This window comes from Acinetobacter sp. 1424608 (assembly GCF_000588255.1).
Classification (GTDB): Bacteria; Pseudomonadota; Gammaproteobacteria; order Pseudomonadales; family Moraxellaceae; genus Acinetobacter; species Acinetobacter nosocomialis.
Map to the genome: position 1 here is coordinate 57,672 of NZ_JFXL01000016.1, position 43,662 is coordinate 101,333.

Consider the following 43,662-nt stretch of genomic DNA (forward strand, 5'->3'; position numbering starts at 1 on the left):
ATATGAGCAGTTTTTACTAAAACTTTCTCAAAAAAAACCAATTTGGAGCGGGAAGCGAGACTCGAACTCGCGACCCCAACCTTGGCAAGGTTATGCTCTACCAACTGAGCTATTCCCGCATATATGAGCAGTTTTTACTAAAACTTTCTCAAAAAAAACCAATTTGGAGCGGGAAACGAGACTCGAACTCGCGACCCCAACCTTGGCAAGGTTATGCTCTACCAACTGAGCTATTCCCGCGTGCCGCTTATAATACATTAAGCAAAACAAGGGTCAACAACTTTATGCAAATAATTATGCTGATTGCATAAAATAAAAACAGAAATGAGTATTTAGAGCCGTTTTTATTGATAAGTTGCCGAATAAATAGACATTTTGTTTGAAGTCAAAGCGTACAAGAGCAACTTTTGTTTGTGTGTAGACAGGGTATACTAGGTCTAAATATACGAATAATCGTAAAAGGAAAAGCTATGAGCCTTGAACAACAGTTGATTGAACGGTTACAAACCCTTGCACCTAGCCATTTAGAAGTTATTAATGAGTCTGCTGGCCACGGTGGATATTTTCCAGGTAAAGAATCACATTTTAAAGTGATTGTGGTGAGTGAAGAGTTTAACGGCTTGCGTTTGGTTCAACGTCATCAAAAAGTTTATGCCTTGGCTTCTGATTTAATGAATCCGGGACAAATCCATGCTTTAGCAATTCACGCTTATTTACCAAGTGAGTGGCAAGGTCAAGCGCCAGCGAGTCCAGAATGTGCACATGCACCTAAGAGCTAAGGGCTTAGTTTATGGACGCACATTTACTCACTAAAATTATTCATATGACTGCGGTAGCAGCCGCACTTATGGTTTTTGTATTACGCGCTTCTACACTGTTTATTGGTGTACAAGGTCAACAACCCAACCCAGCAGGGCGTAAAGCGTTAGTTGCTTTACAGCATCTATCTTTTACAGTCGTTTTTATTACTGGTGCAATTTTACTGGTAATGAAGAACTTTCAGGTCCAGCCGTGGTTTTACGCTAAAATTATCTTATTTTTAGTGCTCTTATCATCATTAATGAAAGCCTTTAAAAAGGATGACACTATTTTATTAGCCCAGCGCCGTGCGGGTTTGGTTATTAGTGCAATCGCATTTGTTGCCATTATTATTTTGGTCATCGTGAAACCGGTTTTTGCTTAATTGTTCTACATTCTTTGCCTTTTTGCTTAAGCTCTAGGTTAAACTGCATACAGTAAAAAAATATGTAGAGGGAAACATGTTAACTCGTGTGGTGTTTAACCAAAAAGGCGGTGTAGGGAAATCAAGTATTACTGTAAATTTGGCTGCAATTAGTGCCAAACATGGCTTAAGGACCTTGGTGATCGACCTTGATCCTCAAGCCAACTCTAGCCAATACCTTTTAGGTGAAGAGGCAACATACGCTGCTGATAAAGCAGTTTTAGAACCAAATATTGAAAACTTCTTTGAAGATGTGCTGGGGAATAATCAACAAAAAGGTCTAATTGGTAATGCTATAGGCTCAATTTTAAAAGCCCCTCGTAATAAAGATCTCGACAGTTTTGTACACTCAACATCTTTTGCAAAACTAGATGTGCTTCCGGCTAGCCCTACGCTCGGTGCTCTTGAACATGCACTTGAAAGCAAACATAAAATTTATAAATTACGTGATTCAATTCAAAGCTTAATTGGACGATATGACCGCATTTATATTGATACACCACCAGCTTTTAACTTTTTTACCTTGTCTGCTTTAATTGCTGCAGATAAAGTTCTGATTCCTTTCGACTGTGATGTATTTTCAAAACGTGCGTTACAAACATTGATTGAAAATGTTCTCGAAACACAAGATGATCATAATGACCGCTTGGAAATTGAGGGAATTGTGGTGAATCAGTTCCAGTCCCAAGCAAAACTACCGCGGGAAGTGGTTCAACAGTTAAAAGATGAAGGTTTACCTGTACTTAATAGCATGTTACCACCATCAATTTTAATGAAAGAATCACATCAGAAAAATTTACCTTTGGCTCACTTGGCGCCAGAACACAAATTGACTCAATCTTATGAGGCATTGTTCAGCGAAATTGAACCAAAACGATAAGAGAAAAATGATGAAAGGCTTATATCTTGTGCCTTTGGCAGCAGCCACTTTACTATTGGGCGCTTGTGCCACGACGGTAAAACCGACTTACGTGTCTCCGACACAGTATCAATCTTTGAGTTGCCAACAACTGCAAAGTGAATATAACCGTATTCAACAATATATCGACAATGGTGTACAGACTCCAAAAAGTACAGGTATGGGCGTTGGTGTTGGACTTGGTGGCGGCTGGGGACGAGGCGGTTGGGGATTCGGTCCATCCATCTCTGTCAACATGGGGCAATCTTCTTCAACCAAGAACACTGAACTTTCACGTGTAATGGGGCAACAAGAGGCAATTGTTCAGGCTGCTCAGTTTAAGAATTGTCCAATTATTGTTCGTAAAAAGGCGAAATAATAGTCAATTTTGAATCACAATATGCTAATCAAAGCATATTGTGATGAATAAAGTTTAGCAAAATGTTTCATAATAAAATCAATATAAATCAAAAGCTTTTTAAAAATATAACTTTAAAGGGGCTGTATTTTTTCTAGTCAATATACTCATTAAACTTGCTATATTTTGCCTATTTCGTTTAAGGTTGCCGCATCTTTATCAATGTGGAAACTTTATGATTGAAAGCTGGTTTTTTGTATTAGCAATGTTGGCTGTTTTGCTTATCCCTGGTCCGACAAATGCATTACTTGCAACCGCAGCTCACTCACAAGGTTTATCTAAAACATTCTGGCTTATTCCAATGCAATGGTTAGGCTATGCTTATGGCATCAGTTTTTGGGCCGTGTTTATTCATTTAGCAGCTCCAGTTTGGCCGGCGCTGCTACTCATTTTGCATATTACGAGTGTGCTATATGTATTCTGGATGGCATTCCGTTTATGGAAAACCACACATTTACAACAGTTTAGCCAGAACCATCGCAATATTCGCCCACGTCAACTATTCTTCTCAACTTTAAAGAATCCTAAGTCCTTACTGTTTGCAGCTGGTATTTTCCCAGCTGAAACATGGAATTCGCCCGAAAATTTTCTTATGGTCTTTGCTGCTTTTACTTTGACCCTTATTCCTGCTGCGAGTTTCTGGATGATTTTTGGACGTGCTTTATTAACGGGTTCAATGCAAAAAATAAAAGCCGATCATTTATATAAAGGATCGGCCATGTTACTTATTTTGTGTATGCTTCCGGTGGTATTTCGTTTCTTCTAAAGGAACCCTTAAACGTTAGCTTTACGGTTCTTTAATTTTTCGCGGATAAATCCAATAATACCTGGTAAAACACTAATAATAATGATGCCGAAAATAAGATGGGTAAAGTTATCTTTCACAACTGGCATATTTCCAAATAAAAACCCTAACGTTACAAAAGAAGCCACCCAACAGAATGCTCCAATTAGGTTGTATGTCAGGAAAAACTTATAATTCATACTACCAGCACCGGCAACAAAAGGGGCGAAGGTGCGGGCAAATGGAATAAAACGAGCAAAAATAATTGTTTTGCCACCATGACGGGCAAAGAATTCTTGAGTTTTGGTTAAATGCTGTTTGTTAATGAGTTGGGAATTCATTTCAAACACACGTGGACCGATAAAACGACCAATATGATAGTTCACAGTGTCGCCTAAAACTGCTGCAATAAAAAGTAGAGCACCCAGTAACCATGGATCCATCTTACCCGTAGATGCCGCTAAAGCACCTGCTGCAAACAATAAACTATCTCCCGGTAAGAACGGCATGACCACTAGACCGGTTTCGACAAAAATAATTAAAAATAAAATGCCATAAATCCAGACTCCGTAATTTGTAATAAATTCGGCGAGATGCTGGTCAACGTGTAGAATAAAATCAAGAAGTTCCATGAGATGACTAAGTGGTAAACCGTGCTCAAATCGTAGCAGTGAGCATATCGAAAGTCAGTATAAAACATCAAAAATATACAAATTGATCATCCTATTTGTGCAACGATATATATGGATTTTGAGTATTTAATTATCAATGTCCCAAACCTAGAATGAGTTCATCAACAAATAAGCATTTAAATAAAGGTGGCTGTATGTTTAATCCAAATGTGGTGGTCAAAAATATCGTAACGCAACCAGGTGCGGATAGTTTCATTAGCCTTGTTGCTCGTCTTCTTATCGCTTACATCTTTCTTGTTGCTGGTTGGGGGAAAATTACCGGTTATGCAGCAACTGTAGGTTATATGGAAGCTATGGGTGTTCCAGGTGGAATTCTACCATTAGTCATTTTGGTTGAGTTCGGTGGTGGTTTAGCTTTGTTATTTGGTTTCCAAGCGCGTTTTGCAGCTTTTGGTCTAGGAATCTTTAGTATCTTGACTGCATTCTTGTTTCACCAAGGTGGTGCTGATGCAGCAGCGCAATATAATAATGGCATCCATTTTATGAAAAACTTTGCAATGGCAGGTGGTTTGTTTTTCTTGATGCTTCATGGTGCTGGACGTATTAGCTTAGACCATGCAATTGAAAAATAATATTCAAGACAAAATAAAACCGGATGAGCAATTCATCCGGTTTTTTTATATTTAAAAATTAGAGCATAAACTGGATTTGTAATTCTCCAACAACAAAACCAAGTACGGCGCCTACTGCAATGAGTGCCCACTCATCTTCTTTGAACGCGGGACGCAACATCCCTTCAAATTCGGATGGTGTTAATTTTTGCATACGTTCAATTAAAGTGCTGCGAATATTCATTGCATCTTCCGCATACGACTCAACATATTTCATCGTTTCTGGTAGCTGTTGCATAATACGTTCAGCAACCTGTGTTTTCATATTTTGGTATTTTTCGCCGCCAATTGCATAAACAACAAGTGGGCGAATCACACCTGCCTGCATATCAATTTCCTGTTTAACATGGCGGTTAACTAACTCAATTACACGCGCAGAGTGAGTACCTGAAAACAACTCTTCCATCATATGACGTGAAGTTAAAAGCTGTTTGGAAATTAAGGCTGCGTAGTCAGCTGCTACTTCATTTTGTCGTTTAATAAATAGACCTTGCCATGTATAGCCCAATATCTTTTTCGGATAGAGCGGTCTAAACATCATTTGTAGGGCAATCCAGTCACTAAAGAACCCTACAAATCCGCCAAACATCGGCAGCATCCAAGGGTATTTGCCTTGTGTGATAATCCAGCACAACATTTGGATTACACCAATTCCAAAACCGAATACAAAACCAACGTTACTGAAGAATTTAAATTCTTGTTTGCCTACACGCTTAAAAATATTGTTGAGTAGACGTTTATCTTTAAGCAAGTTGCTAATCACCAAATGCTTAATATCAAAATATCGATTTACGTCACGTTGCACTTCACTCATGATGTGCTCGACAATTTCCGGTGCTTTTGATTGCACTCTACGGATCAGTCTTTGGCGGGCAAACTCAGGCATACCTTCCCATAAACCGGGTTGATACTCTTGCGCGACTTCACGCGTAATATCTTCTGCTGCTGCCATTAATGGTTTTTCAATTTCTTTGGCAATACGCTTTGGGTCAAGGCGAGCAAAAATTTCTTCGGGTTTAATCAGCTTGGCTGTCATGAGTTCAACAGCAATGGTTGCCATTTTTTCAGCTTTACGAGGCACGATACCTTGCCAGCCAAAAAACGGTTTAATACCTTTAAATTCAAGTGGTGAGAACATCATTTGAATGGCAATCACTTTAGTGACATAGCCAATTAAACCACTCATGAAAGGAATAGAGACATACAACCAAAAATGTTGCTGGAAATCTGCAATCATAGTTTGAAGCATTGTTGTTCCTTAGATTTCTATTGATTTTGATATGGGGCAACAAGCCATAAAAAACGGATAACTGTTCAAGGACAGACAAATATCGCTAATGGTATTTACCTTTCCATGGTAATGCCTGTTTTATCGGGTCATCTTAACATCAAATTCACGACGATGTTGCATAGAATGTGATGAATTTATCAATGTGTATGAAGTTTTTAAGGGGTATACAGTATATTGATAAATATCAATAAATTTTAATTTATATTGATCAATCCCAATATAGAAATGATTCTGATATGAAAAAAATAAGATATATGATGATTTGCGGTGCGCCGAAGCGTGAAAAATGTTAAAATGGCGCGCTTAATTCTTTTGCCATTTAGTGGTTTGTCATGACTACCAATACTCAAATTACTGAAGATCGTATCCTGATCCTGGATTTCGGCTCTCAATATAGTCAGCTCATTGCACGTCGTGTACGTGAAGCTGGTGTTTACTCTGAAATGTATGCCTTTGATATGTCTGAAGAAGACATCCGTGCTTTTAAGCCAAACGGTATCATTTTATCAGGTGGACCTGAGAGTGTGCATGAAGAGGGCAGCCCACGAGCACCGCAAGTGGTGTTTGAATTAGGCGTTCCAGTATTGGGTATTTGCTATGGTTTACAAACCATGTCTGAACAGTTAGGCGGTAAAGTTGAGCCGGGTACTGTACATGAGTTTGGTTATGCCGAAGTTGATATCGTTAAACGTGACCAACTTATTGGCAACTTACAAGACCGCGAAAACCAGTTACACGTTTGGATGAGCCACGGCGACAAAGTGAGCAAAATTCCAGAAGGCTTTACAATTACTGCAAGCACACCAAGCTGTCCAGTTGCTGCTGTAAGTGATGAAGCACGTCGTTTCTATGGCGTGCAATTCCACCCAGAAGTAACGCACACGGCAAAAGGTGAAGAGTTACTTGCAAACTTCGTTCATAAAATTTGTGGATGTGGTGGCCTTTGGACACCTGAACACATTATCGATTTACGTGTAGAACAATTACGTGAACAAATCGGTAATGAAAAGGTTCTTTTGGGGCTTTCTGGTGGTGTTGACTCATCTGTTGTTGCTGCACTTTTGCACAAAGCAATTGGCGATCAGTTAACATGTGTATTTGTTGATAACGGTTTACTTCGTTTAAACGAAGGTGACCAAGTGATGCAAATGTTTGCCGAAAACATGGGTATCCGAGTAATTCGTGCAGATGCTGAACAACGTTTCTTAAATGCATTGGCTGGTGAAGTTGATCCAGAGAAAAAACGTAAGATCATTGGCCGTGAATTTATCGAAGTATTTGCTGAAGAAGCACGTAAACTTGATGGCGTGAAATTCTTGGCGCAAGGTACGATTTACCCAGACGTAATTGAATCTGCTGCAAGCAAACAAGGTAAAGCACACGTTATTAAATCTCACCACAATGTGGGTGGTTTACCAGACGATTTAGCATTTGAATTGGTTGAACCTTTACGTGACTTGTTTAAAGATGAAGTACGTAAATTAGGTACTACACTTGGTTTACCGCATAGCATGATCTACCGTCATCCATTCCCAGGCCCTGGTTTAGGCGTTCGTATTTTGGGTGAAGTGAAAAAAGAATATGCAGATATTCTTCGTCTTGCTGATGACATCTTCATGCAAGAGCTTCGTGACAGTGGTTGGTATGATAAAACTGCTCAAGCGTTTGCTGTGTTCCAACCTGTTAAGTCAGTTGGTGTAGTAGGTGATGGCCGTCGTTATGCTTGGGTAATTGCGCTTCGTGCAGTTGAAACAGTTGACTTTATGACAGCTCGTTTTGCACATTTACCATACGAATTGGTTGATAAAATCTCAACGCGTATTATGAATGAAATTAAAGATGTATCACGTGTGGTATACGACGTGTCATCTAAACCACCAGCAACGATTGAGTGGGAATAATCAAATGAAAAGGCAGGATTTAATCCTGCCTTTTTTATGTCTATTGATAAAAGCATTATTTATGTTTATCGATATACTGGTGACTAGTAATAAAAAAAATACTTTGATTTGAACCAAAACATTCTACTGATTTCTCAAAAACCATTCCAACACGTTCTAGTAATTTGATTGATGCTTTGTTCTGTGTTTGAGTCTCAGCTATTACTTTCTTAAGATTTAACTCATTAAATGAATAATTTAAAACAAATTCAAGTGCTTGAGTTGCATATCCATATCCCATATATTCCGGCAGCAATTCATATGATACTTCGATATCTGAACCGTCATGATGAGTATCCAGAGATATAATTCCTAAAAAATTATGATCAGTAGAAGATCGAATTGCCCAAATAGGTAATTTACTTGGAGTATTAATATCAGCATGTGCTCGCGTTTGAGCTAGAGATACTTCCAATGGGCCACCTAAATACTTTCTAGTCGTATCATTTGTATAAAGTCTAACTAAATTAGACGCATCTGCTAATGTTAAATCGCTTACATAACACAAGTGCATATTATTTATGATTAAAGAGAAAAATTAACATATTACATTTTATAAGAAATTCATCATAAATATTCTTTTCTTTCGTCAGCTTAAATTTCTTCTCAGGAAACTACCTAGTAAAGTGCTTAAGCACTCTTTTTTATTGCTTAACTTTTAAAGATAAAAATTAATCTTAATAACTATCAATACAATAGGTCGTATAATATTACTTATACTTGATAAAAGATATATTAAGATATATCTTAATAATTATAAATTAAGCATATTAGAGAACCTTCAAAGATGAGACAACAATCAGAACATCATCATGCTGAACATAATGACCATCATCACGGCCATCACCGTTCAGGACGCCGTGGAAGACTTTTTGAAGCTGGACGAATTAAACTTTTAGTCCTTCATCTTATTCAGCAAAGTCCTAAGCATGGCTATGAAATTATTAAAGAAATCAGTGATTTGGTAGGCGATGGCTATACCCCAAGTGCAGGAACAATTTATCCGACTTTAACCAGTCTGGAAGAAATGAACCTAATTAACTTGTTAGATATAGAGCGTAAGCAATATCAAATTACGGAGTTTGGTGAGGCTTATTTAACTGAACAAAAAGATAAGTTAAATGCACTGTTAGAAAAATTACGCTTAAGACGTGAAATTCACAGTAATGATCAATTAATTGAAATTCACCGTGCCATGGAAAATTTGAAAACAGCCTTACGTTTGAAATTGAATACTACTGACTTGAAGCAAGAGCAGATCTATCAAATTGCCGAAAAAATTGATCAGGCTGCGGTTGCAATCGGGCGTCTATAAGTTGAGATAAGCCATGCTAGAGCTACAGCAAAAAATCAAAGAAGCGGGCCTAAAAGTCACTCATCCAAGACTTGTTGTTTTATCTTTAATTCAGGAGCAAGCGGAAGATTTAACGGTTAAACAGATTTATCAAAAGCTCTATATCCAAAAACAGAAGTTGAGCTTGGCAACAGTTTATCGGGTGGTCGGTGATTTGGAAGGAGCAGGCCTAATCTCAAATACTCAATTTCAGCGTGGTGAAGCGAAATTTAATTTATCAGAGTTAGCCAATAATCAACTTCTACAAATTTATTGTGCAGAGTTGACACAAGCGAAACAAGAACAATTTCTAGCGAGTTTGCAATCTGTATTTACTCAATTTCAAGTTGACTTGAAGCAGATTGAAATTATCCAAAACCATTAATTTTTAATAGAGAATTTATATATGAAACAGCATCAATATCACGTTACTGTACAACATTTAAAAGATGCCAAAGGCGAAGTTTCTAACTATACGGAAAGGCTCGAGTTCTATACTGGTAATCATGATGACATTTTTGAGATTGTTGAAAAGTTAAAGAACGCAGAATTTTTCGATGATCAAACTACGAAATCTTTTGGAGTTGGTCTAAAACTTTTTAGTGAAGTCATGTTGGAAAATCGGGACCATCCACTGTTTCAAGAGTTCTTTCCCCAGTTCGGGCAATTTATGAAAAATCTAAAACAGCTCGTTAAAACTCAATCATCTTAAGCTGCTTAAAGCAGCTTTAATTATTTTCTATTTTATAATTAAAAATCGATTGTCTCATTCATAAGACCCTGTGTATTACTAAAAGACTATATTGAATAATAAGTGTATTGTTAAGATCATTATAACAACTCATTGCAAAAGCATAGGTAAAAGAGAGTAATATCATGAGCAATAATAACGATTACGATATTTCTGATTCAAAGGATTGCGAGAAATTTGCCAATCAATTCATTCAGGAATTTCCAATTCGCTCTGCTGAAATTGGACAGGGGACGGTGATTAAGCGGGCTTTACCTAGTCGACAAAAGCGAATGATTGGGGCGTGGTGTTTTCTGGATCATGCAGGCCCGGTAACATTTCCTGCAGGTAATGGTTTAGATGTGGGGCCGCACCCGCATATTGGTTTGCAAACCTTCACATGGATGATTGAAGGCACCATGATGCATACCGATAGCTTAGGTTCAAAACAATTAATTCGTCCTAAACAAGTTAATTTAATGACAGCGGGTCATGGTATCTCTCATACAGAAGTTGCACCTGATACTGAAACCCAAATGCATGCTGCGCAGCTCTGGATTGCTTTACCTGATCATAAGCGCAATATGGATCCGAAATTTGAACATTATCCTGAGTTGCCTGTTGTTGAAAAAGATGGTCTAGAATTTACTGTACTTGTGGGTGAATATTTAGAGACGACTTCTCCAGTCGTGGTGCATACACCATTAATAGGTGTTGATTTAATTGCTACCCGTGATACTAAAACACGTATTCCATTAAATCCTGAGTTTGAATATGGTTTTATGGCATTAGATGGGGTTGCTCATGTGAATGGCCATGAACTTACTGCTGACAATATGGTGGTATTAGACACGGGGTTGAGTGAAATTGAGATTGAAGTAAAGAAAGGGAACCGTGTGTTATTAATTGGTGGTGAACCTTTTGAAACTCCAATCTTATTATGGTGGAACTTTGTAGCACGTACTATGGATGATTTAAAAGAAGCGCGTGAGCAGTGGATTAATCATGATGTACGTTTTGGCGAAATTCCCGATTATGTTGGCGCACGTTTAGAAGCCCCAGTTCTTCCAGATCAAATGAGAGCATCAAAATGACAGCAGTAATCGCGAGCAGTAAAGCAAAGCCACTTGCTGAACAGTGGAAGGGTGAGATTACCAGTGGCCGCCATCAATACTTTTGTGATGAGCCAGAAAAGTTAGAAGGTCATGATCAAGGTCCAGCACCTTATGATTTGCTGACTGGAAGTCTGGCAGCTTGTACACTCATTACTTTAAGAATGTATGCAAAGCATAAAGATTATGACTTTGGTGAGTTTTCGGTTGAAATTGATTTTCATACCAATCGTGAGCATGAAGAACATATCGAGCGTCGTATTGTTTTTAAAGAGTTGCCGAACGAAGAGCTTCAACAAAAAATCTTAACGGTATGTAGTAAAACGCCAGTAACTAAAACTTTGTTACGTAGTTTAGACATTCATACTGTGCTTGTTGCAGCATAAAAATGCTATTTTGTTGCGGTGGATGATTTTATATCCATCCCACAAATGGAATAAAACAGCATGTTCACATGCTGTTTTTTATGTAAAAAAGAAAAATAAAAGTAGGCAGTATCATGATTAGTGTACACCACCTGGAATGTTCGCGATCGTTTCGGATTTTATGGGCTTTAGAAGAGTTAGGCTTAGATTATGATATTCATTATTATCAACGTCTTCCCAACTATTCAGCACCAGAAACTTTGAAATGTATCCACCCGCTCGGCAAAGCGCCAATTTTGACAGACGATGAGCAAGTTATTGCAGAATCAGCTGTTATTTTAGAGTATTTGCAGCAACGTTATGATCAAAATCAGCAGTTTAAACCTAAGCAAGCTCAGGATTTGCAGCAGTATATTTACTGGATGCACTATGCCGAAGGGTCACTTATGCCCTTATTGGTCATGACTCTAGTGATGAATAACGTGAATAAACATGTACCTTGGTTAATTCAACCTGTAGCAAAGAAAATTACAGAAGGGGTTAAAGCAAATTTTGTTCGTCCACGTATGAAAGATCATATTAGTTTTTTAGAAAACTACTTGTCTGAGCATGAGTATTTTGCAGGGGATTTTTCATTTGCCGATATTCAAATGAGCTTTCCATTAGAGGCTCTACAGTCCCGTCTTCAAGGCAAATATCCGCATATTCAGGCATTTTTGCATCGGATTCAGCAAAGACCAGCATTTCAAAAAGCAAGACAGAAAGGTTTGGGGTCAAACGAAAGAAATTGTGCTGATATATAAAAGAAAAGGAACAAATACTTGTTCCTTTTTTATTACTTAATCTTTATTTGCGTTTAATTACGATAGAGTCAATGCCGCTATGCTGTAAGGTTTGCTGAGCAGCAAGAGCAGCTTCTTGGGTATCGTATGGACCAGAAATAACACGGTACCAAGTCTTTCCATTTTCAGAGCTTTTAATTACATCAGCTGATAAGCCATTTAAAATGATCTCTGCACGTCGAGCATCTGCTTGATCTGGGTCAGCATAGCTACGAACTTGTAAAATATAATTTGGTTGTTGAGGTGCAGCAGCTGTAGAGTCAGTATTGTCATCAGTATTAGCAACAGATTCTGATGCAGCAGGTTGAGCAGTACTAGGTGCCTCAACAATCATAGCAGTACCTTGGTTTTTACTTTCTGGAATAGCCTGTTCTGGAATAGGGGTAACTTGCTGTTGAGGTAATAAATCGTAAAAACGGTAATCTTTATTGGTTTCTTCTTCTTTGTAGTGGTCAGAAGTAATCTGGTTTTTTGAAGAAACAGGTTGCCACGGTTTCCAAAGCATGAGCACTACTGCGATACATAAGACCGCTAAAATAGCGACAAGTGTCCCTAACCATTTAGGAATTAAAGGCTTTTTAGGCTTATTAGGTCTTTCAGATACACCGCGTTGCGTTTTGCCAAACACGTGGATTATTCCTCTGTCTTTTGATTGTTTTATTTCGAGTTTAGTTCTCGTTTACTTTAAAACATCGCTTTGTATAGGTGAAGTCCTTACAAAGCGTTATTTCTTGCAACACGAAGGGGTATATGACTTTGCCAAATACCCCAACATGAACTTACATGGCTTCAGGTGCAGAAACACCGAGTAATTCTAAGCCATTGCGCAGTACTTGTTGTACGTTGATTGAAAGTAATAAGCGTGCTTGTGTAAGTTCAGCATCATCACTTAGAACTTTATGCTCATTGTACCAACCGTGGAATAGCGCAGCTAATTCTTTTAAGTAGTTACCTACTTGGTGTGGTTCATACGCATTAGCAGCACGTAATACAACGTCTGGATATGCAGCCAGTTTAGCAAGAATTTCAATTTCTGCATCAAGTGACAAGCGCGCAGCATGTGAACGAGCTGCACTTACTTTAAATTGTAAGCCAGTGCTTGCTGCTTTTTCTAACATACGGCAAATACGTGCATGAGCATATTGAATATAATACACCGCATTATCTTTACTTTGTGACACAGCAAGGTCAAGGTCAAAGTCAATGTGTTGTTCGCTCTTACGCATTACATAATAAAAACGGGCAGCATCGTTACCAACTTCTTTGCGTAAGTCGCGTAAAGTCACGAACTGACCCGAACGAGATGACATTTGAACCATCTCACCACCGCGCCATAAACTTACGAACTGAACTAAAAGAACAGTTAATTTTTTCGAGTCATAACCCATTGCATCAATCGCAGCTTTTACGCGAGAGATATAACCGTGGTGGTCAGAACCCCAAATATCAACAAGGTCAGTATAACCACGTTGTAGTTTATTTAAGTGATATGCAATGTCAGATGCAAAGTAAGTCGTTTGACCATTACGACGTTTAACAACACGGTCTTTTTCATCGCCAAATTCAGTCGATTTAAACCAGATGTTGCCATCTTTTTCATACAAGAAGCCACGTTGATCAAGTGTTTCCAACGCTTCGTTAATTTTTGCGCTAAGAGACGCTTCGCTAAACCATTGGTTAAAGGTTACGCCGAAGTCAGCAAGGTCATCTTTAATATCATCTAAAATGGCATGAAGAGCTGCTTGATGGAAAACACGGTAGCCTTCACCTAATAACTGCTGTGAGTTGGCAATAAGGCCATCAATATGCTTTTCTTTATCACCAGATAACACGACTTTGTTGCCTTCACTATCTAGCTCTTCAGCATATTGCACATCTTCTGGTACATCTTTATAGACGTCTGCTACATCACGAACATATGCATTGTTATCTTTGTCGATAATGCTTTGGGCGATCTCTTTAACGTAGTCGCCTTGATAAGCATTTTTTGGGAATACAAGATTTTGACCCAATAATTCTAAATAACGTAAATAGGTAGAAGTCGCCAAAATATCCATTTGACGGCCAGCATCATTTACATAATATTCGCGATCAACTTTAGCACCTGTTGCTTCAAGTAAGTTTGCAACAGTCATACCATAAGCAGCACCGCGACCGTGACCTACGTGTAGGCTAGATGTCGGGTTTGCAGAAACAAATTCAACCTGAATCTTTTTAGCCGCATTTGATTGACTACGACCAAAGCTTTCTTTTTGAGCTTGAATTTGATCAAGAATCGCAAAACGTTGGTCTGCATTTAAAAAGAAATTGATAAAACCAGGACCTGCGATTTCAGCTTTGCTGATGTCTGCAACTTCTGGTAATGCTGCTAGAATTTTCTCAGCTAAATCGCGTGGTTTCATACCAGCAGCTTTAGAGCCAATCATGGCAATATTAGAAGCAAAGTCGCCATGGCTTCGGTCTTTGGTGCGCGTTAAATTGCTTGAATTATTCCAATCCGAAGGAAGCACACCTTCTTGCTGAAGGGTTTGCACTGCATGGTCGAGAGCTGCTTGTATTGCCGTATTCATATCAATCGAAAATAGATGTCGCAGAAAAACGTCAAATATAGCAAATTTCCTATGAGTTAGGGGAGTGCATTTAACGCTTTCATTTAATTTCTTTCTTGAAGTTCCGTATAACTATTTTTTTTGTAAATATTAAAAAATGAATGTGATTCAATTCTGAAAATACGTAAATACAGGCTTTGTAGGCAATATTTTTTAAATTATAAGGTAGTAAAACACTTGGTATTTTTTATGAAAATGTAAGCTAGTAAGAAAATATAAGATTTTAAGTCAGATATAGAGTTAATTAAGAATAATTTTAAAAAAAATGAAAAATGTAAGTAATTAATTTTTAATATTAATTTTGTTGTATGTTTTTTCTAAATAGTATTCAATTTCAATATCACGGTTTAAAATACCTATTTTGTATTAAATAGTCTTAAGCTTACGCATACAACGAGCTTTAGAGAGTGCTGAAACTGTACTTTTCGGAGTTCTAAGCTGGAAAATGAGATAGGCAATGATATCAGGACACCCAAGTAAACACCCACTTTATATCCCTTATGCAGGCTATACACTTTTAGAGTTACCCCTTTTAAATAAAGGGTCCGCTTTCACTCAAGAAGAAAGAAGTAACTTTAACTTACACGGGTTACTACCACATATTATTGAAACTATTGAAGAGCAAAGCCAACGCTCTTATCAGCAATATTGCGCTTTCAATGATGATATTAATAAGCACATCTATTTACGTAATATCCAAGATACCAACGAAACTCTGTTCTACCATTTAATTGAAAATCATCTTGAAGAGATGATGCCAATTATTTACACACCGACCGTAGGTGAGGCATGTCAACGTTTCTCTGATATCTATCGCCGTCATCGTGGTGTTTTTATTTCATATCCAGATCGCGATGTGATTGATGATATTTTGCAGAATGTTAATAAAAATAACGTTAAAGTCATCGTGATTACGGATGGTGAACGTATTTTAGGTCTTGGTGATCAAGGCATTGGCGGCATGGGTATTCCAATTGGGAAACTTTCGCTTTATACCGCATGTGGTGGTATTAGCCCTGCGTACACATTGCCAATCACAATTGATGTAGGGACGAATAACCCTCAATTATTAAATGACCCGATCTACATGGGATGGCGTCAACCACGTATTAGTGGTGATGAGTATTATGAATTTGTAGATATGGTGATTGAAGCTGTAAAACGTCGTTGGCCAAAAGCACTCATCCAGTTTGAAGATTTCGCACAAAAAAATGCGATGCCGCTATTAGAAAAATATCGCGATAAAATTTGTTGTTTCAATGATGATATTCAAGGAACAGCGGCAGTTTCTGTTGGTAGTTTGATTGCTGCAAGCCGTGCAGCAGGTAAACAATTAAAAGACCAAACAATTGCTTTCTTAGGTGCGGGTTCAGCGGGTTGTGGTATTGCAGAGCAAATCGTTGCACAAATGGTTTCAGAAGGTCTAACCGATGCTGAAGCACGTGCTCGTGTTTACATGGTAGATCGTTTTGGTTTAATCACTGAAAACCAGCCGAACCTATTAGACTTCCAACGTAAGTTAGCTCAAAAAGCTGAAGTAGTAGATCAGTGGGGCAACATTGAAGAAGTAATTTCGTTACTTGATGTTGTTAAAAATGCCAAGCCTACAGTGTTAATCGGTGTTTCTGGTCAGCCAGGCCTATTCACCGAAGAAATTATTAAGACCATGGCTGCCAATTGTGAACGACCAATTGTGATGCCGTTATCTAACCCGACTTCACGTGTGGAAGCTGTACCAGCTGATATTGTGGAGTGGACTGAAGGAAAGGCACTAATTGCAACGGGTAGTCCGTTTGCACCTGTAAATCATCACGGCAAGCTTTACAATATTTCGCAGTGCAACAACTCATACATTTTCCCTGGTATTGGTTTAGGTGTAGTAGCATCAGGTGCTAAACGTGTTACAGAAAACATGCTTATGGCATCAAGTAGTGCTTTAGCAGACTGTTCACCGTTGCTGAAAGATCCACAAGCTGATTTATTGCCACCTTTAGGTGAAATTCAACAGGTGTCTAAAGTGATTGCATTTGAAGTGGCAAAAGCTGCAATGGCAGACGGCGTGGCTGTAACCATTAGTGATGATTTACTTAAGCAGAAAATTGATCAGTCATTCTGGAAACCAGAATACCGTAAATATAAGCGTATTCCTTTCTAAGAATGAGAAGATAAAAAGAGGAGCTTAAGCTCCTCTTTTTATCTTTTAAGCCTCTAAAATTTCTTCTAGCAACTCTTCACTTGGTGCAAAGTAATATGCGCCGTCTAGTGGTGTCACGAAGTGCAGTAAGCGGTCATGAATGCCATCGCCACTTGTACCAAACATACGCTTTAACATGGCATCAATAATGTTTAGGTCTTTGGTGTAGGCAATGAAGAATAAGCCTTGATCACCTCGACCGTCACCGTAAGGTAAGCTGTGACGTAAAATTTCCATTTCTTCGCCTTCATCATCTTCAACGACAGTACGAGCGACATGGGCATTTTCCGGTTTAACATCATCATCTAATTCAATAGATTCAAGCTTGGTACGGCCCATGACATTTTCTTGTGCGTCGACTTTAAGTTTTTTCCATTTTTCCAAGTCGTGTGCATAGCGCTGCGCAAAGATGAAACTACCATCTGCAAATACTCCTGCACTTTCTGGGAGGAGGGCGGTTTCTGCGCGGTCGTCTGGAAATTGAGGATTTTCAGTGCCATCTATAAACCCAGTAATATCTCGACCATCGAAGTAACGGAAACAAACACGCTCATCCAGAACCTCAACTTTATCTTTAATGCCTTCAAAAAATGCTTGGCTTAAAGCAAAACAAATATCAGAACGCATACTGGCAATGTGGATAAGCACATCAGCTGGTACGACGGGCATGTTGAATGCACCATTTTCTGGTTCAAGTTGTTTAAAGCCAGCAGGAGATTGACTGTAAAGCTGTTTCCAAAGTTCTGGACCAAAAGCGACTGCTGTTTTAATTTGCGCGTCTGAATGCTGAGTAATGAGACGGTCACGTGTTTCGAATAAAGCTTCGAGTTGTTCTTTTAATTCAGCAATTGTTAGATCTTTTAAACGAAGAACAATAAAACGGGCATGATCAGATGGTAATGGCAAAATGACAGATTGAGCAGTCATTAGAAGATCTCTCCTCAATTATAATTTAGTATGAGCTTTAATTATTGTGCCTGATGCGAAGAGCTGTTAGTAGTCTATTTATTGATTTTATTGTTTGAATTATCGCCGCGATAGTTTTATAAAACGGTATAATTCCACTTTTATTGTCTATTTTCGCTATGTCTTTGCAAGTTTGGTTTGCTTATATGTTGGCCTGTTGGGTCATTAGTATTTCTCCGGGAGCAGGGGCTATTGCTTCTATGTCGAGCGGCTTAAATTATGGCTTTAGACATGGCTACTGGAATGCAATTGGCTTGCAAATCGCCTTGTTAATTCAAATCATGATTGTGGCGGCAGGTGTAGGTGTTTTATTTGCAACGACTCCATTAGCTTTTCAGGCTGTTAAGTGGTTTGGGGTAGCTTATTTGCTGTATTTAGCTTATTTGCAGTGGACTGCACCAGTAAAAGACATAGAAATTCAACACGAGAAAAAGGATAAAACTGTTTCTGCTCTGCTGTTAAATGGATTTGTGGTCAATATCAGTAACCCTAAAGCGATTGTATTTTTATTGGCAGTTTTGCCTCAGTTCTTAGATTTAAACAAACCTCAATGGATACAATATCTAATTATGGCAGCCACTATGGTTACGATTGATTTGATTGTAATGGCTGGATATACAGGGCTGGCGTCAAAAGTTTTAAGACTACTTCGTTCGCCTAAACAGCAAAAATATTTGAACCGTGGTTTTGCTGTCATGTTTAGTTGCGCAGCATTATTGTTAAGTACGGTTCATCAAGCAGTCTGATTTAGGCCGCTTGAGTTTGATTTTTGATTTTTTGAACCATAAAAATAAGAGCAAAACTCAAAGCCATACATAAAACAATACTGAGGCCAGTCGAGATATTAAGTGCTGCGCTTGACCATAGGCCAACACTGACACCGAGTTGAGCTAAAACAAAAGCCCAAATAACCATTTGCTTTGGTGAGTGAGCGAGTAATCGGGCGCTCAATGCTGGTATAACCAGCAGTGCTCCCATTAAAAGTGAACCAACTGCACGTAAAGCTAATACTGTAAATAAGGCTAGCAGTAACATAAAAATGAGACGCTGCCATTTCGCATTTACCCCTTCACTAATCGCAATGTCCGGATCAATTGCAATTTGAATTTGAGGTTGCCAAAAGCGATAAAGAATTGCCAGTGATATAGCAATAATTAATGTGAAAACAGGTAGGTCTGGCCAGTCAATACTCAGTAAGTCACCAAACAAATAACTTAAAAGCTCCGGTCTTAAACTTGGAACATGCTGAATAAATAGTAGGCCACTACATAGTAATGTTGCTGAACATAGGGCAAGCAAAGCATCGTTTGGTAAACGATTGTCATGTAGTGCCCATAAAATAGCGACTAATAAAATAGCCGTCCCTGCCACGCCAAGCCAGAGGGGAAGGCTTAAAGCACCAGCAATTGCTACCCCAAGTAAGGTTCCATGTGCCATGGTGTCTGCAAAAAAAGACATACGTCTCCATAGCATGAGACAACCAAGTGGTGCGGTCAAAAAGACCAATAGGGTTCCCATAATCCATGCGGGCAACAATAATTGTAACCATTCCATCATGGCTTAAGCTTCCGGTTCTGGGTGGATGTGAGGTCTACTATTGTGAGGGCAGGGGTGTGCCGCATCACCATGCGCACAGTGGTCATGATGGTGTTGATAAAAGACTCGCTGGGTGCCAAATATTGCCTGATATTCAGGATGCTGCTGAATATTTTCGGGTAATCCGCTACAACATATATGTTTATTTAAACAAACAACTCTATGCGTGCCTTGCATAACCCATTGTAAGTCATGTGAAACAATTAAAATGGCGCATCCATAACGCTCCGGCAGACTACGCACATATTCATAAAGCTCAGCTTCAGATTGAATATCTAGACCTTGCATCGGTTCATCAAGAACGAGAATATCTGGTTTTCTAAGTAAAGCGCGTGCCAATAGTACACGTTGACGTTCACCACCGGAAAGTTGTTGAACTTTTGATTGTTGTAACTTTGCAATACCGGTGTCTTGAATAATTTCCTGACGAAGGGCAGGGCTACACTTTTCAAGATTTAATAAATCTTGAACACGTAAAGGAAGACTATGAGAGGGATTAAATTTTTGAGGGACATAAGCCATTTTTAGTTTTTTATCGCTTATGACACGTCCGCTACTTGGCTTTAAAATACCAAGTAGAACTTTAATTAAAGTCGACTTACCCGCACCATTCGGACCAATTAAGGTCACAATTTCATTTTGATGCAGATCAAAGTCGACTTTTTTTAATATATCCCGATCATCACGGTGAACAGAAACTTGTTCAAGTTGTATTAATACAGGATTTAGCGAGCTGTGCGGCACTGCTGGCATTTCCCCGAAATTTCAATAATGCTGTGTTGTGCTGTGAAATCATCTAAAGCTGCAAGTTGGTCGAGTTGTTGAGTTAGACCTTGTGAAGATGCTTCTTTAACAGTGTGACATTCGGTGCAAATTAAGAATGCAGCTTGATGTCCTTCACGTGGATGACAGCATGGAATATAAGCATTAATAGATGTTAAGCGATGAATTAGACCCTTTTCTAATAAGAAGTCTAAAGTTCTATAAACAGTAGGCGGAGCGGCAGGGCGATCTGTCTGACTTTTAATACGTGCTAATAAGTCATACGCACCCATTGGACCTGAAGCATTTAAAATGAGCTCAAGAACTTCTTTACGTAAAGGCGTAAGACGTGCGCCAACTGCAGAACATAAAGTTTCTGCTTCAGCTAAACGACTTGCGACATTATGGTGATCATGTACACCATGCAAAGAATCATGATGTTCATGCGTGCAAGAACTCATAGACATAACCTCAAATTTTTAATGGAATATTAGCATGAAGCGATGCTTCATTCGATTAATCTTAGGTATTTTTGTAACTTTGTTATATTATAACATGCTTCGAGCTATTACTAATTGATGGTCTGTCATGTTCCGCGTTTTTGTTTTCAGTATGTTCTCTCTTTTGAGTACGCTAGGTTGGAGTCAGGGTTTGGTTGTCTCTACACACCCAATCTATTTGATTGCAAAAGAAATTACCAAAGGTGTTGAAGAACCTCAATTATTGCTTCAGGGCCAAAGTGGACATGACGTACAACTCACCCCGGCACATCGTAAAGCAATCAATGATGCCTCTTTGGTGATTTGGTTAGGAAAGGCTCATGAAGCTCCGCTAAACAAACTGCTGAGTAACAATAAGAAAGCAATTTCTTTATTAGACAGTGGTATTATTTCTATTTTGCCGCAGCGTAATACGCGTGGTGCTGCTTTACCAAATACTGTGGATACGCATGTGTGGTTGGAGCCAAACAATGCAGTACGGATTGGCTTTTTTATTGCAGCTTTGCGTTCACAGCAGCATCCTGAAAACAAAGCAAAGTATTGGAATAATGCCAATATATTTGCCCGGAATATGTTACAGGCAGCTCAAGCTTACGATAGCTCAAGTAATGGGAAACCATATTGGTCTTATCATGATGCTTATCAGTATTTGGAACGCTCGCTTAATTTAAAGTTTGCAGGTGCTTTAACGGATGACCCGCATGTTGCACCTACAGCAGCTCAAATTAAATATCTTAATGATAATCGACCAAAACCTCAGATGTGTTTACTTGCAGAAAGTTTCACAACAAAAGGTCAATATCAGAAACTGGGCAGTATTACCTTCCAACCCGTTGATGAAAGTATGAATAATGAGGACGATTTTGTAACAGCATGGAAGAAACTGGCGATAAAAACCGATAAATGTGTATTAAATACGCAAAAGTGAGATAAAAAGTAAACAAAGGCTGACTGTAGCGTCAGCACCACCTGTCACGAAAAACCCCGACTAAAGTCGGGAAAAGATTGCATGTTCAGGGGTGTAACTCTATAATGCCTGCGATTAAAAGCGATCATCAGCTAAACTTGTCAAGCATTTATGCTGTGAGTGGATAAAAATGAGCCAAACTAGTCGCTTGATTGACCGACGATTAGCAAAAGCTTTGGTCTTCTTACAAGCATGCATGATCCCTGTTTCCGCACTTGTGGCGTGGAGCATAAAAGACATGACAGCAGCATTAAGTGCGGCACTTGGTGCATTGGTCTGCTGGCTTGCTACCAGTTATTTTGCGTGGCAATCCTTCAGGACGGCAGGTGCGAGAGCATCTAAACAAGTGCTGTCTAACATGTATAGGGGCATGTTAGGCAAATTTGCAATTATGATCGTTGGATTTATTTTGATTTTGAGCAATGTTAAACCTTTATCACCGTTAGCATTGCTGTTTGGTTTTATCCTCGTTCAAGCGATGTCGTGGGTTGCTCCTTTTTGGGTTTCACGTCTACAAAAACGAGTATAGAAACAAGAAGAATTGAAGATTTTTTGGAGGGTGGCGAGATATCGACAGTACGCCGATGTTCGTTTCCCTTCTTTTTAGTAATTGACATTGACCAGGTGTGATTTATGGCTGCTGAAGAACATGCCCTCACTTCGACAGAGTATATCAAGCATCACTTGACCAATATGACCTATGGCAAAATGCCAGACGGTACATGGAAATTGGCTGAGACTGCTGAAGAAGCTCATTCGATGGGGTTCACTGCAATTCACTTGGATTCAATGGGTTGGTCAATTGGCCTTGGTGTGATTTTCTGTTTGTTGTTTTGGATGGTTGCGAAAACTGCGAAAGCTGGCGTTCCAACAAAATTCCAATCTGCAATTGAAATGATCATTGAGTTTGTTGACTCAAGTGTCCGTGATACTTTTCATGGCAAATCACGTTTAATTGCTCCACTTGCACTCACTATTTTCGTGTGGATTTTCCTCATGAACTTAATGGACTTGATTCCAGTTGACTGGATTCCTCAAGTTGCTGCATTTGTTGGTGCTCACGTATTTGGCATGGACCCTCACCACGTTTACTTCAAGATCGTTCCATCTACAGATCCAAACATTACCCTTGGTATGTCTTTATCTGTATTTGTACTTATCTTGTTCTACAGCATCCGCGAGAAGGGTGTTGGTGGTTTCGTAGGCGAGTTGGCACTTAACCCATTTAACCCAAGTAATCCAGTTGCAAAAGCGTTGCTTATTCCAGTGAACTTGATTTTGGAATTGGTAACATTCCTTGCTCGTCCTATTTCATTGGCTCTCCGACTGTTCGGTAACATGTATGCCGGTGAGTTAATCTTTATCCTGATCGCATTATTGCCGTTCTGGATTCAATGGGCGTTATCTGTGCCTTGGGCGATCTTCCACATTCTTGTAATCACGTTGCAGGCATTCATCTTTATGATGCTTACCATCGTTTACTTGAGCATGGCAAGCGAAAAACATTAATGGTATTGCCTAACTATCAAATGATGGTTGGGCTGAATTTTTTTAATTTAATTTGGTAATAACCTAACCTCTGAGGAATTTTTCATGGAACTCACTTTAGGTCTAGTTGCAATTGCATCTGCTATCTTGATCGCTTTCGGTGCTTTGGGTACTGCGATTGGTTTTGGTCTTTTGGGTGGTCGCTTTTTAGAAGCTGTAGCTCGTCAACCAGAATTAGCTCCACAACTTCAAACTCGTATGTTCTTAATCGCGGGTCTTCTTGATGCTGTGCCTATGATCGGTGTTGGTATTGGCTTGTTCTTCATCTTCGCTAATCCATTTGTAGGTTAATCAGCTTAATTCCGAAATCCACTATTTGAGGAATTGCAATGAATATCAACCTCACATTGATTGGTCAAGCGATTGCGTTTGCGTTTTTTGTCGCATTCTGCATGAAGTTTGTTTGGCCACCACTAATCAATGCGATTAGTGAGCGTCAGCGTAAAATCGCTGATGGCTTAAATGCAGCAGAAAAAGCGAAAGCTGACCTTGCCGATGCACAAGCGCAAGTGAAGCAAGAGCTTGATGCAGCTAAAGCACAAGCGGCTCAATTGATCGAACAAGCGAACCGTCGTGCAGCGCAATTGATCGAAGAAGCTCGTACTCAAGCTGCGGCTGAAGGTGAGCGTATTCGTCAACAAGCTAAAGAAGTTGTTGATCAAGAGATCAATTCTGCTCGCGAAGAATTACGTCAACAAGTAGCTGCCTTGGCAGTGACTGGTGCAGAAAAGATCCTGAACCAACAAGTTGATGCAGAAGCTCATAACGCCATGCTGTCTCAGCTGGCTGCTAAACTTTAAGCGAGGCGAATTATGGCTGAACTCTTGACGTTGGCACGTCCGTATGCCAAAGCAGCATTTGCTTATGCTTCTGAGCAAGGTGCAACAGACAATTGGTCGAATGCGTTACAAGTGCTCAGTGCTGCGGTGCAAGACGAAGCATTTTCCGCTTATTTAAATCGCCCTGAACTTACTCCTGCGGAGCAAGTGAAGCTTTTTGCTAAAGTTTTAGGTGAAGATCAATCTCAAGCAGTGTCTAACTTTTTGACACTTCTTGCAGATAACGATCGATTAGTGTTGTTACCTGAAATTGCAGCAGAATATGAACAGCTTAAATCACAGAATAACAATACGGTTGATGTCGTGATTGAATCGGCGTTTCCGTTAACTTCTGTTCAGGAACAATTGCTTGCACATGCGTTAGAAAAACGCTTCAAGGCAGCAGTTAATGTTTCTGTCGAAGTTAATCCTGCTTTGATTGCAGGTGTGGTTATTCGTGCAGGCGATCAAGTGATAGATGATTCTGCGCTTAACAAGCTTGAAAAAATGCGTACTCGTCTTCTTGCATAATGCAAATGATGAAGACTGAACTAATAAAAGATTGAGGAATAGCGCAATGCAACAACTGAATCCATCCGAGATCAGTGCGCTCATTAAACAGCGTATCGGAGATCTGGACACCAGCGCGACCGCTAAAAACGAAGGTACCATTGTTATGGTATCCGACGGTATCGTGCGTATTCACGGTCTTGCTGATGCAATGTACGGTGAAATGATCGAATTCGACGGCGGCTTATTTGGTATGGCACTGAACCTAGAACAGGATTCAGTGGGTGCCGTTGTTTTAGGTAACTACCTAAGCCTTCAAGAAGGTCAAAAAGCTCGTTGTACAGGTCGTGTTTTAGAAGTTCCAGTTGGTCCTGAACTTCTTGGCCGTGTAGTAGATGCTTTGGGTAACCCAATTGATGGTAAAGGCCCAATTGATGCAAAATTAACTGATGCTGTTGAAAAAGTAGCACCAGGCGTAATTTGGCGTCAATCTGTAGACGAGCCTGTTCAAACTGGTTATAAATCAGTTGATACCATGATTCCTGTGGGTCGTGGTCAGCGTGAGTTGATTATTGGTGACCGTCAAACTGGTAAAACAGCAATGGCGATCGATGCGATTATCGCTCAGAAAAACTCTGGCATTAAGTGTGTATACGTTGCGATTGGTCAAAAACAATCAACAATTGCAAACGTTGTACGTAAGCTAGAAGAAACTGGCGCTATGGCGTATACAACTGTTGTCGCTGCTGCGGCTGCTGATCCTGCTGCAATGCAGTACTTAGCTCCGTACTCTGGCTGTACAATGGGTGAATACTTCCGTGACCGCGGTGAAGACGCTCTTATCATTTATGATGATTTGTCTAAGCAAGCTGTTGCTTACCGTCAAATTTCATTGCTTTTACGTCGTCCACCAGGTCGTGAAGCGTATCCAGGTGACGTATTCTATCTTCACTCACGTCTTCTTGAACGTGCTTCTCGTGTATCTGCTGAATACGTTGAGAAATTCACTAATGGCGCAGTAACTGGTCAAACTGGTTCTTTAACTGCATTGCCAATTATTGAAACTCAAGCAGGTGACGTATCTGCATTCGTACCAACGAACGTAATTTCGATTACTGACGGTCAGATCTTCTTAGAAACATCATTATTCAACGCAGGTATCCGTCCTGCTGTGAACGCGGGTATCTCTGTATCTCGTGTTGGTGGTTCTGCTCAAACTAAGATCATCAAAAAATTGTCTGGTGGTATCCGTACTGCTTTAGCACAATACCGTGAATTGGCTGCGTTTGCTCAGTTTGCTTCTGACCTTGACGAAGCAACTCGTAAGCAACTTGAACATGGTCAACGCGTAACTGAGTTAATGAAGCAAAAACAATATGCTCCTTACTCAATTGCTGACCAAGCTGTTTCTGTTTATGCATCTAACGAAGGCTATATGGCTGACGTAGAAGTTAAGAAAATCGTAGACTTTGATGCTGCGTTAATTGCTTACTTCCGTTCTGAATATGCTCCGTTGATGAAACAAATCGATGAAACTGGTGATTACAACAAAGACATCGAAGCAGCAATCAAAGCAGGTATTGAAAGCTTTAAAGCGACTCAAACTTACTAAGTTCAGTTTTAGTTAAGTTTGGTTCACGGATCAACCTTCGGAAGCTCGAAAGGGCTTTCGAATACTAGGTTAAGCGTATGGCAAATTTAAAAGAAATTCGCGCCAAAGTAGCTAGTATCAAGAGCACGCAAAAGATTACTCGCGCGATGCAAATGGTAGCTGCTTCTAAAATGCGTCGTGCGCAAGAGCGCATGGCTCAAGGCCGTCCGTATGCCGATAATATGCGCCGTGTAATTGCTCACTTGGTACAAGCAAACCCTGAATATAAACACCGTTATATGGTTGACCGCCCAGTTAAGCGTGTTGGCTATATCGTAGTGTCTTCAGATCGTGGTTTGGCAGGTGGCTTGAACATTAACTTGTTCAAGAAAGTTGTGCAGCATGTCAAAGCACAACAACAGCAGTCAATTGAAGTTGAATTTGCTTTAATTGGTCAAAAAGCGGTTTCGTTTTTTAAGAATTACGGCGGTAAAGTGCTTGGTGCAACTACCCAACTTGGCGATGCGCCGAGTTTGGAACAGTTAACTGGCTCAGTGCAAGTTATGCTTGATGCATTTGATAAGGGCGAATTAGATCGTATCTATCTCGTATCAAATGGCTTCGTTAATGCAATGACTCAGCAGCCTAAAGTAGAACAACTTGTTCCTTTAGCACCAGCAGAAGAAGGCGATGACCTCAACCGTACTTATGGTTGGGATTATATCTACGAACCAGAAGCAGAAGAATTGTTAAATGGTTTGTTGGTTCGCTATATCGAGTCTATGGTTTATCAAGGTGTGATTGAAAACGTTGCATGTGAGCAGTCAGCTCGTATGGTCGCGATGAAAGCAGCGACAGACAACGCAGGACAATTGATTAAAGACCTACAACTCATTTACAACAAGCTGCGTCAAGCCGCGATTACTCAGGAAATTTCCGAGATCGTTGGCGGTGCCGCTGCCGTTTAACATTATTAAGTTTGAATTGAGGAGACAGCAATGAGTAGCGGTCGTATCATTCAGATCATCGGCGCGGTTATCGACGTCGAGTTTGAGCGCACAAGCGTTCCTAAGATCTATGACGCTCTCCAAGTTGACGGTACTGAAACTACTTTAGAAGTTCAGCAACAACTTGGTGATGGTGTTGTTCGTACCATCGCAATGGGTTCTACAGAAGGTCTTAAACGTGGTCTTACTGTAACTAGCACAAACGCACCGATCTCTGTTCCAGTTGGTACAGCCACTCTTGGCCGTATCATGGACGTTTTAGGTCGTCCTATCGATGAAGCAGGTCCTGTTGCGACTGAAGAACGTTTGCCGATTCACCGTCAAGCGCCTTCTTATGCTGAACAAGCAGCTTCTACTGATCTTTTAGAAACTGGTATTAAAGTAATTGACTTACTTTGCCCGTTCGCAAAAGGTGGTAAAGTTGGTTTATTCGGTGGTGCGGGTGTTGGTAAAACCGTTAACATGATGGAATTGATCAACAACATCGCAAAAGCACACTCAGGTTTATCTGTGTTTGCTGGTGTTGGTGAGCGTACTCGTGAAGGTAACGACTTCTATCACGAAATGAAAGATTCTAACGTTCTTGACAAAGTAGCAATGGTCTACGGTCAGATGAACGAGCCACCAGGTAACCGTTTACGCGTAGCGTTAACTGGTTTGACTATGGCTGAATACTTCCGTGATCAAAAAGACGAAAATGGTAAAGGTCGTGACGTATTATTATTCGTCGACAACATCTACCGTTATACACTTGCGGGTACTGAAGTATCAGCATTGTTAGGTCGTATGCCATCTGCGGTAGGTTACCAACCTACACTTGCAGAAGAAATGGGTGTTCTTCAAGAGCGTATTACGTCTACTAAATCTGGTTCGATCACTTCGATCCAAGCAGTATACGTACCTGCCGATGACTTAACAGACCCATCGCCTGCAACTACATTTGCTCACTTAGATGCAACAGTAGTATTGAGCCGTGACATCGCATCTTCTGGTATTTATCCAGCGATCGATCCACTTGACTCAACTTCACGTCAGTTAGACCCATTAGTTGTTGGTCAAGAGCACTATGAAATTGCGCGCGCAGTACAAAACGTATTGCAACGCTATAAAGAGCTTAAAGACATCATCGCAATCTTGGGTATGGATGAATTGGCAGAAGAAGATAAATTGGTTGTTTACCGTGCGCGTAAAATCCAACGTTTCTTCTCTCAACCATTCCACGTAGCTGAAGTATTTACTGGTGCTCCTGGTAAATTAGTACCACTTAAAGAAACGATTCGTGGCTTTAAAGGTCTATTAGCTGGTGAATACGATCACATCCCAGAACAAGCGTTCTATATGGTTGGTGGTATTGACGAAGTGATTGCTAAAGCTGAGAAACTCTAATTTAAGGAGATCATCTCATGGCGACTATGCAATGTGATGTCGTAAGTGTTAAAGAGTCTATTTACTCTGGCGCAGTGACGATGTTAATCGCGAAAGGTGCAGGTGGTGAACTTGGTATTTTGCCAGGTCACGCTCCACTTGTAACTTTGCTTCAACCGGGCCCGATTCGTGTTCTGTTGGAAAATGGTACAGAAGAAATCGTCTATGTATCTGGCGGTGTTTTAGAAGTTCAACCTCATGTTGTAACGGTTCTTGCAGATACTGCAATCCGTGCTGACAATTTGGATGAAGCTGCAATTTTAGAAGCACGTAAAAATGCTGAACAATTGCTTGCAAACCAAAAGAGTGATTTGGACTCAGCTGCTGCTTTGGCATCTCTTTCAGAGATCTCAGGCCAGCTTGAAACAATCCGTAAAATCAAAAACCGCGCTCAATAAGACGCGGTTCGAGATTGAAAAAGCCACCTTACGGTGGCTTTTTTTATTGCTAGAAAGAAAATTAAGAATCAGTTTTTGAATCAGACTTTTCATCTCCTGCCATAATCAGTGCAGCAAGTTTGACCATATCCATTTGGATGGTATTGAGTTGCTTCTCAATTTGGTCGAAATCAATTTGTTCTAATTTCCCATTTAATAAAGGCATACTTAAAGCTTGTTGGTTTGCTTGTAGTAAGTTTTGGCGAATATTTTCAACTTCCTGACTTCTTATATCTAAAGTCAATAGTGCTTGATTTAAGCCTTTTAACTGCTGTTTTAAAGTGGTCACAGTTGTTTTTAGTTCTTGTTGATCTTTATCTTGGATGGCTTGCTCAACATCAAGTTGAGTGTCTTTAAGCTTTTCAATATAGTCGCCTGCCTTTAACTGTAAGTTAGCTGCATCACGAACGATATAAAAAACATTACCGCTTTTTAACTCAGCTTTATTTTTAGTAGGTGCGATTTCTTGTTGAGAATCATCTGCTTGTTCTGATACTTCGTCATTGGTTTGAGCAGATTCTTGTGCTTTAGCATGGTCTTGTGCCTGATCGCATCCAAGTAACAACATACCGGAAGCAAAAATCACAAATGGAAAAAATGTGCCTTGTAAAACTTTTTTCATAACTACAAACAATACCAAGTAAAGCAAGTGCGTACTATATGCATAAAATATGTAGAAATAAGGTATTGTTGCAAATGAACAACATTTTGACCAGAAAATAAAAAAGAGTGCCGTAGCACTCTTTTTTCTTAAATTGCGCTAAAAATTATTTAGCGAGTTCAGCTTCAACTGCTTTTACAATTTGTTCATCGTCTGCTGTTAAGTTTGGCGCAAAACGAGCAACAACTTCACCATTTTTATTGATGAGGAATTTCTCAAAGTTCCATAATACTTCTGGAGCAGGGTTTGTTGGAATGCCTAAACCTTCTAAACGCTCACGGAAAGGACCTTCACCAATGCGTTCTGGTTGAGCTGTTGTCAATGCTTGATAAAGAGGATGTTTGTCTGCACCTGCTACAGAAATTTTAGAGAAAAGCGGGAAATGAACATCGTAGTTTAATGAACAGAATTGTTGAATTTCTTCATCTGAACCAGGCTCTTGTTCTTTGAAGTTATTTGCAGGGAAACCTAAGATTTCAAGACCTTGATCTTTTTTCGCTTGATAAAGCTTTTCTAAACCTTCGTATTGTGGAGTTAAACCACATTTAGATGCTGTGTTTACGATTAATAAAACCTTACCTTTATATTGGTCAAGGTCAACCGTTTCGCCTGAAATAGCTTTTACTGGAATATGGTATACAGATTGAGTCATGTGTCTTTCCTGAAGATTGTAATTGATATCAAGTAACGCATTTGTTTTAACTGCTATTCTTGAGGAGTGCAATAATATTCGTGTCCAAAAAATAAAAAGAGAAGAAAAAACTGTCTGCGATCTAATTGTTTCTGATTTGAACAGGTGTTTGACCTGTATATCTTTTAAAAAATTCAATAAAACTAGAACTATGCTGGTAACCCAAATCGTATGCTAAACGTTTAATGGGCATACCTTGTCGAATTTGATGAATGGCATAAACAATTTTGGCTCTATTACGCCATTCCGATAAAGAAAGTTGTAATTCTTGTTGGCTTAAGCGCAATAAATGGCGATCACTGACAGAAAAATTCTGCAGTAATTGTTGTAAAGAGTGATTAAAAAACAAGGGGTCTGAAAGCTTTTCCAAAATTGGCAATAAAACAGGATGTCGTGTTTGTGGCAAATAATGAGAATATGCGGTGGCTTGCTGTAATTGATCGAATAAAACTTGCAGAAGGTGTACTAAATATTCAGGTTTTCCATTTTGTTTTTGCTGTTCCAGAATTTGTAAAACTAGAGTTCGAAAGAAAGGCTGAATGCTAAAGCACTTACAGACATTACCTAAAATAGGACATAAACGAGGGTGGAGGCGGATACAAATATAGTGAATTTCATGATCGATATGAGTAGATTGATGAACCGTTTGAGGTGGAATCCAAAGCCCATAGCTTGGAGGTGACAAATAGATTTGTTCTTCTACCTGCATTTCCAAAATACCATTCAAACTGAAATTAAAATCTCCCCAAAGTGAAGCATGAGGACGAACAATATCTTCTTTTTCATATAGAAACTCATGAACTTCTATATCATTCAATAAAGAAAATTGTTGGTCCTCATTTTTCATCTACTTACTCTGAATAATATTTTAGTTTTCACAAGTCGCTTTAGGATTATTTAAGCCTTTGGCAAAGGTAAATGTACTAATTAATGCTAAAGCAACGAAGCTTAATACACCATAAATTAAAGTATTTTCATTGAAATGATCAACTACATAACCACCTAATAATGAACCTGTAGCAATCATGACTTGAAACATGCCAACAAAAAGCGGCATACCTTTTTCTACAGCATGGGGTGCGTGTACAAACATCCAAATATTGGCAGAGGTAGGAAAGGCACCGAATGCGAAGCCCCATAGCGCAGTAAGAACGATGGCACCAAATTCATGAATAGCAAAGATAGGGAAGCCAAAAAATACGATTGCAAAACATGTCCCAACAAATGCGAGTGTGTAACGAACATTTAAGTTGCCACTATATCCTGCAAATGCATTTCCAAAGATACCAGCAATTCCGTAAAGCAATAATAATGAACTAATAGTGGTGCCATTGAACCCTGCAATATTCTTAAAAAAAGGCGCTAAATAACTGTAGGCACAGAAATGAGCAAGACCAATTAATAAAACAATAAGCATACCACTACGTGCTTTGGGCGTACGTAATAGAGCAGGTAAATCACGAATATGAATGGCTGATTCTGGTAAAAGTTTTGGTAAGAAAATAAGCTGAAGGACGAGTACAACAAGGCCGATCGCAGCGGTAATACCAAATGCACTACGCCATCCATAAAACTCGCTTAGCCAAGTTCCAATCGGGACCCCTAATACAGTCGCAAAGGTTACCCCAGCCATGACTACGGCAGTTGCTTTAGCAATAGGCAAATGTGCAGGTGCTAGCTTGCCGCTTAACGCAATAGCTGTGGCCCAAAAGCCACCGATTGAGATACCTAAAATTAAGCGGCTCAGTAATAAAACATGAAAGTTTTCAGCAAAAGCAGTAATGGTATTGGCAATCACCATAATTGCAGTCAGTAAAATAAGCACGTAACGACGGTCAAGTTGTTTTACTGAAACAGGTAATAGAGGGGCCGCAATGGCTGCCATAATGCCAGGTATAGTAATAATAAGACCAGCGGTACCGACAGAAATATGTAAATCAGCTGCAACGCTATTTAAAACACCAACCGGTAAAAATTCACTTGTTACTAATGCAAATGCTGCAATGGCAACCGCCAAAATAGCAAACCAGCTCCCTTGTGTGGAAGTCATGGGTCGCGGTTTAGAGGTAGTAGATTGGTCCATAATAAATCCTTACTTGGCTAAATTTAGAGTGAAGAAAGGCAATTTTTAATTAACTAACGATCATTATGAAAATAAAATAGTTGATAAAAAATCGAACGTCAATTAATTTAATAACGATTGTTATAAAAATAGATGTGATCTTTATGACAAATAGGCATGAAACAGATCTTATGGTTAATGAAGATACGCTGAAAAAGAAGCGTGGACGCCCTAAATGCTTTGATGAACAGCAAGTTTTAGAGAAGGCTATGTTGCTTTTTTGGGAACATGGCTATGAAGCAACGTCTATTAGTGACTTAACGCAGGCTTTAGAAATTACGGCACCTAGTTTATACAGTACTTTTGGCGATAAGGCAGGCTTGTTTTATAAAAGTATTGATTATTACTTAGCTCATGAAGCATGTCCTATTGAAACGATCTTTCTAGAAGCAAAAACTGCAAAAATTGCTTTTGAGTTGTATCTTTATGACAATGTAAAACGATTGGTTCAACCCAATAAACCAGCAGGTTGTATGTTGGTGGTTGCAGCTATGAATTGCTCTGATGCGACACAAGAGGTCCAACAAAATCTATTAGATAAGCGTATAAAAACTAAAGAAAAATTATTAAAACGTTTGGAACAAGGTGTAGAGCAGGGTGATTTATCAGCTAATGCTCCTCTACAAGAAATGACAGACTTCTATGCTACTGTTATTCAAGGACTGACTATTCAAGCCAGAGATGGCGCGACCACTGAGCAACTACATAAAGTGGTAGAACATGCCATGAAAGCTTGGACATTATTTTAAAAAATTAATGATGTCCTAAGTTCAATATCAATGTCGGAAATGCGATATTTTAATTTATTAAGACATTCTTCAAAATTAAATCTCTTTTGTAGATGGTGTATTACTATGAGTCAGGTCATGAAATATCACAAATGGGCATTTATTTTTCCCATTCTGGCAGTACTGATTTGGTCTTTAAATATTGTAGTCACCCGCTATGTCTCGGACTATATTTCTCCAGTTAGCATTAGTTTTTATCGGTGGTTAATTGCCTTTATTATTTTGACTCCATTTATGTTTATATCTGTTTGGAGACAAAGACGAATAGTAATACCCTATTTACCTAAGCTTGCAGTCTTGAGTGCATTTGGAATGGTGCTTTATCAAGGCCTTGCTTATACGGCGGCTCATTATACCAGTGCAACTAATATGGGTATTGTTAATGCCTTTATTCCGATTTTTACTATTTTTGTTTCTCTTGCGATTTTAAAAGATGTACCTAATCGTTTTGCCGTCTTTGGTAGTATTTTATCTTTCGCGGGTTTGCTATATGTCATGTCCCAAGGAAATATTAATAAGCTATTAAGTGGTGGAGGGCATCTTGGTGATGCGCTCATGATTGTTGCTGTATTCTTCTATGCATTTTATGGGGTTTTCTTAAAGAAATGGCAGCTTCCACTTCCAATTATGACGAGCTTATATGTCCAGATTGGGTTTTCTGTGCTGTTCCATTTACCCTTAATTTTCTGGTTTGGTCTTGATGGCTTAAATGCACAAAATGCGCCAAGTGCAATTTATGCCGGTGTATTTGCTTCTTTAATTGCGCCGTTAGTTTGGATGTTGGCTGTACAACAACTCGGGCCAAATAGAACCAGTATATTTATGAACCTTGTACCAGTGTTCACAGCCATTATTGCAAGCCTCTGGTTATCTGAGCAGTGGACGATCTATCATACTTTCGGTGGGATTATGATTCTCGTGGGTATTATCATGGCACAAAAGAAGGTTAAATCTAAAAAATCAGATCTCCTGCCAGAGCAAAATTAAGAATAATAAAAAAACTATGGCATATTTTTAAAAAAAGTAATGAAAATATGCCAATTTTTTTGTTAATCCAAGCTTTTCTATATGATTTATAAATATATTTATAAAAATATTGTGTAATATAAATATTAAAAAAGACCAATAAAAATATTAATATAATTTTAACTTAATTGCTAAAAACGCTAAATTCCCTACACTTTTCATGCTTTTTTTAGAGAAATAATATATTTCTCTCATTTAGTCTCTTACCACATAATAGCGACCACTACGAAAGATGCTCTTTTAAGCAATTTTTCTTTCGTTCCAGAGATATCCAAACCCTCTGGATGTGGTATATACCCATCCTTTTTTATGCTCAGTTATCCCTATATAACTGAGCTTTTTTTTGTCTGGAATTAAGGACGAATGACTTCACCAGTTAAGGCGTTAATGATGCGGCTCGGCTGTTGGCTTTGACCTAAATCACCATTGAGATAGTTTAATTGTGAACCAAAGTATTGGCAGGCATCTTGTAAAGAATGGGCTGGTTCTTGTCCACTAGGGTTGGCACTCGTCGAGACAATAAATCCATGAAAAGCATTGCATAAAGCGACACATAAAGGATGTGTCGTTACACGGACTGCAACAAGAGGATGCTCGCCTTTAATCCATGAAGGAATGTGTTGATCGGCTGGCAATAGCCAAGTTGTGGCTCTTTCTGATGGTTGGTGGTTCGTCCAGCAATCAATAATTTCTTGCTGAGTCGTTTGCGGTAAGGAAGTTAGTAGATGTTCTACTTGACTAATATGGCCAGCCAATAAAATGACACCCTTTTCAATAGGGCGCTGTTTCAATTCAAGAATCTTTTGAAAAGCTTGTTCATTAAATGGATCACAGCCTAGTCCCCAGACTGCCTCAGTTGGATATGCCAAAACTTGACCTTGTTGTAAACATTCGGCTGCTTCGGTCACTGAGGTCGTAATCATGGTAATACTTTCCTTTCAATCAAACAGAATCGCTATTGTGCGCTCTAATACTAAGAACGACAACGTAAATACAGCCCTGATTGTTGCATACATAAACCGAGTAGTTCTAGTTCCATTAGTGAAGAGGTCAGTTCAGAAACCGAAACATTATGATGAATTACAAGCTGGTCAATATTTTGTCCTACCCAGTCTAAAGACTGATAAAGATCAATCAAATGCACAGGAATTTCTGAAGTATTCGTATTAGTTTCTTCATTTTGACTTTGTTGCTGGCTTTGCCATTGTGTTGGTAAGGCGAGGTCTTCAATAATTTGTTCGGGATGATCAACTAAAACTGCTCCCTCACGAATAAGTTGATGGCATCCTTGATGGAACTCACTATAAATATGACCCGGAATAGCGAATACGGTTTTGCCTTGTTCAGCAGCTTTATTGGCCGTGATGAGTGAGCCGCTTTTTAATGTCGCTTCTACCACCAAAACGCCTAAACTCAAACCACTGACAATTCGGTTTCTACGTGGGAAATGCTGTTGTAATGGTGGTGTACCCGGTAAAAACTCAGTAATAATGGCGCCGTTCTGAGCCAAAATATGTTCTGCCAGTTTTTTATTTTGAGCTGGATAGGTAGTGTCTAGGCCCGTACCCGTGACTGCAATTGTACGTTGATGAGCGGATGCACCTTGATGAGCTGCTTCATCAATGCCATAAGCCAGACCACTACTAATAAAAAAGCCCTTTTCACTTAAGTAGTAGGCAAAATCATAAGCCACCTGACGTCCATGTGGGCTTGGTTTTCGGCTACCGACAATCGCAATTTGCGGTTGCAATAATGCCTGTGCCTGACCTTTTCCAAAAATAACAGGTGGATGATCTGTATAAGGGAGTAATTGAGTAGGGTAGCCAGAGTCATCGGGCGTCAAAATAAAATCAGTATGCTGCTGAACTTGTTGTATAAGCTGTTCGAACTGAGCTTGGCCTTGTGCCGTTTGAAATTCGTTTACACGCTTTAAGTGATTAGCATGTAGCCCCAGAGAGGACCACTTTGCTAAACCATCAGGTTGAGTTGCTTTTTCACAAGTTCCAAAATAATCGATAATTTTTTTAAAACTAACTGATGAGTGCTGCACCAAATACCACACTTTAAGCGTGTGGTAATGGTGTGAAGAAAGTTGGGTGAGCATTGTAGAAGGTACATCCAACATTAATCATTAAAGCGAGGTGGCTGAATGCTTGAGCCGACTTTAATAGGCAAATCGCTTTCTAGAACATAGGCATAACTCAGCTGATCAAAAGTTCTAAAAACCATCAGACTCCCAATTTGTTGACCAGGAAGTTGAATCGCTTCTTTAGTTTTAGGATCGCGAATTGTCTCGCCTTGTTGTGTAATATCAAAAACTTGACCTACCTGAACACCTTGTGCTGTACCGCGGTCCAAAGTCACTACACTATGTTTTGCAGCTCTACCGATTGAACCCATGACACGAATAATTTTGCCACCATCAGTCACTTGTTTGGCATCTACTGGGTAAAATAAGGTTGGCAAAGTAGCTTGTTCTTCAGGCATAACACGATCGCCACGACGTACTTCAGCGTTATAACTATCTGTTAGCTCTAATGTAGTAATGTCTTTTTCAGAAGATACCGCAACACCTGAGGCAACCTGTAGTAGCTCAATACCAAGGCTATGCTTTTTACCTTTACTATCTGTGAAATAGTAAGGTTCACCTTCTCGATAGACTGCATAACGCTGACCATCAACTAGACCTTTTCCTCTTGCATAAATAGTTTGACCTTTTCCTGCAAGTACACGTTGGTCGGCTGTACCAACAACGTAAGGTGTGTTGGTAATTGAATCGGCTGGTAAAATAGTGCTGTTCTCTAGCCACTGTTTAATATGTTCAAGTGGAATAACTGGCACACTATTATTTAATGCTTCTACGCGAACTTGTGGTTGTAAGTTTGTGGTTTGGCCTGTGTAACGACGAATAATGCCTACACAGCCATCCCCTTCATCTTTGCCCACAAGTGGACGTCCATCTAAGCTACATAACAGTAATCGATCGCCCGGATAAATCCAGTGAGGGTTTTTAACATGTTGATTACTTGCCCAAATTTCAGGCCAACGCCATGGCTTATTGAGAAAATGGCCGGAAATATCCCATAGGGTATCCCCACGTTTTACAACATACACATTCGGTGCATTGCTTTTAAGAGAAGGTGGATTATGATTTGGACTGGCAGCATGAACCTCTGCTACCGTACCTAGTGCGACAGTTGTACAGAGTGCTAAAGCAAGTAAATGCTTCTTTATCCCCAAAGCATGAAATTCAGCCATGCCGTTAAAAACCTTTTTCATTATGATAATTCCTAAAAATTATGCGTGCAGATGCGTTATAATAGGCGGCTTACACACAATTTTTCGATGAAGTATTTCCTTCATTTGGTTTTTCAATCAATGGCATAAGTGAGGACGTCAGTATGGCCTTATTACCTATTTTAAGTTTTCCTGATCCCCGTCTTCGTACCATTGCTAAGCCTGTTGAAGAAGTTACTGATGAAATTCGTCAACTTGCAGCAGATATGTTTGAAACCATGTATGCGGCACCCGGTATTGGTTTAGCAGCTTCTCAGGTCGATCGTCATATTCAGCTTATCGTCATGGATTTGTCTGAATCTAAAGATGAACCTATGGTTTTCATTAACCCCAAAATAACTCCACTGACTGAAGAGACGCAGCCGTACGAAGAAGGCTGTCTATCAGTGCCACAAATATACGATAAAGTTGACCGTCCGTCACGTGTGAAAATCGAGGCAATTAACCTTGAAGGTCAAGCATTTGAGATAGAAGCTGACGGACTTCTCGCTGTTTGTATCCAACATGAAATGGATCACTTAAAAGGCAAATTGTTTGTGGATTATTTGTCGCCACTTAAACGTCAGCGTGCACGTGAAAAAGTCGAAAAGATTGTTCGCCAACGCGAGCGTGAAAAAGTTGCGGTAAAACGTTAAAAGTTTTCAAACATCAATATAGCGTGGATGTGATTTTTGGTTTTTCGTAGTGGTCTGTTGCTCGCATGTGCAGCAGTGTTTTTACAGATTGCGGTATTTCTACAGCCGCTATTACCGAAGCAATATCAAATTGCTCCGGTCTGTGAAACTATTACCCGTGCTTTGCTTAAACCTAAGGCACAGATGGAAACCATGTCACATGCCATGCACCATTCACATCACGACCACCATATCGGACAGGCACAAGTACCTGAACATCATGACCACCATGATGCAAATCACCAGTGCCAATATTGTACTGTCTATGCCAATCTGGTTTTACCACCTGAATTTGGCGTAAAAGAGGTGCTTGTTCGTATACAAGTTCGCTTAGTCGCTTATCAACAAGCATTTAGACATGTTTATTTTGCGCTACAGCGACTCTTCTTACTTCCGCAAGGGCGTGCACCACCTCTATTTGCATAAATAAAAGCAATTTTTGTTGGGGTCTTTATTGACTTCGATATCACTTTATTTATGTTTTAGAGCGTATAAAAATGCCACATTCTAAATTTTTACTACAACCTTTATGGGTTGCGATGCTTGCTGTTTCTCATTCAGGCTTAGCTTTTGCCGATTCAGAGAAAAATGATGCTGATACCAACACACTTCATTCATTAGCACCTATTGTTGTTACAGCACAGCAAGGCAACGATGCAAATGGACTGATCGTACACGCAGATCCAAAGCAACCGATTCAGCCAGTACCTGCCACGGATGGCGCAGACTACCTGCAAAGTATTATGGGTTTTAACTCAATTCAAAGCGGTGGAACAAATGGTGACGTGACCTTCCGAGGTATGTTTGGTTCACGTATTAAAATTCTAACCGATGGCACAGAGAACTTGGGTGCTTGTCCAAACCGTATGGATGCTCCAACTTCTTATATTTCACCAGAAAGTTATGATCGTATTTCTGTGATTAAAGGTCCGCAAACGGTTCAATATGCCAATACTGGTTCAGCTGCAACAGTTCTATTTGAACGTCAACCTGAAAAGCTTACCTCTGAAAAACCTTATCGTGGGCAAGCGAGTGTTTTAGTAGGTTCATATGGACGTATTGACCATAATGTTGAAGCAGCAGTTGGCGATGAGAAAAAATATATCCGTTTAAATGCCAACCGCTCCGAGTCCAACAGTTATCAAGACGGTGATGGCAATACCGTGCCGTCAGCATGGAAAAAGTGGAATGCTGATGTAGCGCTTGGCTTTACTCCAGATGAAAACACGTGGGTTGAAATCACGGGTGGGAAATCTGATGGTGAATCGCTTTATGCTGGACGTTCAATGGATGGTTCTCAGTTTGCGCGTGAAAGTTTAGGACTTCGTTTTGAAAAGAAGAATATCACTGATGTGATCAAGAAAATTGAAGGGCAGGTGAACTATAGCTATAACGACCATATTATGGATAACTTTAGCTTGCGGCAGCCAGAACTAAAGCATGATCATGAAACTCATGAAATGTATCTAGATAAATCAGCTATGCAAGTAACGCGTAGAACACTAAATTCACGTTTAGCCATGACCACTGAATGGAATAAATGGAGTTTGATTACAGGTGTAGATTCTCAATTTAATAAACATGGTGGAAGCATGTCTTCACCAAAAATGAATATGCCGTTTAGTCAAGATATGCGTTTTCAATCATATGGAGCTTTCGGTGAACTTGGCTATGAATGGAATGATAAAAACAAGTTAGTGACAGGTGCACGTTTAGATCGGGTAACAGTTGAAGATGAGCGAGCCGATTCTAAAGCCCAAGGCTTTAATACGAAGCTTGAGAAGACTTTGCCAAGCGCATTTGTTCGCTGGGAAAACCAACATCCTGAGCATGATTTCAAAAGCTATATCGGTTTAGGTTATGTAGAGCGTATGCCTGATTATTGGGAGCTTTTCTCTCCTAAACATGGTAATGCTGGCTCAACCAATACCTTTAACGGTGTGAATCCTGAGAAAACATTGCAGTTAGATCTAGGCTTCCAACAACAACATGGTGCTTTAAACACATGGGCTTCTGCTTATGCAGGCTTAGTAGATGACTACATATTAATGAGTTATCACCATCACCCGAGTATGGGAATGGGTGGGCATGATATGAGCCATGATATTACTGCAGGTGCCAAGAATGTTGATGCAACTATTGCTGGTGCAGAAGCAGGTATTGGATATCAATTTACCGATCATATTCAGGCAGATTTGAGTGCCATGTATGCGTGGGGCAAAAACACTACAGATGACAAACCGCTACCTCAAATTTCCCCGTTAGAAGGTCGTTTAAATATTCGTTATGTGGCTGACAAATATAACTTAGGTCTGTTATGGCGAGCTGTGGCTGAGCAAAACCGTGTGAGTCTGCATCAAGGTAATATCGTGGGATATGACCTAAAACCAAGTAAAGGTTTCTCAACACTTTCTTTAAACGGAAGTTATAACCTTCGTAAAGATATTGATGTCTCTGTTGGCATTGATAACGTATTAGATAAGACCTATACCGAACACTTAAATAAAGCTGGTAGTGCAGGCTTTGGATTTGCGAGCGAAGAGCAGTTTAACAATATTGGAAGAAATTACTGGGTTCGTATGAGCATGAAGTTTTGATCAGCTTAACGAATTAAATGAATTAATTTAAGAGAGAAATGAAATGACTAATAAATTATCGCCTGAACAGTCTTGGTGGGGATGGAAGTTACTTATTGTGGCGTCTATCTTGAGTGTATTGTTTATGATTGTTTTTTACTTGGCCATTAACAATGAACCTGACTATATGCCTAGTCAAAAAAATAAGCAGATGATGGAAACGCATGAGCAAATGAATCACGCTGAAATGCACGGTTCATCAGCTCAATAAGGTTTTTAATATTTGAAAATGGAAGTCCAGATAACGGGCTTCCATTTTTTATTTTTAGGTTTTAATAATTATTGATGCATACTTGCTACGGTTTTTATCTTGCCTTGATTTTCATAAAGACGTAGACCAAGTTTTTGTAAATTACGACCCGATTGAGTTAAAAACCTTTCAACTTTTGGTGAAAATTTTGCGCCGTTAAAAAGTACTGAATTACGCAAAATCAGATAATAAGCAAACCATGAAGCAGACTGCTGAGGCAATCCGAGTAGTTTCATCCTTTTCTTACCAATAAAAAATTGGGTAAGTTCTAAATGTTGCCGATAAGCAAGTTTCTGATGTAAAGAACGCAAATGCAGATATTGTCTCTCAAAAGGCTCTTTAGATAAGCTTGATCCTAATTCAATACTGCTGTGATCGGGACGAGGGTGTGCAAACTGCATCCAGTAAAGTAATCGCCAGCCTTCAGTTTCAGATTGAATAAGCCACTTTTCATCAATTCCCATTAACCAGCCGACATAACGCCAGAAATGTAAAAAACTCTTTGCTTCTTGTTTTGTTGGCCATATACCCAACGCTCTAATACCAAGTAAAACTACACTGCTAAAAGCTAAATTAGTCATGGCTAAATCAAATTGATTAAGAGGAATACCCCAAACTTCATGATCCCAACGCTCAGATTTTCTTAATTGTCTACGAACAAGTGCATGAATAAAACGAACATAGATTGTTGATGTAAAACCTGCACTCAAACGACAAAGCCCTTGAGGTTCAGTAATATCCACCCACCATTTTGTGGTTTCTGCTAAACGTGTTCCCGCTTCTTTCTTTAATGCACCTGTTAAAATTAGGGGTTGATTAAATCCCGGATATAAATATCCCCCCATTAAAGATAAATCTCTAAGAATAAAACCATTATTTATTCCTAAACGATGAGTAAATTTAATAGCCTCATCAATTTGTTGCTGGTCTAACCATTCAGGCTTTTGTTCAATGTAATTAAAGAAATTTTCTAACTCAGCAGGTAGCGACTCAGATAGATCATCGCGGCCTTGAAATAATATTTTCTCAAAAATTATTCGGTGATCTTTGGGATTTTGCATAACCCAATCAATCAGCTTATCCATTTCAACGTCCCCTTCGCAAAGAGCACGTTGTAAAGATACATATTCTGTATAGTTTGGTTGTACTGGTTTTTCACAGCAGATATTTAAAAACTGAGTAAAGAAATTACTGTCTTGCATATCATTAAAAGAAGCAAGTCGAGTTGGGCTAATCATTTGCATATCTTTACTTACGTATTGAACTGAATAATAAATAGGCTAATATGAATAATTATTCGTATTCAATTCGCATTTAATGAATTAAAACTAATGAGAAAAGCTCCACAGCAACAACGTTCAAAACTTATTGTTGACCATATTTTAGAAGCAACACAGCAATGTATTGCTCAATATGGATTGCTTCATACTACTACTCCTAAAATTGCAGAAAAATCTGGCGTAAGTGTTGGTTCGATTTACCAATACTTAGAGAATAAAGATCAAATCATAGAAGAACTATTACGCCGTAAAAGCGAATTATTAGGGCAGCAACTTAAAGAATTAGTTATGCAGCAGGGGAATATTCCTTTAGATCTGCTTATCCCCTTGGCAATAGAGTTAGGATTTAATGCATTAAAAGCCGATCATGGGTTTTTTATAGAAGTACTGAAACATTGGCATGACTACAGCCATTCGCAAGCTGCTCAGATTTTAGAAAAGCATTTTTTTGAAGTAGGTTTATATACATTTAGTAGAAACCCTCATCAGTGGGACTTCGAGCAAGTAAAGCATAAATCCTTTGTAATTATTAATAGTACGCTTTTTACGATGATGCGTTACGTGAGCCAGAACAATTTTCTTATCTCAGAACAACAACTTAAACGAGAATTATCAAGCATGATACTGGCTTATTTAGGACAAAAATAAGAAATAAAAATAATTATCTATATAAAACAAAAACTTGATTTGTATTTTGGTTTAAAATTGAACGCTCGAGTCATTAATTTCTAATTTCCGCTTGCAAAGGTAAGTTAATGGTCTATAATGCACATCCATCGGCGGTGATGCAGATAGAAACTTGTTGAAAAACAGTTACTTGAGATTAAGTTGGTTACTTTAAGTGATGAATTTGATGTTAAGTTGGTTTGAAAGATAAGTTTTAAAAATATCGAAATTACCTGTTGACTTTTAAGAGATTAAGAGTAATATAGCCGACCTAGCTTGCTGGTGACGAACCAGGAAGAAGATCATTAAGAGAATTGAAGAACAACTTGTGTGGATTTTTACTGATTGATTAATCGAAATAATTTTCATTGATTGATTGGTTTAAATTACTCGAAGTTTATTT

48 protein-coding genes, 2 tRNA genes and 1 pseudogene are annotated in these 43,662 nt (G+C 39.2%); 32 read left to right on the forward strand and 19 right to left on the reverse strand.

Annotated features, from left to right (window positions below):
• Positions 1–43: 43 nt before the first annotated feature.
• Together J678_RS18200 and J678_RS18205 are read right to left on the reverse strand one after the other, a co-directional pair.
• Positions 44–119, reverse strand: a tRNA-Gly gene (locus tag J678_RS18200).
• 45 nt (positions 120–164) lie between these two features.
• Positions 165–240 (reverse strand) — tRNA-Gly (locus J678_RS18205).
• A gap of 230 nt (positions 241–470) precedes the next feature.
• Here J678_RS18205 and J678_RS18210 point away from each other — a divergent pair.
• The 5 genes from J678_RS18210 to J678_RS18230 all read left to right on the forward strand — a co-directional run bounded on the left by J678_RS18210 (position 471) and on the right by J678_RS18230 (position 3,304).
• Complete coding sequence (locus J678_RS18210) at positions 471–779, forward strand: BolA family protein (protein WP_000051228.1); 309 nt, start codon at positions 471–473, stop codon at positions 777–779.
• An 11-nt stretch (positions 780–790) separates the two neighbouring features.
• Positions 791–1,183: a SirB2 family protein gene (locus tag J678_RS18215; protein ID WP_002054236.1), complete on the forward strand. Its 393-nt coding sequence runs from the start codon at positions 791–793 to the stop codon at positions 1,181–1,183.
• A 76-nt stretch (positions 1,184–1,259) separates the two neighbouring features.
• Positions 1,260–2,102: a ParA family protein gene (locus tag J678_RS18220; RefSeq protein ID WP_002054248.1), complete on the forward strand. Its 843-nt coding sequence runs from the start codon at positions 1,260–1,262 to the stop codon at positions 2,100–2,102.
• A 10-nt stretch (positions 2,103–2,112) separates the two neighbouring features.
• Positions 2,113–2,499 (forward strand): hypothetical protein, encoded by a 387-nt coding sequence (locus J678_RS18225; RefSeq protein ID WP_004711075.1) that lies wholly within the window; start codon positions 2,113–2,115, stop codon positions 2,497–2,499.
• Positions 2,500–2,713: 214 nt separating this feature from the next.
• Positions 2,714–3,304: a LysE family translocator gene (locus J678_RS18230; RefSeq protein WP_004883927.1), complete on the forward strand. Its 591-nt coding sequence runs from the start codon at positions 2,714–2,716 to the stop codon at positions 3,302–3,304.
• Positions 3,305–3,312: 8 nt separating this feature from the next.
• Here J678_RS18230 and J678_RS18235 read toward each other — a convergent pair whose 3' ends face one another.
• Positions 3,313–3,954 (reverse strand): DedA family protein, encoded by a 642-nt coding sequence (locus J678_RS18235; RefSeq protein WP_031956084.1) that lies wholly within the window; start codon positions 3,952–3,954, stop codon positions 3,313–3,315.
• A 194-nt stretch (positions 3,955–4,148) separates the two neighbouring features.
• On the opposite strand from J678_RS18235, the gene J678_RS18240 reads away from it, so the two are divergent.
• Positions 4,149–4,586, forward strand: a complete 438-nt coding sequence (locus J678_RS18240) for a DoxX family protein (RefSeq protein ID WP_004711072.1) — start codon at positions 4,149–4,151, stop codon at positions 4,584–4,586.
• Positions 4,587–4,644: 58 nt separating this feature from the next.
• On the opposite strand, the gene J678_RS18245 is transcribed toward J678_RS18240, so the two are convergent.
• Positions 4,645–5,862 carry a DUF445 domain-containing protein gene (locus J678_RS18245; protein ID WP_171057494.1) on the reverse strand — a complete coding sequence of 406 codons (1,218 nt, stop codon included), beginning with the start codon at positions 5,860–5,862 and terminating at the stop codon, positions 4,645–4,647.
• A gap of 386 nt (positions 5,863–6,248) precedes the next feature.
• On the opposite strand from J678_RS18245, the gene guaA reads away from it, so the two are divergent.
• Positions 6,249–7,817 carry a glutamine-hydrolyzing GMP synthase gene (gene guaA / locus J678_RS18250; protein WP_002054280.1) on the forward strand — a complete coding sequence of 523 codons (1,569 nt, stop codon included), beginning with the start codon at positions 6,249–6,251 and terminating at the stop codon, positions 7,815–7,817.
• 55 nt (positions 7,818–7,872) lie between these two features.
• On the opposite strand, the gene J678_RS0104490 is transcribed toward guaA, so the two are convergent.
• Positions 7,873–8,370, reverse strand: coding sequence for a GNAT family N-acetyltransferase (locus tag J678_RS0104490; RefSeq protein WP_031956082.1), 498 nt, complete (start codon positions 8,368–8,370; stop codon positions 7,873–7,875).
• 273 nt (positions 8,371–8,643) lie between these two features.
• On the opposite strand from J678_RS0104490, the gene J678_RS18255 reads away from it, so the two are divergent.
• The 6 genes from J678_RS18255 to J678_RS18280 all read left to right on the forward strand — a co-directional run bounded on the left by J678_RS18255 (position 8,644) and on the right by J678_RS18280 (position 12,199).
• Positions 8,644–9,171, forward strand: coding sequence for a PadR family transcriptional regulator (locus J678_RS18255; RefSeq protein WP_001249775.1), 528 nt, complete (start codon positions 8,644–8,646; stop codon positions 9,169–9,171).
• Between the two features lie 13 nt (positions 9,172–9,184).
• Entirely contained in the window at positions 9,185–9,574 is a 390-nt protein-coding gene (locus tag J678_RS18260; protein WP_031956081.1) for a Fur family transcriptional regulator, read from the forward strand.
• Positions 9,575–9,595: 21 nt separating this feature from the next.
• Positions 9,596–9,901: a DUF3861 domain-containing protein gene (locus J678_RS18265; protein ID WP_002054242.1), complete on the forward strand. Its 306-nt coding sequence runs from the start codon at positions 9,596–9,598 to the stop codon at positions 9,899–9,901.
• Positions 9,902–10,065: 164 nt separating this feature from the next.
• Entirely contained in the window at positions 10,066–11,013 is a 948-nt protein-coding gene (locus J678_RS18270; protein ID WP_031956079.1) for a pirin family protein, read from the forward strand.
• A complete protein-coding gene (locus J678_RS18275) occupies positions 11,010–11,417 on the forward strand; it encodes an OsmC family protein (protein WP_002054254.1) in 408 nt (135 codons plus the stop codon). Before J678_RS18270 ends, J678_RS18275 begins: the two co-directional genes overlap by 4 nt.
• 113 nt (positions 11,418–11,530) lie before the next feature.
• A complete protein-coding gene (locus J678_RS18280) occupies positions 11,531–12,199 on the forward strand; it encodes a glutathione S-transferase (protein ID WP_002054180.1) in 669 nt (222 codons plus the stop codon).
• A gap of 43 nt (positions 12,200–12,242) precedes the next feature.
• On the opposite strand, the gene J678_RS18285 is transcribed toward J678_RS18280, so the two are convergent.
• The gene (locus J678_RS18285) at positions 12,243–12,866 is read right to left on the reverse strand and encodes an SPOR domain-containing protein (RefSeq protein ID WP_004711056.1); all 624 of its coding nucleotides are present in this window, start codon (positions 12,864–12,866) and stop codon (positions 12,243–12,245) included.
• Positions 12,867–13,017: 151 nt separating this feature from the next.
• Positions 13,018–14,808 carry an arginine--tRNA ligase gene (gene argS, locus J678_RS18290; RefSeq protein ID WP_031956077.1) on the reverse strand — a complete coding sequence of 597 codons (1,791 nt, stop codon included), beginning with the start codon at positions 14,806–14,808 and terminating at the stop codon, positions 13,018–13,020.
• A 496-nt stretch (positions 14,809–15,304) separates the two neighbouring features.
• Here argS and J678_RS18295 point away from each other — a divergent pair, with 496 nt between their 5' ends.
• A complete protein-coding gene (locus J678_RS18295; RefSeq protein WP_016803499.1) occupies positions 15,305–17,002 on the forward strand; it encodes an NAD-dependent malic enzyme in 1,698 nt (565 codons plus the stop codon).
• Positions 17,003–17,047: 45 nt separating this feature from the next.
• Here J678_RS18295 and J678_RS18300 read toward each other — a convergent pair whose 3' ends face one another.
• The gene (locus tag J678_RS18300) at positions 17,048–17,968 is read right to left on the reverse strand and encodes a Dyp-type peroxidase (protein WP_006582305.1); all 921 of its coding nucleotides are present in this window, start codon (positions 17,966–17,968) and stop codon (positions 17,048–17,050) included.
• Positions 17,969–18,126: 158 nt separating this feature from the next.
• Here J678_RS18300 and J678_RS18305 point away from each other — a divergent pair, with 158 nt between their 5' ends.
• Positions 18,127–18,753 (forward strand): LysE family transporter, encoded by a 627-nt coding sequence (locus J678_RS18305; protein WP_031956075.1) that lies wholly within the window; start codon positions 18,127–18,129, stop codon positions 18,751–18,753.
• 1 nt (position 18,754) lies between these two features.
• On the opposite strand, the gene znuB is transcribed toward J678_RS18305, so the two are convergent.
• The 3 genes from znuB to J678_RS18320 are packed head-to-tail and all read right to left on the reverse strand — an operon-like array spanning position 18,755 to position 20,826.
• The gene (znuB, locus tag J678_RS18310; RefSeq protein WP_006581277.1) at positions 18,755–19,564 is read right to left on the reverse strand and encodes a zinc ABC transporter permease subunit ZnuB; all 810 of its coding nucleotides are present in this window, start codon (positions 19,562–19,564) and stop codon (positions 18,755–18,757) included.
• Positions 19,565–19,567: 3 nt separating this feature from the next.
• Complete coding sequence (gene znuC, locus J678_RS18315) at positions 19,568–20,356, reverse strand: zinc ABC transporter ATP-binding protein ZnuC (RefSeq protein ID WP_022574382.1); 789 nt, start codon at positions 20,354–20,356, stop codon at positions 19,568–19,570.
• Positions 20,329–20,826 carry a transcriptional repressor gene (locus J678_RS18320; protein ID WP_002054239.1) on the reverse strand — a complete coding sequence of 166 codons (498 nt, stop codon included), beginning with the start codon at positions 20,824–20,826 and terminating at the stop codon, positions 20,329–20,331. The genes znuC and J678_RS18320 overlap by 28 nt, the downstream gene beginning before the upstream one ends.
• A gap of 127 nt (positions 20,827–20,953) precedes the next feature.
• Between J678_RS18320 and J678_RS18325 the strand changes: the two genes are divergently transcribed.
• From J678_RS18325 to J678_RS18370, 10 genes are all read left to right on the forward strand, one after another.
• Positions 20,954–21,793, forward strand: a complete 840-nt coding sequence (locus tag J678_RS18325) for a metal ABC transporter solute-binding protein, Zn/Mn family (RefSeq protein ID WP_017394265.1) — start codon at positions 20,954–20,956, stop codon at positions 21,791–21,793.
• A gap of 169 nt (positions 21,794–21,962) precedes the next feature.
• Positions 21,963–22,361: an ATP synthase subunit I gene (locus tag J678_RS18330; RefSeq protein WP_000084237.1), complete on the forward strand. Its 399-nt coding sequence runs from the start codon at positions 21,963–21,965 to the stop codon at positions 22,359–22,361.
• A gap of 104 nt (positions 22,362–22,465) precedes the next feature.
• Positions 22,466–23,341, forward strand: coding sequence for a F0F1 ATP synthase subunit A (atpB, locus tag J678_RS18335; RefSeq protein WP_002054274.1), 876 nt, complete (start codon positions 22,466–22,468; stop codon positions 23,339–23,341).
• Positions 23,342–23,425: 84 nt separating this feature from the next.
• A complete protein-coding gene (gene atpE / locus J678_RS18340) occupies positions 23,426–23,671 on the forward strand; it encodes a F0F1 ATP synthase subunit C (protein ID WP_000424060.1) in 246 nt (81 codons plus the stop codon).
• 38 nt (positions 23,672–23,709) lie between these two features.
• Positions 23,710–24,180 carry a F0F1 ATP synthase subunit B gene (locus tag J678_RS18345; protein WP_002054137.1) on the forward strand — a complete coding sequence of 157 codons (471 nt, stop codon included), beginning with the start codon at positions 23,710–23,712 and terminating at the stop codon, positions 24,178–24,180.
• 12 nt (positions 24,181–24,192) lie between these two features.
• A complete protein-coding gene (locus tag J678_RS18350) occupies positions 24,193–24,729 on the forward strand; it encodes a F0F1 ATP synthase subunit delta (RefSeq protein WP_004705938.1) in 537 nt (178 codons plus the stop codon).
• A gap of 46 nt (positions 24,730–24,775) precedes the next feature.
• A complete protein-coding gene (atpA, locus tag J678_RS18355; RefSeq protein WP_002054271.1) occupies positions 24,776–26,320 on the forward strand; it encodes a F0F1 ATP synthase subunit alpha in 1,545 nt (514 codons plus the stop codon).
• Positions 26,321–26,397: 77 nt separating this feature from the next.
• Positions 26,398–27,267 (forward strand): F0F1 ATP synthase subunit gamma, encoded by an 870-nt coding sequence (atpG, locus tag J678_RS18360; RefSeq protein ID WP_002114131.1) that lies wholly within the window; start codon positions 26,398–26,400, stop codon positions 27,265–27,267.
• Between the two features lie 30 nt (positions 27,268–27,297).
• Positions 27,298–28,692, forward strand: coding sequence for a F0F1 ATP synthase subunit beta (gene atpD / locus J678_RS18365; RefSeq protein ID WP_002054158.1), 1,395 nt, complete (start codon positions 27,298–27,300; stop codon positions 28,690–28,692).
• A gap of 17 nt (positions 28,693–28,709) precedes the next feature.
• A complete protein-coding gene (locus J678_RS18370; protein ID WP_002054176.1) occupies positions 28,710–29,129 on the forward strand; it encodes a F0F1 ATP synthase subunit epsilon in 420 nt (139 codons plus the stop codon).
• A gap of 61 nt (positions 29,130–29,190) precedes the next feature.
• Here the strand turns inward: J678_RS18370 and J678_RS18375 are convergent, their stop codons facing one another.
• From J678_RS18375 to J678_RS18390, 4 genes are all read right to left on the reverse strand, one after another.
• The gene (locus J678_RS18375) at positions 29,191–29,790 is read right to left on the reverse strand and encodes a hypothetical protein (RefSeq protein WP_016803498.1); all 600 of its coding nucleotides are present in this window, start codon (positions 29,788–29,790) and stop codon (positions 29,191–29,193) included.
• Positions 29,791–29,935: 145 nt separating this feature from the next.
• Positions 29,936–30,481, reverse strand: coding sequence for a glutathione peroxidase (locus J678_RS18380; protein ID WP_016803497.1), 546 nt, complete (start codon positions 30,479–30,481; stop codon positions 29,936–29,938).
• Positions 30,482–30,602: 121 nt separating this feature from the next.
• On the reverse strand, positions 30,603–31,367 hold the full coding sequence (locus tag J678_RS18385; RefSeq protein ID WP_004711041.1) for an AraC family transcriptional regulator: 765 nt from the start codon (positions 31,365–31,367) through the stop codon (positions 30,603–30,605).
• A gap of 21 nt (positions 31,368–31,388) precedes the next feature.
• Positions 31,389–32,603: an MFS transporter gene (locus J678_RS18390; protein ID WP_031956073.1), complete on the reverse strand. Its 1,215-nt coding sequence runs from the start codon at positions 32,601–32,603 to the stop codon at positions 31,389–31,391.
• 134 nt (positions 32,604–32,737) lie between these two features.
• Here J678_RS18390 and J678_RS18395 point away from each other — a divergent pair, with 134 nt between their 5' ends.
• Both J678_RS18395 and J678_RS18400 read left to right on the forward strand, forming a co-directional pair.
• Positions 32,738–33,391 (forward strand): TetR/AcrR family transcriptional regulator, encoded by a 654-nt coding sequence (locus tag J678_RS18395; protein ID WP_006581284.1) that lies wholly within the window; start codon positions 32,738–32,740, stop codon positions 33,389–33,391.
• Between the two features lie 105 nt (positions 33,392–33,496).
• Positions 33,497–34,417 (forward strand): DMT family transporter, encoded by a 921-nt coding sequence (locus J678_RS18400; protein WP_079377500.1) that lies wholly within the window; start codon positions 33,497–33,499, stop codon positions 34,415–34,417.
• Between the two features lie 392 nt (positions 34,418–34,809).
• Here J678_RS18400 and J678_RS18405 read toward each other — a convergent pair whose 3' ends face one another.
• The 3 genes from J678_RS18405 to J678_RS18415 are packed head-to-tail and all read right to left on the reverse strand — an operon-like array spanning position 34,810 to position 37,735.
• Entirely contained in the window at positions 34,810–35,379 is a 570-nt protein-coding gene (locus J678_RS18405; RefSeq protein WP_000633612.1) for an L-threonylcarbamoyladenylate synthase, read from the reverse strand.
• 50 nt (positions 35,380–35,429) lie between these two features.
• The gene (dprA, locus tag J678_RS18410; RefSeq protein ID WP_031956070.1) at positions 35,430–36,560 is read right to left on the reverse strand and encodes a DNA-processing protein DprA; all 1,131 of its coding nucleotides are present in this window, start codon (positions 36,558–36,560) and stop codon (positions 35,430–35,432) included.
• Between the two features lie 20 nt (positions 36,561–36,580).
• Complete coding sequence (locus tag J678_RS18415; protein ID WP_004711032.1) at positions 36,581–37,735, reverse strand: LysM peptidoglycan-binding domain-containing protein; 1,155 nt, start codon at positions 37,733–37,735, stop codon at positions 36,581–36,583.
• A 122-nt stretch (positions 37,736–37,857) separates the two neighbouring features.
• Here J678_RS18415 and def point away from each other — a divergent pair, with 122 nt between their 5' ends.
• The 4 genes from def to J678_RS18435 all read left to right on the forward strand — a co-directional run bounded on the left by def (position 37,858) and on the right by J678_RS18435 (position 41,274).
• Positions 37,858–38,388, forward strand: coding sequence for a peptide deformylase (def, locus tag J678_RS18420; protein WP_002054252.1), 531 nt, complete (start codon positions 37,858–37,860; stop codon positions 38,386–38,388).
• A 36-nt stretch (positions 38,389–38,424) separates the two neighbouring features.
• Complete coding sequence (locus J678_RS18425; protein WP_002054220.1) at positions 38,425–38,853, forward strand: DUF2946 family protein; 429 nt, start codon at positions 38,425–38,427, stop codon at positions 38,851–38,853.
• 71 nt (positions 38,854–38,924) lie between these two features.
• A complete protein-coding gene (locus J678_RS18430) occupies positions 38,925–41,024 on the forward strand; it encodes a TonB-dependent copper receptor (protein ID WP_031956069.1) in 2,100 nt (699 codons plus the stop codon).
• 43 nt (positions 41,025–41,067) lie between these two features.
• Positions 41,068–41,274, forward strand: a complete 207-nt coding sequence (locus J678_RS18435; protein WP_004711026.1) for a DUF4199 domain-containing protein — start codon at positions 41,068–41,070, stop codon at positions 41,272–41,274.
• A 68-nt stretch (positions 41,275–41,342) separates the two neighbouring features.
• Here the strand turns inward: J678_RS18435 and J678_RS18440 are convergent, their stop codons facing one another.
• Positions 41,343–42,557, reverse strand: coding sequence for an oxygenase MpaB family protein (locus J678_RS18440; protein WP_031956068.1), 1,215 nt, complete (start codon positions 42,555–42,557; stop codon positions 41,343–41,345).
• Positions 42,558–42,644: 87 nt separating this feature from the next.
• Between J678_RS18440 and J678_RS18445 the strand changes: the two are divergent.
• Positions 42,645–43,215, forward strand: a pseudogene (locus J678_RS18445) (TetR/AcrR family transcriptional regulator).
• The last annotated feature ends 447 nt before the right edge of the window (positions 43,216–43,662 follow it).

Excerpts from the sequence above, each read along its gene's own strand:
- J678_RS18210 (WP_000051228.1), top strand. The coding sequence starts at position 471 with ATGAGCCTTGAACAACAGTTGATTGAACGGTTACAAACCCTTGCACCT.
- J678_RS18215 (WP_002054236.1), top strand. The coding sequence starts at position 791 with ATGGACGCACATTTACTCACTAAAATTATTCATATGACTGCGGTAGCA.
- J678_RS18220 (WP_002054248.1), top strand. The coding sequence starts at position 1,260 with ATGTTAACTCGTGTGGTGTTTAACCAAAAAGGCGGTGTAGGGAAATCA.
- J678_RS18225 (WP_004711075.1), top strand. The coding sequence starts at position 2,113 with ATGAAAGGCTTATATCTTGTGCCTTTGGCAGCAGCCACTTTACTATTG.
- J678_RS18230 (WP_004883927.1), top strand. The coding sequence starts at position 2,714 with ATGATTGAAAGCTGGTTTTTTGTATTAGCAATGTTGGCTGTTTTGCTT.
- J678_RS18235 (WP_031956084.1), bottom strand. The coding sequence starts at position 3,954 with ATGGAACTTCTTGATTTTATTCTACACGTTGACCAGCATCTCGCCGAA.
- J678_RS18240 (WP_004711072.1), top strand. The coding sequence starts at position 4,149 with ATGTTTAATCCAAATGTGGTGGTCAAAAATATCGTAACGCAACCAGGT.
- J678_RS18245 (WP_171057494.1), bottom strand. The coding sequence starts at position 5,862 with ATGATTGCAGATTTCCAGCAACATTTTTGGTTGTATGTCTCTATTCCT.
- guaA (WP_002054280.1), top strand. The coding sequence starts at position 6,249 with ATGACTACCAATACTCAAATTACTGAAGATCGTATCCTGATCCTGGAT.
- J678_RS0104490 (WP_031956082.1), bottom strand. The coding sequence starts at position 8,370 with ATGCACTTGTGTTATGTAAGCGATTTAACATTAGCAGATGCGTCTAAT.
- J678_RS18255 (WP_001249775.1), top strand. The coding sequence starts at position 8,644 with ATGAGACAACAATCAGAACATCATCATGCTGAACATAATGACCATCAT.
- J678_RS18260 (WP_031956081.1), top strand. The coding sequence starts at position 9,185 with ATGCTAGAGCTACAGCAAAAAATCAAAGAAGCGGGCCTAAAAGTCACT.
- J678_RS18265 (WP_002054242.1), top strand. The coding sequence starts at position 9,596 with ATGAAACAGCATCAATATCACGTTACTGTACAACATTTAAAAGATGCC.
- J678_RS18270 (WP_031956079.1), top strand. The coding sequence starts at position 10,066 with ATGAGCAATAATAACGATTACGATATTTCTGATTCAAAGGATTGCGAG.
- J678_RS18275 (WP_002054254.1), top strand. The coding sequence starts at position 11,010 with ATGACAGCAGTAATCGCGAGCAGTAAAGCAAAGCCACTTGCTGAACAG.
- J678_RS18280 (WP_002054180.1), top strand. The coding sequence starts at position 11,531 with ATGATTAGTGTACACCACCTGGAATGTTCGCGATCGTTTCGGATTTTA.
- argS (WP_031956077.1), bottom strand. The coding sequence starts at position 14,808 with ATGAATACGGCAATACAAGCAGCTCTCGACCATGCAGTGCAAACCCTT.
- J678_RS18295 (WP_016803499.1), top strand. The coding sequence starts at position 15,305 with ATGATATCAGGACACCCAAGTAAACACCCACTTTATATCCCTTATGCA.
- J678_RS18300 (WP_006582305.1), bottom strand. The coding sequence starts at position 17,968 with ATGACTGCTCAATCTGTCATTTTGCCATTACCATCTGATCATGCCCGT.
- J678_RS18305 (WP_031956075.1), top strand. The coding sequence starts at position 18,127 with ATGTCTTTGCAAGTTTGGTTTGCTTATATGTTGGCCTGTTGGGTCATT.
- znuB (WP_006581277.1), bottom strand. The coding sequence starts at position 19,564 with ATGATGGAATGGTTACAATTATTGTTGCCCGCATGGATTATGGGAACC.
- znuC (WP_022574382.1), bottom strand. The coding sequence starts at position 20,356 with ATGCCAGCAGTGCCGCACAGCTCGCTAAATCCTGTATTAATACAACTT.
- J678_RS18320 (WP_002054239.1), bottom strand. The coding sequence starts at position 20,826 with ATGAGTTCTTGCACGCATGAACATCATGATTCTTTGCATGGTGTACAT.
- J678_RS18325 (WP_017394265.1), top strand. The coding sequence starts at position 20,954 with ATGTTCCGCGTTTTTGTTTTCAGTATGTTCTCTCTTTTGAGTACGCTA.
- J678_RS18330 (WP_000084237.1), top strand. The coding sequence starts at position 21,963 with ATGAGCCAAACTAGTCGCTTGATTGACCGACGATTAGCAAAAGCTTTG.
- atpB (WP_002054274.1), top strand. The coding sequence starts at position 22,466 with ATGGCTGCTGAAGAACATGCCCTCACTTCGACAGAGTATATCAAGCAT.
- atpE (WP_000424060.1), top strand. The coding sequence starts at position 23,426 with ATGGAACTCACTTTAGGTCTAGTTGCAATTGCATCTGCTATCTTGATC.
- J678_RS18345 (WP_002054137.1), top strand. The coding sequence starts at position 23,710 with ATGAATATCAACCTCACATTGATTGGTCAAGCGATTGCGTTTGCGTTT.
- J678_RS18350 (WP_004705938.1), top strand. The coding sequence starts at position 24,193 with ATGGCTGAACTCTTGACGTTGGCACGTCCGTATGCCAAAGCAGCATTT.
- atpA (WP_002054271.1), top strand. The coding sequence starts at position 24,776 with ATGCAACAACTGAATCCATCCGAGATCAGTGCGCTCATTAAACAGCGT.
- atpG (WP_002114131.1), top strand. The coding sequence starts at position 26,398 with ATGGCAAATTTAAAAGAAATTCGCGCCAAAGTAGCTAGTATCAAGAGC.
- atpD (WP_002054158.1), top strand. The coding sequence starts at position 27,298 with ATGAGTAGCGGTCGTATCATTCAGATCATCGGCGCGGTTATCGACGTC.
- J678_RS18370 (WP_002054176.1), top strand. The coding sequence starts at position 28,710 with ATGGCGACTATGCAATGTGATGTCGTAAGTGTTAAAGAGTCTATTTAC.
- J678_RS18375 (WP_016803498.1), bottom strand. The coding sequence starts at position 29,790 with ATGAAAAAAGTTTTACAAGGCACATTTTTTCCATTTGTGATTTTTGCT.
- J678_RS18380 (WP_016803497.1), bottom strand. The coding sequence starts at position 30,481 with ATGACTCAATCTGTATACCATATTCCAGTAAAAGCTATTTCAGGCGAA.
- J678_RS18385 (WP_004711041.1), bottom strand. The coding sequence starts at position 31,367 with ATGAAAAATGAGGACCAACAATTTTCTTTATTGAATGATATAGAAGTT.
- J678_RS18390 (WP_031956073.1), bottom strand. The coding sequence starts at position 32,603 with ATGGACCAATCTACTACCTCTAAACCGCGACCCATGACTTCCACACAA.
- J678_RS18400 (WP_079377500.1), top strand. The coding sequence starts at position 33,497 with ATGAGTCAGGTCATGAAATATCACAAATGGGCATTTATTTTTCCCATT.
- J678_RS18405 (WP_000633612.1), bottom strand. The coding sequence starts at position 35,379 with ATGATTACGACCTCAGTGACCGAAGCAGCCGAATGTTTACAACAAGGT.
- dprA (WP_031956070.1), bottom strand. The coding sequence starts at position 36,560 with ATGCTCACCCAACTTTCTTCACACCATTACCACACGCTTAAAGTGTGG.
- J678_RS18415 (WP_004711032.1), bottom strand. The coding sequence starts at position 37,735 with ATGAAAAAGGTTTTTAACGGCATGGCTGAATTTCATGCTTTGGGGATA.
- def (WP_002054252.1), top strand. The coding sequence starts at position 37,858 with ATGGCCTTATTACCTATTTTAAGTTTTCCTGATCCCCGTCTTCGTACC.
- J678_RS18430 (WP_031956069.1), top strand. The coding sequence starts at position 38,925 with ATGCCACATTCTAAATTTTTACTACAACCTTTATGGGTTGCGATGCTT.
- J678_RS18435 (WP_004711026.1), top strand. The coding sequence starts at position 41,068 with ATGACTAATAAATTATCGCCTGAACAGTCTTGGTGGGGATGGAAGTTA.
- J678_RS18440 (WP_031956068.1), bottom strand. The coding sequence starts at position 42,557 with ATGCAAATGATTAGCCCAACTCGACTTGCTTCTTTTAATGATATGCAA.